41 protein-coding genes (2 of these 41 cut by a window edge) are annotated in these 57,671 nt (G+C 59.0%); 26 read left to right on the top strand and 15 right to left on the bottom strand.

Going from position 1 to position 57,671, the window contains the following annotated elements; translation table 11 throughout:
* The 5 genes in view from tssI to IPM54_18000 are tightly spaced (at most 11 nt apart) and all read left to right on the top strand, a layout consistent with a single transcriptional unit that may run on beyond the window.
* A protein-coding gene (gene tssI, locus IPM54_18020; protein ID MBK9261689.1) for a type VI secretion system tip protein VgrG crosses the window boundary here: on the top strand, positions 1–2,138 show its 3' portion. Its footprint begins 283 nt before the window's first position; 2,138 of the gene's 2,421 nt are visible here — the last part of the coding sequence; its start codon lies off the left edge, out of view; its stop codon occupies positions 2,136–2,138.
* Positions 2,135–4,804, top strand: coding sequence for a DUF2169 domain-containing protein (locus IPM54_18015; GenBank protein ID MBK9261688.1), 2,670 nt, complete (start codon positions 2,135–2,137; stop codon positions 4,802–4,804). The genes tssI and IPM54_18015 overlap by 4 nt, the downstream gene beginning before the upstream one ends.
* Complete coding sequence (locus IPM54_18010; GenBank protein MBK9261687.1) at positions 4,797–5,843, top strand: pentapeptide repeat-containing protein; 1,047 nt, start codon at positions 4,797–4,799, stop codon at positions 5,841–5,843. The genes IPM54_18015 and IPM54_18010 overlap by 8 nt, the downstream gene beginning before the upstream one ends.
* 10 nt (positions 5,844–5,853) lie before the next feature.
* Positions 5,854–6,501, top strand: a complete 648-nt coding sequence (locus IPM54_18005) for a DUF3540 domain-containing protein (GenBank protein MBK9261686.1) — start codon at positions 5,854–5,856, stop codon at positions 6,499–6,501.
* Between the two features lie 11 nt (positions 6,502–6,512).
* Positions 6,513–6,905, top strand: a complete 393-nt coding sequence (locus tag IPM54_18000; protein MBK9261685.1) for a DUF4150 domain-containing protein — start codon at positions 6,513–6,515, stop codon at positions 6,903–6,905.
* A 34-nt stretch (positions 6,906–6,939) separates the two neighbouring features.
* Here IPM54_18000 and IPM54_17995 read toward each other — a convergent pair whose 3' ends face one another.
* Complete coding sequence (locus IPM54_17995; GenBank protein MBK9261684.1) at positions 6,940–7,332, bottom strand: PQQ-binding-like beta-propeller repeat protein; 393 nt, start codon at positions 7,330–7,332, stop codon at positions 6,940–6,942.
* Between IPM54_17995 and IPM54_17990 the strand changes: the two genes are divergently transcribed.
* The gene (locus IPM54_17990; protein MBK9261683.1) at positions 7,331–10,903 is read left to right on the top strand and encodes a caspase family protein; all 3,573 of its coding nucleotides are present in this window, start codon (positions 7,331–7,333) and stop codon (positions 10,901–10,903) included. The genes IPM54_17995 and IPM54_17990 overlap by 2 nt on opposite strands.
* Before the next feature lie 14 nt (positions 10,904–10,917).
* Here IPM54_17990 and IPM54_17985 read toward each other — a convergent pair whose 3' ends face one another.
* Together IPM54_17985 and IPM54_17980 are read right to left on the bottom strand one after the other, a co-directional pair.
* A complete protein-coding gene (locus tag IPM54_17985) occupies positions 10,918–13,221 on the bottom strand; it encodes a DUF4091 domain-containing protein (protein ID MBK9261682.1) in 2,304 nt (767 codons plus the stop codon).
* 76 nt (positions 13,222–13,297) lie between these two features.
* The gene (locus IPM54_17980; GenBank protein MBK9261681.1) at positions 13,298–13,744 is read right to left on the bottom strand and encodes a hypothetical protein; all 447 of its coding nucleotides are present in this window, start codon (positions 13,742–13,744) and stop codon (positions 13,298–13,300) included.
* A gap of 220 nt (positions 13,745–13,964) precedes the next feature.
* Here IPM54_17980 and IPM54_17975 point away from each other — a divergent pair, with 220 nt between their 5' ends.
* The gene (locus IPM54_17975; GenBank protein ID MBK9261680.1) at positions 13,965–14,849 is read left to right on the top strand and encodes a flap endonuclease; all 885 of its coding nucleotides are present in this window, start codon (positions 13,965–13,967) and stop codon (positions 14,847–14,849) included.
* 6 nt (positions 14,850–14,855) lie between these two features.
* Here IPM54_17975 and IPM54_17970 read toward each other — a convergent pair whose 3' ends face one another.
* Together IPM54_17970 and map are read right to left on the bottom strand one after the other, a co-directional pair.
* Positions 14,856–17,276: a hypothetical protein gene (locus IPM54_17970; GenBank protein MBK9261679.1), complete on the bottom strand. Its 2,421-nt coding sequence runs from the start codon at positions 17,274–17,276 to the stop codon at positions 14,856–14,858.
* Positions 17,277–17,321: 45 nt separating this feature from the next.
* The gene (gene map / locus IPM54_17965; GenBank protein ID MBK9261678.1) at positions 17,322–18,086 is read right to left on the bottom strand and encodes a type I methionyl aminopeptidase; all 765 of its coding nucleotides are present in this window, start codon (positions 18,084–18,086) and stop codon (positions 17,322–17,324) included.
* A 102-nt stretch (positions 18,087–18,188) separates the two neighbouring features.
* Here map and IPM54_17960 point away from each other — a divergent pair, with 102 nt between their 5' ends.
* From IPM54_17960 to IPM54_17945, 4 genes are all read left to right on the top strand, one after another.
* Positions 18,189–18,470: a LysR family transcriptional regulator gene (locus tag IPM54_17960; protein MBK9261677.1), complete on the top strand. Its 282-nt coding sequence runs from the start codon at positions 18,189–18,191 to the stop codon at positions 18,468–18,470.
* The gene (locus tag IPM54_17955) at positions 18,463–20,202 is read left to right on the top strand and encodes a serine/threonine protein kinase (GenBank protein MBK9261676.1); all 1,740 of its coding nucleotides are present in this window, start codon (positions 18,463–18,465) and stop codon (positions 20,200–20,202) included. The genes IPM54_17960 and IPM54_17955 overlap by 8 nt, the downstream gene beginning before the upstream one ends.
* Positions 20,203–20,264: 62 nt before the next feature.
* On the top strand, positions 20,265–21,173 hold the full coding sequence (locus tag IPM54_17950) for a serine/threonine protein kinase (GenBank protein ID MBK9261675.1): 909 nt from the start codon (positions 20,265–20,267) through the stop codon (positions 21,171–21,173).
* A gap of 39 nt (positions 21,174–21,212) precedes the next feature.
* A complete protein-coding gene (locus IPM54_17945) occupies positions 21,213–22,748 on the top strand; it encodes a protein kinase (GenBank protein ID MBK9261674.1) in 1,536 nt (511 codons plus the stop codon).
* A 7-nt stretch (positions 22,749–22,755) separates the two neighbouring features.
* Here the strand turns inward: IPM54_17945 and IPM54_17940 are convergent, their stop codons facing one another.
* On the bottom strand, positions 22,756–27,039 hold the full coding sequence (locus tag IPM54_17940; protein MBK9261673.1) for a DEAD/DEAH box helicase: 4,284 nt from the start codon (positions 27,037–27,039) through the stop codon (positions 22,756–22,758).
* 98 nt (positions 27,040–27,137) lie between these two features.
* On the opposite strand from IPM54_17940, the gene IPM54_17935 reads away from it, so the two are divergent.
* The 3 genes from IPM54_17935 to IPM54_17925 all read left to right on the top strand — a co-directional run bounded on the left by IPM54_17935 (position 27,138) and on the right by IPM54_17925 (position 34,280).
* Positions 27,138–30,992, top strand: coding sequence for a protein kinase (locus tag IPM54_17935; protein ID MBK9261672.1), 3,855 nt, complete (start codon positions 27,138–27,140; stop codon positions 30,990–30,992).
* 103 nt (positions 30,993–31,095) lie between these two features.
* Entirely contained in the window at positions 31,096–32,451 is a 1,356-nt protein-coding gene (locus IPM54_17930; GenBank protein MBK9261671.1) for a hypothetical protein, read from the top strand.
* Positions 32,448–34,280 (top strand): tetratricopeptide repeat protein, encoded by a 1,833-nt coding sequence (locus tag IPM54_17925; protein ID MBK9261670.1) that lies wholly within the window; start codon positions 32,448–32,450, stop codon positions 34,278–34,280. Before IPM54_17930 ends, IPM54_17925 begins: the two co-directional genes overlap by 4 nt.
* Before the next feature lie 705 nt (positions 34,281–34,985).
* Here the strand turns inward: IPM54_17925 and IPM54_17920 are convergent.
* From IPM54_17920 to IPM54_17910, 3 genes are all read right to left on the bottom strand, one after another.
* Positions 34,986–35,441: a hypothetical protein gene (locus tag IPM54_17920; protein ID MBK9261669.1), complete on the bottom strand. Its 456-nt coding sequence runs from the start codon at positions 35,439–35,441 to the stop codon at positions 34,986–34,988.
* Between the two features lie 27 nt (positions 35,442–35,468).
* Positions 35,469–35,735 carry a hypothetical protein gene (locus IPM54_17915; GenBank protein MBK9261668.1) on the bottom strand — a complete coding sequence of 89 codons (267 nt, stop codon included), beginning with the start codon at positions 35,733–35,735 and terminating at the stop codon, positions 35,469–35,471.
* 70 nt (positions 35,736–35,805) lie between these two features.
* Positions 35,806–36,471, bottom strand: a complete 666-nt coding sequence (locus tag IPM54_17910) for a hypothetical protein (GenBank protein MBK9261667.1) — start codon at positions 36,469–36,471, stop codon at positions 35,806–35,808.
* Positions 36,472–36,894: 423 nt separating this feature from the next.
* Here IPM54_17910 and IPM54_17905 point away from each other — a divergent pair, with 423 nt between their 5' ends.
* The 3 genes from IPM54_17905 (at position 36,895) to IPM54_17895 (ending at position 39,623) form a co-directional block, all read left to right on the top strand.
* A complete protein-coding gene (locus tag IPM54_17905; GenBank protein ID MBK9261666.1) occupies positions 36,895–37,953 on the top strand; it encodes a DUF4349 domain-containing protein in 1,059 nt (352 codons plus the stop codon).
* A gap of 17 nt (positions 37,954–37,970) precedes the next feature.
* Positions 37,971–38,438 carry a serine/threonine protein kinase gene (locus IPM54_17900; protein MBK9261665.1) on the top strand — a complete coding sequence of 156 codons (468 nt, stop codon included), beginning with the start codon at positions 37,971–37,973 and terminating at the stop codon, positions 38,436–38,438.
* Between the two features lie 105 nt (positions 38,439–38,543).
* Positions 38,544–39,623, top strand: coding sequence for a metallophosphoesterase (locus IPM54_17895; GenBank protein MBK9261664.1), 1,080 nt, complete (start codon positions 38,544–38,546; stop codon positions 39,621–39,623).
* Positions 39,624–39,635: 12 nt separating this feature from the next.
* Here the strand turns inward: IPM54_17895 and IPM54_17890 are convergent, their stop codons facing one another.
* From IPM54_17890 to IPM54_17880, 3 genes are all read right to left on the bottom strand, one after another.
* A complete protein-coding gene (locus IPM54_17890) occupies positions 39,636–40,118 on the bottom strand; it encodes a hypothetical protein (protein ID MBK9261663.1) in 483 nt (160 codons plus the stop codon).
* Between the two features lie 10 nt (positions 40,119–40,128).
* On the bottom strand, positions 40,129–40,782 hold the full coding sequence (locus IPM54_17885) for a peptide chain release factor-like protein (GenBank protein MBK9261662.1): 654 nt from the start codon (positions 40,780–40,782) through the stop codon (positions 40,129–40,131).
* Between the two features lie 191 nt (positions 40,783–40,973).
* Positions 40,974–42,212, bottom strand: coding sequence for an RtcB family protein (locus tag IPM54_17880; GenBank protein ID MBK9261661.1), 1,239 nt, complete (start codon positions 42,210–42,212; stop codon positions 40,974–40,976).
* Between the two features lie 151 nt (positions 42,213–42,363).
* On the opposite strand from IPM54_17880, the gene IPM54_17875 reads away from it, so the two are divergent.
* The 3 genes from IPM54_17875 to IPM54_17865 all read left to right on the top strand — a co-directional run bounded on the left by IPM54_17875 (position 42,364) and on the right by IPM54_17865 (position 45,952).
* Positions 42,364–43,917 carry a sigma-54-dependent Fis family transcriptional regulator gene (locus tag IPM54_17875; GenBank protein ID MBK9261660.1) on the top strand — a complete coding sequence of 518 codons (1,554 nt, stop codon included), beginning with the start codon at positions 42,364–42,366 and terminating at the stop codon, positions 43,915–43,917.
* A 95-nt stretch (positions 43,918–44,012) separates the two neighbouring features.
* On the top strand, positions 44,013–44,207 hold the full coding sequence (locus IPM54_17870) for a hypothetical protein (GenBank protein MBK9261659.1): 195 nt from the start codon (positions 44,013–44,015) through the stop codon (positions 44,205–44,207).
* Between the two features lie 8 nt (positions 44,208–44,215).
* On the top strand, positions 44,216–45,952 hold the full coding sequence (locus tag IPM54_17865) for a sigma-54-dependent Fis family transcriptional regulator (protein MBK9261658.1): 1,737 nt from the start codon (positions 44,216–44,218) through the stop codon (positions 45,950–45,952).
* Positions 45,953–46,014: 62 nt separating this feature from the next.
* Here the strand turns inward: IPM54_17865 and IPM54_17860 are convergent, their stop codons facing one another.
* Positions 46,015–47,019, bottom strand: coding sequence for a DUF4351 domain-containing protein (locus IPM54_17860; GenBank protein MBK9261657.1), 1,005 nt, complete (start codon positions 47,017–47,019; stop codon positions 46,015–46,017).
* Between the two features lie 481 nt (positions 47,020–47,500).
* Between IPM54_17860 and IPM54_17855 the strand changes: the two genes are divergently transcribed.
* Positions 47,501–48,388 (top strand): DUF4397 domain-containing protein, encoded by an 888-nt coding sequence (locus IPM54_17855; GenBank protein ID MBK9261656.1) that lies wholly within the window; start codon positions 47,501–47,503, stop codon positions 48,386–48,388.
* Between the two features lie 149 nt (positions 48,389–48,537).
* Positions 48,538–49,284: a hypothetical protein gene (locus tag IPM54_17850; protein ID MBK9261655.1), complete on the top strand. Its 747-nt coding sequence runs from the start codon at positions 48,538–48,540 to the stop codon at positions 49,282–49,284.
* A gap of 1 nt (position 49,285) precedes the next feature.
* Here IPM54_17850 and IPM54_17845 read toward each other — a convergent pair whose 3' ends face one another.
* The gene (locus IPM54_17845; GenBank protein MBK9261654.1) at positions 49,286–51,973 is read right to left on the bottom strand and encodes a serine/threonine protein kinase; all 2,688 of its coding nucleotides are present in this window, start codon (positions 51,971–51,973) and stop codon (positions 49,286–49,288) included.
* Between the two features lie 58 nt (positions 51,974–52,031).
* On the opposite strand from IPM54_17845, the gene IPM54_17840 reads away from it, so the two are divergent.
* The 4 genes from IPM54_17840 to IPM54_17825 all read left to right on the top strand — a co-directional run bounded on the left by IPM54_17840 (position 52,032) and on the right by IPM54_17825 (position 57,168).
* Complete coding sequence (locus tag IPM54_17840; protein MBK9261653.1) at positions 52,032–53,633, top strand: hypothetical protein; 1,602 nt, start codon at positions 52,032–52,034, stop codon at positions 53,631–53,633.
* Positions 53,634–53,888: 255 nt separating this feature from the next.
* On the top strand, positions 53,889–55,544 hold the full coding sequence (locus tag IPM54_17835; protein MBK9261652.1) for an FAD-dependent oxidoreductase: 1,656 nt from the start codon (positions 53,889–53,891) through the stop codon (positions 55,542–55,544).
* 190 nt (positions 55,545–55,734) lie between these two features.
* Positions 55,735–56,493, top strand: a complete 759-nt coding sequence (locus tag IPM54_17830) for an SDR family oxidoreductase (protein MBK9261651.1) — start codon at positions 55,735–55,737, stop codon at positions 56,491–56,493.
* A 159-nt stretch (positions 56,494–56,652) separates the two neighbouring features.
* Positions 56,653–57,168: a Mut7-C RNAse domain-containing protein gene (locus IPM54_17825; protein MBK9261650.1), complete on the top strand. Its 516-nt coding sequence runs from the start codon at positions 56,653–56,655 to the stop codon at positions 57,166–57,168.
* Between the two features lie 8 nt (positions 57,169–57,176).
* Here the strand turns inward: IPM54_17825 and IPM54_17820 are convergent, their stop codons facing one another.
* A protein-coding gene (locus tag IPM54_17820) for a hypothetical protein (protein ID MBK9261649.1) crosses the window boundary here: on the bottom strand, positions 57,177–57,671 show its 3' portion. Its footprint extends 321 nt past the window's final position; 495 of the gene's 816 nt are visible here — the last part of the coding sequence; its start codon lies beyond the right edge, outside the window — the gene reads right to left on this strand; its stop codon occupies positions 57,177–57,179.

The following is a 57,671-nucleotide window of genomic DNA, read 5'->3' as shown; positions in this document are numbered from 1 at the left end:
CCATCGCTCCGCGTCTGTGGCAGTTGGGGCTATCCATGCATAGCCGAATCTTTTCGAAATTGAGTTTCCCGGATGTGCTCGAAGAAATTTTGCAAGACAATGGATTTTCCGGTGACGATTACGAGCTTCGGCTGGGCAGCTACGAACCCGAGGAGCACATTTGCCAATATCGCGAAAGCGACCTCGATTTCATCTCGCGATGGATGGAGCGCGAGGGAATTTATTATTATTTCGAGCACACCGAGGAAGGCGAGAAGCTCATCATTGCCGACAATGCGACGTACGATGATGATTTACTCGGCAAACCGATTCGATATTTTCCGCAGCTCGGTCAGGATCGGAGTGCGGGGGCATCATTTCGGGCGTTTACTGCACGGCACAAGTCGCTGCCAGCGACGGTGAAGCTCCGGGATTACGATTATGCTCGGCCAAACCTCAATATTGCGGGATCAGCGAACGTTGCGTCGAACGGGACGACCGAAATCGTTCGATATGGCGAACGGTTTTTCAGTCCATCCTCGGGCGACAGACTGGCGAAGTTGCGCGCCGAAGAACTGCTTTGTCGAGCGGTGGTTTATCACGCGAGCGGGACGAGGACGCATTTGCGTACCGGACATGTCTTCGAGCTGGAGGATCATCCGCGGCCAACGCTGAACGATCGTTATCTGGCGATCGAGATTCGGCACCATGGCAATCAAGCTGGTGGCGCATCGAATCTCAACAAACTCATGAATCTCGAGCACGACGAGGTTTATTTTTGCGAAGTGGACGCGATTCCCGCAGCGACGCAATTTCGCCCAGAAACACGTACGACATGGCCAAGGATTTATGGCTACGAGAATGGCATCGTCGATGGTTCGGCGGATAGCGAATATGCGCAGATCGACGACCAGGGACGATACAACGTCAAATTCAAATTCGATGAAAGCACGCTCAAGGATGGTAAAGCATCGACGTTCGTCCGAATGATGCAGCCACACGGAGGCGGCATCGAGGGGTTTCACTTCCCGCTCAGGAAAAACACGGAAGTCGTATGTAGTTTTCTCGGAGGCGATCCCGATCGTCCCGTCATTTCGGGTGTCGTTCCCAATGCGCTGACACCCAGCCCGGTCACGAGCGGGAATCATACGAAAAACGTGATTCAGACGGGCGGGAGAAACCGGCTCGAGCTGGAAGACAAGGCAGGTCAGCAGCGAGTCACGATGTCGACGCCCTATTCGAATACGTACCTTCGCATGGGCTCACCCAACGCGGGGCACGAGCTCATTCTATACACGGACGACAATACGTTGCTCAAGTTCGGCAAGAACCACGACCTCGACGTCGGCCATAATGGTGGCGGCTCATGGGATGTCAAGGTCAAGGACAATTGGGTGACCCAGGTCGATGATGGTGAGCATAAACTGTCGGTCAAGAAAGGCACGTCCACGACGACGGTCAAGAAGGATACGAAGCTGCAAGTGACCGATGGCAACCATTTCGTTGATGTCGATAAGGGCACATCCACGACCACCATCAAAGGTGATACGAAACTGCACGTCAAGACCGGCAATCATTTCGTCAATGTGGATTCGGGGACGTCCACGACGAAAATCAAGGGCGACACGACGATCACCGTGGAAGCGGGGAATACGAAGATCGATACGACGGGCAAGACGGATATCCTGAGCACCGATCTGATTACGATCAAATCCTCCGGCAACGACGTCAAAATCGAAGGAAACAAGGTTTCGACGACGAGCCGATCCGACTGGTCGTGGAAAATTCTCGGCACGAAGGTGTCGTTCAGCGCCGGAAGCACGCTCGACTTCAAGCTATCGCAAGCGACAACGTTTACGATTGGCATGACAAACAATTTCTTCGTCGGTCTTCAAAACTCGTTTGCGATCTCCGCTTCATCCTCATTCGTCGTGGGGAGACAGCTTGGCGTATTCGTTGGCGGGAAGATGGGCGTCACGGTCTCGGAAGAATTCAACATCTCCGCGTCGATGAAGTTCAACATCGAGACCGGCATGAGCTTGACCATTGCGGGCGCGATTGGCATCAAGCTGGTTCCGACGGCAATCGATGATGCGATCACGAAGCTGAAGAAACGAGCAGCCGACATCGAGCTCGATGGGTTCAAAATCGTCATATGAAGACCATCAAACCACTTCGCCTCGGGATCCTTACCAGGCCATTCGAGAACGCCCGCCAGTATTATCTCTCTGTCGCGGTGATGGCGTTCTTTCCTTTCGACACGCCCGAGCGTTTGTTGCCAGAGATTTCGCTCTGGAAGCTCGTGGCCAAAGAGCTTGGTGAAGAAGGGATCCTGGACGAGGGCATGCCGAAATCGGCAGCCGAGGTGCTCGTGGCAGGTCACGCGTTCCCGCCAAACCCACCCAAACCTCATTGCCACGTTCGTTTGCGGATGCGATCCATCGATCGAACGCTCTATGTCTTTGGAGATCGGCAATGGACGCTTGGAGGTCCTACGGATCCAGAGCCTTTCACGTCCATGCCCATCACATGGTCGCGAGCGTTCGGCGGGGAAGGATTCGACAAGAATCCCCATGGGAAGGGCATCAAGCCCATCAAATCCGAGCAAAAAGAATGGCACCCGCTGCCGAACGTAGAAAACCCTCAAAAGCTCATCCGATCGACGAGGGACAAACCTGACCCTGCTGGGTTTTCGCCTTTCGACGTTACTTTTTCGCAGCGCGCCGGAAAAGCGGGGACCTACGACGACCGCTGGTTGAAAGAGCAGTATCCAGGGTTTCCCCTCGATTTCGATTGGACATTCTTCAACGTCGCACCGGAGGAGCAACGCTTCGAGGATTTTCTACGCGGCGGGGAGGAGTTCACAATCGACAACATGCACCCGAGCATTGCCATATCGAAAGGACGACTTCCCCGAGGCCGGGCGCGGTGTTTTGCCGAAGTGCGCGTTGGAGAATCGCTCGAGTTTCGGGAGATCTCGACGCAAATCGATACGGTTTGGCTCTTTCCTGGGCATAGCCGCGGTGTCGTCATTCATCGAGGCGTATTGCCTGTCACGGAAGACGACGCTGCTGACGTCGTCAATCTGCTCGCTGCATACGAAGCCGAGGGGCAGCCGAAATCAATCGAGCATTACAAACGCGCTCTTGCCGACCGTCTCGATAAAAAATCGGCGCTGACCGCGGTCCTGCGCGATCGCGACCTCCTTCCAGAAATGCCCCCCGCGGGAAATCATCCCGACGAGGAGGTATCGGATATGAAGGAGCTGCTCACAACAGACCGTTTGGTGCTCGAGAACGCGCGAAGGGCCACCCAAAAGCGACTCGACGATGCCCGCGCAGAAATCAAAGAAAACTTTGAAAAGCATCCCGAGCTTGCCGGGCAGCAGCCGGATCTGTCTGGAATTCCCGAAAAGGCCCCTCCGCTGCCGCCCGCACAAACGAATTTGGACGATTTGCCCGATATCGTCGAGGGAGCCTTGAAGCAAGCGGAAGAGGCCCAGAAAAAGGCTGCCGAGGAATCGAAACAAATGGAGGAGCGCGCGCGCGCCCTCTGTAAAGAGCAAAAGCTCGACTACGACAAGCTCGTCGCGGATACGAAGATGCAAGAGCGCAAGGCGAGCCGGCGATTTTCAGCGAAAGCCAAGCTCGAGCACATGGAGGAGCTGGTCAAGCTCGCAGACAACGCCGAGATTGATGCGTCCGAAGTTCGTGCGGCTCTTGCGGATCCCAAGCTCGTCGAAAAGCTCGTCGCGCTCGAAGAACAGCTCAACGATGTATATCGAAAGACTGCGCATTACCTCGAACCGACGCTCGCTGACGGCGAAGGCATTACGCGTACGGAGGTCGAGCAAGGAGCACGCGCTGGACAAACGTTTGCAGGACGTGATTTCACGAATGCGGATTTGTCGGGTCTGAATCTAACGGGGATCGATTTGGAAGGAGCGTTCCTCGAGGGAGCGAATCTTTCGGGGACGAACCTCTCCAACGCAAACCTGAAGCACGCCGTGTTGGCACATGCCAATCTTTCGGATGCAAAGCTCGTTTCGGCGGATCTGTCGCATGCCAATGCGGGCGGAGCCAATTTCACGAAGGCGGAATTCAAAAATGCCATCCTGCACAAGACGGTGCTCGCCAAAGCGGATCTTTCGTGGGCGCAACTCTCTGGTGCCAACCTCGATGCAACCGACGTAAGCGAGGCGAAGTTTTTCAAGACAGACCTATCCGGAGCGACCGCGAGGAATTTGCTGCTGGTTCGAACGAACCTCGAAGATACGAACCTGAGGCGCGCAGATTTGACAAAAACCGTATTTTTCGAGGGAAGTCTGAAGTCGGTCGACTTCACGGAGGCTATTTGCGTGGGCACGGTTTTCATGACCGTGGATGGGGCCGGTGCGCTCTTCGACCGCGCGAACATGCGCTCGGTTCGATTTGTCAAGGACGCATCATTTCCGAATGCGAGCTTTCTTGGAGCAGACATGGAGGGCGCGAACTTGAGGAGCACGGTGCTCACGGGTGCTCAATTCATGGGCGCGAATTTACGCAGCGCCGATCTTTCGGAGGCCCAACTCGAAGGTGCGAATCTGTCGAATGTCGTAGCCAATGATGCGATGTTCATCCGGACGGACCTTCGACGAGCGAACCTCGAAAACGCCGACCTCATGCAGGCGATTTTGCAAAAGGCTCGCGTCGATGGAGCCAATTTCCAAGGTGCAAACTTGTTCCGCGCGGACATGTTGCGCGTTCGCGGCGACAAAGACACAAGGCTGAGAGGAGCGTTTGTCAAACGAGTCCGGAGCATTCCGGAGCGAGGTGGCAATGCATAAGATCGACCTAGAGCAACGGATTCGAATGGGCGAGATCATCGAAGATGTCGATCTTTCGTCCGCCGACCTCGAGGGAGCGAGTCTCGGGGGCGGCATTTTTCAACGCGTCCGTTTGGCCGGTGCAAACCTCACGGGTGCGGACATGCGCGAAACGGTGTTCTCGAAGTGCATTTTCGACGGTGCGCGGATGGAGAACGCGAATCTGCGACAAGCGGTGATCGAGGGCTCGTCGCTTTCATCGACGTTGCTCGTGGGAGCAAACCTGGTGAACGCCAAGATCAGCGGCGGTACACAAAGAAGCGTGCGGCTCGAGCGGGCCAATCTGACGATTGCAGCAATTCTCGACGGGGATCTTTCGGGAGCAAACCTGAGTGGCGCCACGCTCGACCGAACGACATTTCTCGACGAGAGCCTCGCGGGTGTAGAGCTTGGCGGGACGAACCTCAAGCAATGCATTTTTCTGAAAGCCGATCTGTCGACGGCGAAGCTCACGGGGGCGACGTTCGACATGGTGATTTTCACGGAGGCAAACCTTCGCGGACAAAAGCTTGCCAAGCAATCTTTTCGGTTGTGTCAATTTGGTGGCGCCGATCTGACGGAAGTTGATTTTCGTGGCGCCGACCTTACGCAATGCAACTTCAAGGACGCAAAGCTCGTGAAGGCAGACTTGAGCGAAGCTAAGCTCGTGCGGGCGCTTTTTGCCACGGCAAACCTGGCGGGCGCATTGCTCGTGGGCGCAACGCTCACGCAATCGGTTTTCCAAGGTGCAGACTTGTCAGGCGCCAATCTGAGCGCGGCGAAGGCTGATCAATGCATCTTCAAGCGAGCGAAGCTGCCCTTTGCAACATTGTGCGATGCAGACCTGACCTATGCGGACTTCACGCATGCCGACCTTACCGGCGCTGATTTCCGGCGGGCAACGTTGATGCGGGCACAGCTTCATGGAAGCATACAAAAAGATTCTCATTGGAGCGCGGGAAAGGTCTCCGCGCTATCGGTTGACCCAGAGCTCGCCGAAGCCGAGCAATTCCGGAGCTAGGAGACACCAAATGGCTGCCGTCGTGACGAAAACGCAAAATAGGGACGTAATACAAGAGTCCGCCGTCGTTCTAGCCAACGAACCGTGTCGGGTGCGCGGCGGAGGAGGCGTCGAATACGTCGTCGAGCGCGCGGCGAGCTGCTTGATGAAGCCGCAAGTTGGAGACGAAGTGCTCGTTTGTCTTCTACCGGATCGGCGTGCATTCGTGCTTGCCGTGCTCGTTCGTGACGGCGTGCGAAAAACCGAGATATCGGTGGATGGAGATCTGAGCCTTCGCGCCGAGCACGGATGCATTGAAATCGCAGCAAGTGAAGGAGTCTCCGTGGTTACGCCACGAAATGTCGAAATGGTCGCGGGGAAACTGTCGATAAGGGCGGTCGCGGCCGTGCTGGCAAGCGAGGCCATTACGATGGTGGGAAAAACCGTCCACCAAGAGGTGGATCGGGTCAAGCTCGTGGCACGTACGCTCGACACCACGCTCGAACGTTTTACACAACGGGCGAAGCAATCGTTTCGCTTGATTCAAGAGACGGACCATCTGCGTGCGGAGCGCGTGGATTACGTCGCGGAAAAGAGCATTACGATGCATGGCGAACACGCCATCGTGACCGCTCAGGAATTGGTCAAGGTCGACGGCGGACAGATTCATCTGGGCTGAGGAGGTATCGAATGTTTGCAAATACGCAAATGATGGGAATTGATCTTGGTTTTCCGGATGTTTGCCTCACGCCGACCCCAGCGCCAGTTCCAATACCTTATCCGAACATCGCTGCCGGTCCGATGGGTGTGCCGGCTGCATACAACGTGCTCTTGATGTGCGCACCAGCGCATAACGTCGCTACGACGATACCCTTGACAAACGGCGACAACCCCGGTGTCGCCCTTGGTGTCGCGTCGGGGCTCGTAATGGGACCTTCACGTCATATTTTGCCCTCGGTGACGTGTCTCATGGGAGGGCTACCCGCAACGCGCATGACGAGCGTCACGATTCAGAATTCGACCAACTGTCCCGGCATGCGGCTCGTACCAAGCCAGCCCAAGGTGCTCATTTTGGCCCCTTGACGGAAATCGTCGATTCCTTCACGCACGCCAATCGTCATTTCGTGTCGTTCGGTACCCAGCATACGTCATGGGCAAACCCGAACGACCCACCGTACTTGCTTTCACCTTCATGGCGAAACAGAAGTGCGCCACGTCCATCATAACAATCAATCGAACCATTCTTGTAAAGGTATACGCGGCCGTTGCGTGCGACGACTCCGCCACGAGCCCCCTCGCGCGTCTTGACTTGCCAAAGCACAGTACCGCTTCGCACGTCGCAACATGCCAACGTATCGAACCCCGCAACGATGGCGATGCCGGCTTCGAGGTAGAGGCGTGCGAAAATGGGATTCACGCCTGATAGAGGGATGGCAAAACGCACGGCACCCGTCGTGGGATCGAGTCCAACGAGCCGTTTTGGTTCGAGTAGGATGAGAGGCTCTTCCATGATACCGGGAGCCTATCATGGTGACGGGGGTATTCTCGCGCCCGTGTCCAAGCCCAGAGCACGATCGCTCGCACACGCCGTCATCGCTGCCCTCGTCGTCGGAGGTTGTAGCGTTACCGTTCAACCGATCCGCTCGCCTGGCGGGGGTCGCCCCGACGCTGCGACGAAAAACGACGCGCCTGTCGTGAACCTCGAGCAGGTTTCTCCGGACATACCCGTCGCGTCGTGCCCCGACGAACCACCTCCCCCGGTGCTCGACTCGTCCGCAAAGTTCGTCCTTCAAAACGGGCACGAGCGTCCCATCATGCGCCTCGCCGTGAGCGCCGATGGCCGCACGCTCGCGTCCGCCGGTCTCGATGGAACCGTCCGCGTGTGGGACGTGCAAAGAGGCATTCTTCTGCGAAAACTCGGAACCGCCGGCGCCTTCGTCAACGGTTTGTCTCTCAGCGCCAACGGTAAGCGCCTCGCCTACTACGCGCCCGACGGTAGCCCCGAAGGACTTGCGATCCGTATCGTCGATCTCGATCGAGGATCGCCGCCGCGATCGGTCACTCCGCAATACGGTGCGTTCAAGCTGTCAGCGGACGGCAAGAAGATCGCCATCGTCGCGGACAAGCTCATGCTCTTCGACGTCGACTCGGGCGCTCTCCTGCACGACGTGCCTTTGGGCTTGAAGAATTCAGCCATCGCGCTCGATGTTGCTTTCGACGAAGCGAACACTCGACTTGCGATCATCGGGCCGGGTGAAGCGATGATCGTCGACGTCGCCAAAGGGACGATCACACATCGTTGGCCCACAAAATATTCGTCAGCCGCCGATGTACCATCGACCATTGCCTTTGCGAAGGATTGGCTCTTCGTGCACACCACGGCGAGAACCATCACGCGATACTCACTGAATAACGGCGCGGCACCAACCACGCTACCTGGGACCTACAAGGATCTCGCGGTCATGGGAGATCGGCTCTGGGTCGCCGACTTCATGAAGGGCAACGTGAGTGCGTTTTCCCTTCCAAACCTGACGCCCATCGCGCTTCCAGACCTGCATCCTGCCAAGGCAGAGATCATCGCAGCGAGCTCCGACGCATCGACGGTCGTGTTTGCCAAGAGCGACTTTGGCTCGGGTTCGCTCATCGATGCGCGCGATGCCGAAACAATGCGCCCGCTGCGCACCATCGAAGGACGCGTGACCGGCATCGACGCCATCGCGCTCAACCTGACGGCGGATGAGCTCGTGACCGGATCCTCCATCGGCGAGGTCGGGCGCTGGAGTCTCCGCGACGGCACACGCGCCGTGCCGCTCCCTGACGTGGAGCTCGATCGCAGCCGCATCGTGAGCCTCGACTACGCACCAAACGGCGAGTTCTACGCGTCGACCGATGGTTCGTACGGGGTGCGCGTTCGCGACGCGAAGACCGGGCGCACGATTCGTTTATGGGCACCCAAGCCCGGGTACCACGTGCGCTTCACCGGCTTCCTTCCGAAATCGACGGACCTCGTCACGGTTGCCATGCGCATCGATCGCAAAGCGTCTGCGACGATGAAGACGCCAAGCGGCACGCCGCACATCGACGAGACCTTCGATGTCGTCGTCGATCGGTGGGACCTCTCGGGCCCCAAGCCTCCGCTCGCTGTCAGACCCTTCGGAACGATTGCTCATCCAACGAGAACAGCCGTTGGACAAACCTCGCACGAAGGGGCGCACGTCGCGCTTTCACCCAAGGGCGATCTGCTCGCTCTCGAAGGCAGCAGCGAGCTGTCTCTGCTGCGCATGGGCTCGGGTGCGATCGCTTGGACGAAGCCGCTGCAAACCATCATCGCAGGCAGCACCAAACAACCCGACGGCGCACTTGATCAACAAGCGCGTTGGATGACGTTTTCACCCGACGGCAAAGCGTTGCTGTTGTCGACCAGGCGCCTCGAAACGAATGCGAAAGGCGTCCAGGTCTACGTGCCGATCCTCCTCGTCTTCGATGCATCGAACGGACGCATCACGGGGACATATCGTTTGACCACATACGGTCCCGTTGCTTGGCGCAATGGAAAGGTTCTCGTTGGAGGACCGCGCCCGGTGCTGCTCGACGCAGCGAAGATGACCGTGCTCGCGCGCATCGCAGCACCGGACAACGTGATCACTGCAGTCGCGTTGCATCCCACGCGTGACCTGTTCGTCATCGGCGGAGATGGTGGAGCGACGTCGTTCGTGGACGAGCGCGGCGGCATCACCGCGACACTCGTGTCCACGCCCAACGGCGAGTGGATCGCGGCAGCTCCGGACGGCGCGTATCGTTCGAGCATCGATGGGGCACGAGCCATCGCATGGAGTTTCACCTCGCCGCTGGAAGGTTTTTCGTTCGAGCGTTTTGCGGCTCGTTTCGACAAACCCGACGTCGTTGCGCGGCGTCTCATGGGCGAAGCGTCACCCGCCGCCGTGTCGCTCGCGCGGCCGCCCCGATTGCACGTGGACAATGCTCGCGGCGTCATCCGTACGCCCGATCGATCGCTGACCATCGCCACGACAGCGTCGAGCGCGTCGCGTGTCGATCGCGTTCGCGCATTCGTGGATGGAAGGCCCGTCGCCGAGCAGCTCGTGTGCGCGCGTGAAGGCAAGACGACGCTCACGATTCCGCTGCATGCGGGGCAAAATCGAGTGGGCCTTGTCGCGTACGATGCAGCGGGACAAGCGAGCAACACGCAGAGCATCGATGTCGTGTCGACGTCGGCGGCTGCCGAGCGACCCAATCTGCACGTCGTTGCGATTGGCGTGAGTCGGTATCCGAACATGGAGTCGGATCAGCAGCTCGAGTATGCCGATGACGACGCGCGTTCGGTTGGCGAATCGCTCGAGCGCCAAGTTGGTCCCGGCAAACCCTTCGCGAAAGTTTTCACGACCACGCTCATCGACGACAGGGTGACGGTTGAATCCGTCGAGAAAGCAATCGCGAGCCTTCGCGTCATGCGTCCCGATGATCTCGGCGTGGTGTTTTTCGCGGGACACGGCGCCAAACTCGCCGACGACAAAATGGTTTTCCTGACGAGCCAAGCGTCGTTCACGCGCAAGGCTGCCGAAGCGCACGGCTTGGGCTGGGACAAGATCCGCGCAGGGCTAGCATCGGTGCGCGGCCGCGTGCTCATGATGCTGGACGCATGTCATTCGGGTTATCTCACGACCGAGGTTGTCGCGCCAAACGAGGATCTTGCGCGGCAATTGGCGGCCGGTGATCGGGCCGGCGTATTCGTATTTTCAGCGGCACGCGGCTCTCAATTCAGTTATGAAGTGCCACCGGGAGGCCTGAGCAGCATGAATCGCGGATTGGAATTGGCGTGGGCCGGTCAAAAGCCGCCGCCGATGTCGCGCGAACTGCCTGGAGGGCACGGCCTCTTCACGAGCGCGCTCTTGGAAGCGCTCGCGGGTGACGCGCCCGATCGCGATCGAAGCGGAATAACGGAAGTGGGGGAGCTCGTCGATTACGTGACCGAACGCGTGCGAGCCGCGTCGAATGGGAAGCAAACGCCCTGGGTTGCAAGGCGCGAGATGTTCGGCGAATTCGTCGTCGTACCAGCGAAGTAATGCCCTAACAACATTTACGGCACCGGCACGATGCTCATCCAATTCAGCATCGTATATTCGTTCGTTTGCCCAACCTCGAGCGTCACGTTGCCATCCGCAATGTCGACCGTGACCGTCGCCGCCCGGTAAGGTTCGTCCGGCGTCGTCGCGACTGAATCGAAGAGCACCTGCCCTTCGACGACGGCGCGGTTTTTCGAATACGTCTTGCCATGCCATCCAATCGACACCGTGACTTCGTACTTACCCGGCTCGATGTCCCAATTGAACGTATCGGTACGCCCGTAATCATTGTAGATCACGCTCTTTTGTAGCTCGCTCACCGGAGCATCCGTCAAGTATTGGTAGAGCATGATGCTCGCATCACCAATGTACGGCCCCGACCAACCACTGCCCTTCTTTGCGTCATACGCTTCCCAGCCTACTTTGAGCCATTCGTGCCCGTCCACGACCAGCGGATTCGCGGTCGGTTCGCCATTCGGATCCTGGAAGTTGATGTAATACGCCGCGCGCGGATGAGCACCTTCCGGCTTCGACATCAGCGTCGGGCATCCATTGACTTTGCCCTCGAGATACAGCCCCAATTGATTGCGCAAGTGTGCAAGTGCGGCCGAATCACGCGTGTAGGACGTCGTCGACGAGACTGCACTGGCGACCGACACGTCACAACCTGCCATTTCCGACGGAGTTTTGGGCATCGAACCTCCGGCTGCACGCAGCAAATATTCGAAATCCTCGACGCCTTCCCGCAAGAGCTCCCACCGAATGCTGCTCACGATCTCGCCGTTCTCCGGCGGATACAGCAGAAACCCGTCCCCATTTTGATTCGTCCCTTGCGGCTTCGGATCTTGATGCGGATTGCTCCCCCAGCCCGTCACCGAATAATAGGCAAACCCTCGGATGCGGTACTTCCACGCTGCCCAATGCGCAATGCGACTCTCGATACCCGGATGATCGATCGTAATCGGGTTGAAATGCGGCGGCAAATCTCCGTACAAGAAATACCACCAAACGGTTTCTCCCGCTGCTTGTCGAATTGCCGCATATTCGGGGTCGAAATGCGAAAGGTCCGCCCACCACATGTCGTAATAACCCGAACCAATCGATGCATGCTCCGCAATTTCGGGCTTCGGCTCTTCACTCACGACGATGCGAAGATTGGGCGCCGCTTCTTTCGCGAGCTTTGCCAAAAACGCCGCTATGTCGTAATCCTCTTGCCCTTGCGGCTCATTTTGGACATAATAATATCCTTTGTTTTGCCAACCGCGAGCCACCACATAGGCGTCGATCGCAGCCAATAGCTTCTGCCATTCTGCGTTGTACTGCGCCGTTCCATAATGATCCGGACCGCGATCGACCCCGCAGAATGTCTGCGGCCTGGGCGTCGAATTGTTCACGAATTGCATGATTTGAAACGAGGGAAACCCCACGCCGTTCCACCCCGCTCCGTCGATGTATTCGGGGCCGAGCTGCGAGAAATCGTAAGGATTGTTCACCTCGAGGAACGTTCCCGAAGCGCAATCGTATTCAATGCCCCCGTTGTAATTCAAGCCCGCCGGCCAAGCGACGCTGGAAGGCACGAGACGGTGCTCGTAGAAAAAGTCCTTGAGCGTGCGGACCTTTTCGAGGCTCTCGCTACCACCGAGCGCCTGAAAACTCGAATTCCAATTGCCATCGAAACCAATTTCCTTCGGAAGCTCGAAATCGTACACGTGGAGCGATACGGGTACCTCCGTCGTCGCACCTCCAACGGTCACCGAAAGTTTTGCCGTATAATCGCCGGCTGCTGCACCCGGAGGCACGCGCACGGTAATCCAAAATGGCTGATTCTCCCCAGCCGACAAATCATGGCTCGCGCCCATCTTCGTCGGATGAAGCGGATCCGGCATGGTTGGTGATACAATTGCCGCCGGATCCGAGGGTTTTGATATTTGCACGTACCCAACGCGATGAATCTTGATGTCATCGATCGCGCCTGGCCCCGTAAACGGCGTCATCGTCATGCTGACCGTGGACGCAGCCTCCGGACGCACGACGATTTGAAATGGCTCGAATTCGTTCTTCGCCGCGGAAATCTTTATCGTATCGCCAAGCTGCGTGGGCGCGGCGGCCTCACGCAATACCTTGTCCATCGGCGATGCCGTCCATAACGTCACGCCTTGAGGTGACGGCAGCGAGAATGCAAGATCCCCCGCCGGCGTGCAATCGGTGCATGGCGGCAGCGGCGTCGTGCCACCCGTCGTCCCCGGCGGTGATTCGGGTGATCCGCAACTTGCGGCAAACATTGGCAATAGTCCCAAGGCAAAGCGAAGTCGTGACATGGACGAAGACCTCCACGCCGGAGCGTATCGCGTTTTTTGCCGAGAGGGAACCAAGCTCGCCGCGTGCTCACGCACCTTAGCAATGCGCGAAGATGTGCTCCACCGCATCGACGAGCAATTGTTCTACGTTGTCGGCTTGAATATCATTTGGATGTGCATAACGATACAAATCGAACGGCGTCGGGGGCACCAGCAACCACGCAAGCACTTCGGGTTGGGCCCCCCAACGTAAAACCCCAAATGCAGCATATCCAGAATCTTCGCCTCGGCCTCGCATCCCCAGACGAAGCGAAATTGTGGGCGAGATCCATTCGTCCTCGTGCAGGAGCTTGCCGGTTTCAATGCGCGGCGAGTGCCCTAGTTTTCCAAGCTCGGCAGCCACATCCTCCATCACCGGACGAATCACTTCATCGCATACGCGAAAGAACGCAGCCTCGAATGCTTCTGCGTCGGATGAATCGGAGTTCGAGCGCCCAAATCGAGCGTCAATGAGCGCGAGTCGATGACGATTGTGTTCCTTCATCTCGATATTCCACAGAAGTACCAATCAGGGCCAGTGAATCGTCACAAAATCTAGAATGGTTGGTGCGTGTCTGCCGACGCAACAAAAAAAGATAATCTTATTTAAGTCGATATCCCCATCCATGTAGCACGCCCAGCAATTCTTGCCAAAGTTTTTCCTGTGTGCGTCACCTCGATGTGCTACACGAATGCCGTCGTCATCTACGTCTTGGGGATTCCCGATGCGCCAAGCCAATACCAATCTTCCCAACCTGCACCTCGTCGATGCAACCTACGAACTTTTCAGGGCATTTTTCGCGCAGCCGTCGCGCCAAGGCCCCGATGGACGGGAAGTCGGCGCCGTGCGCGGGCTCTTGTCGACGCTGATTGCACTCACACGCGAAGCCACGCATATCGGGTGCGCGACCGATCATGTCATCGAATCATTTCGGAACGATCTTTACAGTGGCTACAAAACGGGGGCTGGCATACCCGTCGAATTGTCATCGCAGTTTCATCTAGCAGAAGACGCCATGCGAGCTTTGGGGCTCGTCGTGTGGCCGATGGTGGAATTCGAAGCGGACGACGCATTGGCGGCAGCGGCTGCAAAGTTTGTCTCGGAAGCAGGTCAAGTGCTGCTTGCGTCGCCCGACAAGGATCTCGCGCAATGCGTGGACGGCACGCGTATCGTCATGCTGGACCGGAAAAACGAAGCTGTGATGGATGAGGCCGGTGTGGTTGCGAAGTTTGGGGTTCGTCCGGCGTCCATTCCTGATTATTTGGCGCTCGTGGGCGATTCTGCCGATGGTTATCCGGGTTTGCCCGGGTGGGGCGCGAAATCGGCGGCGGCCGTGCTTTCCGCATACGGTATGATTGAAAACATTCCGCGTGAAGCGTCGTCCTGGACCGTGAAAGTTCGCGGTGCGGACAAACTCGCGCAAACGCTTGCTGCTCAAAAGAACGACGCGCTCTTGTTCAAGAAATTGGCGACATTGCGCACGGACGTACCATTGACCGAGCAATTCGGGGACCTCGAATGGCGCGGGGCGAAACCCGAATTGAAGATGCTTTGCGAATCGCTGGGAATGCCCGACTTGGTCAAACGCGTGACGCGTTGGCAAGCGTGATGGGCATCAGTAGCACTGAAAGATCGTCTCGGACTCGAACACGTAAAGCGATCCGGAATCGCCGAGGTTCACGTCGCACAGGCCGCCATTGATTTGCATGACGAAATCGAATCCGCCTTCGTCGCCTTGGATCCAGAATGGTTCGCCGAGCACGTGTCCAGCCGCATTGAAGATCATCTTTCGTATTTCTTTTAGCTCGCCTTCGTCGGATCGCTGAAACACGCCGATCGGAACATCGAGCGGCAAAATGGCGATCGGTGTGCCCGCATCGTCTTCATCGTCGTGCGGCAAGGCTGCGGCTGCTTCACGCGTAATGGGCACGAGCTCGAGCTCGTCGGAACGATCCCCCGAATTCGGTTCCGGGCAAAACGCTGCGAGCGCACGAGCCCCCGCGTATTTCTCTTGCAATTCGGGGATCTCGTCGAGGTCCAGCGTAAACAAATGCGTGAGGCTTTCGCCTTGTTTGTCTTTTGGAACGTCGGCATCGGCAATACCTGGCGCTTTGCCTCCCGACCGAGCCAATGTGCCTGGCTTGGGCTCGTACCCTTCGCGATGAACCTGCAAAACGTAGGCTCGTACTTTGGGCCCCGCCGCATTCGACGTCATCCGTACGAGCGCATCGCGAGGCGTTTCTTTGCGAACGCCGGCTTTCTCCAATGCGGCTTCGACGCGCTGGTACATCGTATGCGAAAGCGTATTTTTTAGCGATTCGAGGAAGCGGCCATCACCGCCGGACAAACCGATGTGTCTACACAATGCTTCGAGGGCGGGTTCGCCGATGCGTTCGATTGTTTCACGAAAACTGTCGCCCAGGTTTTTTCGCTCCACCATCCGCCGAATGGTCGCATCGACGACGGATCCATCCGCTGCCACGTGCGCCACCCGCAAAACGCGCTCGGGATGCGACGTTTCCTCGAGACGCTTCAGCAATAGCTCACTTCGCCTCGGTTCGGGCACGCCCAGAAGCACGGATTCCCGCAGCTTCGATTCGGTCGAGCCATAATAAGGCATGGCCTGCCCGCCTTCGGTGTCGAAATCGATGAACCGATCCCATCTTTCGTCGAGCGGTGCATTTTTGGCCGCTTTGGCCATCGCTTGCAGAATGGCCTTGTGAAGGCGCCTTCGACCATCGTCCTTGGTCCGGTCGTATGCCCAATCGAGCAACGGCAATGCGGGAGCACCAATTCCACCGAGTGTTTCGTGGCCGATGTAGTTTTTCCCGATGTCCTTTTCGAGGGCCGCGCGGAGGATGGCCTCATCAAAATGAGCGGCAAGAATGCCGGCCGCGCGTGCATAGAAATAATCTTCTTCGAGCAAGCGTCGCGCAGCGGAAAGCGCTCGTTCTCGTGGAAAGTGAGTAAACCATTCGCAGACGGGCTCGCGCACGCCTTCGTACGTCGTATCGAGCAGTTCGAATGTGAACCCTGCGTCGATTTTGTCGGGGAGCGGCGCGCCGGTTTTTCCTGATCGAAGGATCACGCCCATGAGGACCAAGTCCCGCATCTTGCCTTCGTCCATCGTCGTCGCGGCATCGAAGAGCGCCTGAGGATCGTCTTCACGTTGCGGAATCACTTCGACGAGCGTGCGCAACGTTTCGCCCGTATCCATGTCCGATCGATCCACCAATCTGGCCAGCTCGAAAGCGGATGCCAAGAGAAATGCATCCTTCACATTCCGCGGGTATTGCCATTTGCCCTCGAGAGCAGCCGCGAGCAATGCATCATCCCACTCTTTTGCCGTACCGAAAAGCAATGCGACTCGACGTAATGCGGCGAGATCACTCAATCGAAATTCTTGCAATTCGCCATTTTCGACGAGAGGAAGCTCGTTGTTCAGCGTAATCCCGTACGAAGTCGCCTGATGTCGCGCGAGCTGCTCCAAAATGGACCTCGACGCCTCCGCCGTGATGGTCTCTCCCAAACGACGCCGAAGGAACGACAGCCCCAGTCGTACGGATCGGTTGAGCTCCTTTTCGCGCTGCAAAACGAGGTCCGGCGCTCGCTGGTACGTCGCCAATAACAAGCGATCGATGCTCAACGTGTATCCATCCAGGATCGACGTCGCGTCACGGAAAAATCTCGGCGAAGCCGCGGGGAGTCGCACGAGCAAATCGAGCGCTACCTCGGGCGAAGGTTCGTCCGGCTGCTCAGCGACAAACTCGAACAATGATGGATTGGATTCGGGGTGAATGGCACAGCACGCGACGAGATGCCACGCGAGCGCGTGGCGCGCTCCCCATTCGTCCCCGTTGACCTTGAGGATCATGTCCGAAACGCGGTACGAATCCTTGGCCTTGTCGAGTTTTACGGCCAGCGCCTGGAGAGCGTCGTCCGAAATCCCCGGCCACGGCGGAATGACCACCGGTTCGGGCGCAGCTTTTGGAGTCTTGGTTTTCGTCGTCTTCGGTTTCGTGGTGCGAGCGGCCATGTTGGGTTTGCACGCATCGCACGATTTTCGAGAGGAATCAACGCGTCAATACACTTCGGGTGCGGGCGTGAGGATTTCGTAGCCGGTTTTCGTCACGAGCACCGTATGTTCGAACTGTGCCGAGAGCGATCCATCGGCTGTAACGACGGTCCAGCCGTCATCGAGCAGGCGAACTTCGGGACTGCCAAGGTTGATCATTGGTTCAACGGTAAAAACCATGCCCGCGCGCAGGCGCAAACCCGAACCTCGTTTGCCCACGTGACTCACGTGCGGAGGCGCATGCATGCTGCGCCCGATCCCGTGCCCACCATATTCGCGCACGACCGAGCATCCTTCGCGCCTGGCCAGCTCTTCGATGGCCGCACCGATATCGCCAAGACGCGCGCCGTCGCGCACTTCCGCAATGCCCGCATCCCGACAACGACGCGCCACATCGACGACGTGCAGCGCTTCTGCAGATACTTTCCCGACGACGAACGTCGCTGACGTGTCGCCATGATGCCCATCGACTTCGGTCGTCACGTCAACGTTGACGATATCGCCCTCGTCGAGAACGACCGACGCGCGTGGTATGCCATGACAAACAACCTGGTTGGGACTCACGCAAACTGCCGCGGGAAAGCCTTGGTACCCGAGCTGACTCGGGCGTCCTCCACGGCGAGCGGTATCTTCGCGCACCCATTGATCGACGCGGCTCGTGGTAATGCCCGGCGCAAGCCGTGCACCAACCGTGGCAAGAGTAAGGGCAGCAACGCGCCCGGCAAGGCGTAATGATTGAATCGAACGAGGACCATGGATTTCGACGGACATGGCCTTGGATGATGTGTGGCGTCCTGATGGGCGTCCAATACCATTTTGATATGGCAGCGCCTGGGGCTTGGCGCCCCCGCCGAACCGTGGTAGCAGTGCCGCATGAGTCTTTCGCAGCTCGAGTACTTCGTGGCCGTGGCGGAAGAGGGGAACGTGTCGCGAGCAGCCGCGCGTTTGCACATCTCGCAGCCTCCGTTGACGCGCCAGATCCGGAATCTCGAGCAAGAGCTCGGCGTCGAGCTTTTTGAACGTACTGCCCGCGGCGTGCGTCTCTTGCCTGCTGGACAAACGATGTTGCAGCACGCCCGCACGATCCTGGCGCAAGTCGACGCCGCGGTGATGGCGGTCGCAGCACCATCCGCACGGAATTTTCCGCATGAATGATACCGTTGCTGGTCAAACGAACGACGCGCCTACTTCTGATGATCCGCGGGTTGGAACGACGCTTGCCGATCGCTACCGGATCGTGGCACCGCTCGGCGAAGGAGGCATGGGGACGGTCTATCGCGGCGTGCACGAAGCGCTGCGCAAGCCCGTAGCGATCAAGTTCTTGCAGCAGAAGATTCACGGCAATCGCGAAATGGTGGCGCGATTCGAGCGCGAAGCCGTGACGGCGGCGAATCTTCGGCACCCCAACATTGCGGAAGCCATCGACTACGGTAGCCTCCCGGACGGCACGCTGTATCTCGTGATGGAGCTCGTCGATGGCGTGCCGCTCAGAAATTTGATTCCACCGGGCGAGGGTTTGCCCGTGGAGCGAGTGCTACGCATTTTGGAACAAATGGCTGCTGCGCTCGATTTGGCGCATTCGATGGGCATCGTGCATCGCGATCTCAAGCCGGAAAACATTCTCGTCTTCGATCGAGGTTCCGAACGCGATGTCGTGAAAATCATTGATTTCGGGATTGCACGCATCAACAGCGAAACGTTCAATACGGGCTCAGCGCCCTTGACCCAAGCCGGCGCGATTTTCGGAACACCGCACTACATGGCGCCCGAACAGGTCATGGGGCAACCGGTCGACGGGCGGGCCGATCAATACGCCGTGGGAATCATTGCATTTGAAATGCTCACGGGGACGCAACCCTTCACGGGGGAAAACTTCGCCGAGCTCGTGATGAAACACGTCGGTGCCCCCGCTCCGCGATCGGTCGAGCGTGCTCCGCAGGTGCCTGCGGCCATGGATGAAGCCATTTCACGAATGATGGCGAAATTGCCGGACGAGCGATTTGCCACGGTGACCGAAGCATTGCGCGCAATGATGGGATTGCCTCCGCCGTCGCTCCCGACGAGCTCCGTGCCGAAATCGACGAGCACGGTCGTCATGCACACGACGAACATTCCCACTTCGTCGGATGCGCGCCCGCTTGCATTTGCTGCCACGGTCGCGCCCGGCGAAGAATCATTGCCGACGCGCACGCTTCCATCGGCAACCCATGAGGTTCCATTTCTCCAATCCACCAAGTTCCGCATCATCAGCGGCATCGTGGGTGCGCTCTTGGTCGTCGGCATCATTTCCCTCGTGCGCTGCACGTCGGGAAGCAGCAGCGCCGTACGCGACGTCATCGCGCAATGGGAGGACCATCAATATGGATCGGCCGCAACGGCGCTGCGCGCAGCGATCAAGGCTGATCCCGATGCAGCAAACGATCCTGACCTCGCCAAAACGCTTGCGGCGTCCGTGCGAGATCCCCTTGCATGGCGTGAAATCGATTCGCTTCTCGAGACGACGGCCCTCGGACGATCCACAGCGATTGCGCAATCCATTGCGGAAACAGCCATCACGGATGAAAAAGAAATTCGCGACCCAGCGCTCGATTTGCTTCATGGCAGATACGACTTGCTGGACTCCGAACGGCGCGCTCGAGTATCACTACGCAATGCCGACAATTGCGAGCAGTTGCTCGAAGCATTGGCCGACCTCGACAAGGAAAAAACCGGGGCCACGGAGGACGATGCCAATCGCTATCGCAAGGGCGAATGCAGAAAGATGATTCGGCGCGACCATCTCTGCAACGCATGTATTGGTCGAGGTGACGGGCGCGGCAACGACGGTATGGGCGAACCTCCGCGGGGCAAAGGCAAAGGCAAAGGAAAATTCAAGGGCCGTCGCTGAACCGTTCACCGCCCTCGCATTCCTTCTGGAAAACTTTCTCGAACCCGTCTAACATCGCCGCCATGTCGCAGGCAACGCCGCCCCCGCCCCAAGGAAACTCCCTCCAATCACGCATCGGTACGAAAATCGCCGATCGCTACAGCATCGTGTCGATGCTCGGCGAAGGCGGCATCGGCGCCGTGTACCTTGCAGACGACACGGCAACTGGAACCAAGGTTGCCATCAAGCTCTTGAAAAGCGATTCGGTCGATGATCCCATCGTCATCGCTCGATTCGATCGCGAAGCGAAAACGATGACCGAGTTCAACCACGAACACATCGTTCGAGCGCTCGCATTTGGCAGATCACCCGAAGGTGATTTGTGTTTGGTCATGGAGTACGTACCCGGAGAAACCTTGCGCTCGCTATTGAAGCGAGCCAAACCGTTTCCGGTGCACGGAACGGTGGAAGTTTCACGCCAAGTTGCATCGGCCCTCTCGCGCGCTCACGGTATGGGTGTCGTGCATCGGGACCTCAAGCCGGAAAACATCATGGTCACGTGGCTCGACCAAACGCGGCCCTTCATCAAAATGCTCGATTTCGGAATGGCTCGGCTGCTCACCGGCGATGGTGGTGTGCAACTCACGCGCAAAGGCGCGATTTTCGGCACTCCTGAATACATGCCTCCCGAGCAAGCCATGGGGCAGCCGGTGGATGCGCGAGCGGATCAATATGCGTTTGGCGTGATGATTTATGAAATGATCGCCGGCGAACGTCCATTCAAAGCCAAATCGGCTTTGGAAATGGTGCAGTTTCAAATTCGACAAACGCCGCCTTCCCTTGCCGAAAAAGTGCCGGGGACGCCGCCGGCGGTTGCCGCCGTGGTCGCCAAAATGCTCGCCAAAAAGGCCGATGAGCGCTTCCCGGATGTGCAATCGGCCTATCAGGCGTTACTCGATGCGTATTACCCAGGCTCAGGGCGACAAGCGTGACACGAGGCGCGTTGGATATGACCGCTACGGTGCGAACGTATGCTCCAACCAGGTGACAAGGTCGGCCGATTCATCGTCGAACACGTTCTCGGCGAAGGTGGCATGGGGATCGTCTACCAAGCACGTGACGAAAACCTCGGTCGCAAGATCGCCCTGAAAGTCGTTGCAACGACCGGCGATGCGGAAGCTTCGGCTCGCGTCCTTCGTGAAGCTCGCGTCATCGCCGCGCTCGACCACCCCAATGCCGTGATCATTCACGAAGGCGGCGAGATCAACGGCGAGCCGTACATTGCAATGGAGCTCGTTCCCGGGCAAAACCTTCGTGCGTTCGTGGACAAACCCGACGTGCCGCCGGCGCGAAAACTGCGGTGGCTCGTTCAAGTCGCCCGAGCGCTCGCGGCCGCGCATCGCGCGGGTATCGTGCACCGCGACGTGAAGCCGGAAAACGTCATGGTTCGTCCGGACGGACGCATCAAAGTGCTCGATTTCGGTATCGCTCGCCAAAACGCCGCACCTGTCAATGCATCGGACCCGACGGCCAAAGCATTCGTCCCCACGATTACGTCGAAAGGCGGCATCGTGGGCACTCCGATGTACATGGCTCCCGAACACATAAAGGGAAAACCCGCTGACGGCCGGTCGGATCAATTTTCGTGGGGCGTGCTCGCGTACGAGCTGCTCGAGGGAAAACCCCCGTGGGAAGCCCACGATGCATTGGGAATCGTCGCGACGATGATGACCGAGCCGCCCAACCCCATGAAAACACAAGGCATACCCGACGAAGTCCGAGCCGTCGTGTTGCGCGCATTGTCGTCGTCACCCGCCGCGCGCTACGGCTCGATGGACGATATCGTCGAACTGCTGGAACCTTTCGCAGAGCAAGAATCCAAGGCGGACAGCGCAAAAGATACGACCGCGCCTGCCAAGAAACAGCCGAGCTCGAAACCTCGTCCGGGTACGATGACGGGCAGTCGTTATACGACGCAGGAGCTGGGTCAGGCCATTGCATTGGCGCTCGATCGCAAAGCCAAGGCCGAAGCAACGGGCGGAAAATACGATTATGACGACCTGAAAGCGGCCGCCAACGAAGTGGGCATCGACGAAAAAGAGCTGCGTACGGCCCTTTCATCATTGCGCCCTGCCCTTCCACCTGCACCCGAGCAAATGTCGGCTCGTCGATTGCGAGCCAAACAAAAGCTGCAACGACACGCTGCGATATGGGGCGCCTTTAGCGTATTTTTCTTTCTGCTCGACATGGTGACGGCAGGTGGTGAATGGTTTTTCTTTCCAGTGCTCGGATGGGGAGTCGGCTTGGCCGTGCAAGCGATCAAGTATTACTTTCCCGTCGATTTGACGCCGGAAGAAGAGGCCATCGAAAGGCGATTGGAAGAGCAGCGGCACGAAAAGGCGATGCGAAAGCTCGCGGCCAAACAAGGGAAAGAACCGGCCGCGAAACTCCGCATTGCCGAGCCCGCCGCGCCCCCGTCGAAAACGGAAGACGAAGCGCTCGCCGAAGAAGAGGCGGCTCAGGAAGAGCGTGAGGAACGTAGGGCGCGCAAGAAGCGCGCGCGCTAAACGCTGATCACGACGCCGCCAGCACCTCGACCGGCTGCTCGACCGGCATACCATCTCGAAGCACCACCACGCTACCAACCGTCGCAGGCACGCGCTGCCCCGGAACGATGCTCCCCACGAGGTTGAGCGGGTCGCATCCCGAAAGGCGCACGGTTTCTCCGCGCGGTGGTTCATTCCGAATGGCACGTAATGCCTCGAGCGCCTCGGGCAAGGCGAATTGTTCCCCGACAAACGATGCGACGAGCCTTCCGCCGCGAATCTCCCCGCGCATTTCCAGGCGCCGATACACGCGCAAAAGCTGCCCCCACGCGGGCGCACGTGCCTCGCGCGCGACCACTTCGCGAAAAACGACGCCCCACCGACGCAAAAGCTGCCGAGCAAATCGCTCCACGGGATCCGCGTCATCCTGCGAATCGCCCGTCTCCATGAGCAGCGGCGCGCGAAGCAGCGACCACCTTCCCGCAGCAAACACCGGCGCACCTCGGCCAAACCGTTTGATGATGCCCGCATTCCGCGCCGGCCCCAAAAGGCCCCGCAACCCAGCAAAACCATCCCCCGTGATTCGCCCCGCAGATACCAATTCCCACAATGCTTCTTCCACGTCCCTCCTATCGAGACGCGTACCGCGCACGATGTCATCGAAAAACGACGCACCTTGACTGCCGAGCATCGCGAGCACCTTGCGCGCTTCTTCGGACAAACCTTCGTCATCATCGCTGTTTGTCGCTGCATTCGCACGACCGACCGGTTCGAGCAGCCACGACAAATCGCGCCGCATGACAAGCGAAATGGGCGCCGCACGCGTCGGTGCCGCAGCAGCCGACGCTCGAGGCGCAAGACGCCCCCAAGCCACCTCCCCGGACAAACACAACAAATCGAGCCATGAGGAATCGTATCCTTCCACGCGTGACGGCAAAATGTCCGATTCCCACGCCCCAGCGGCAATGTCGAATCCTTGAAGCTGCTCGACCACGCGCGCAAGCCCGCCCGATCCATGCATTCGTTTGCCGGGCAAAACCCCATGCCATGCAAGCAAAAAACGCATGTAATCCGACGGCATCGCAGGCTCGATCGCCCGCCGCAATCCATCCACCGTACGCCTGTGAATCCGCGCCAATAGCCGCCGATCACACCATTCCACCTCGCCCGGCTCGAGCCCCGGGGAAAACCTTCCCCGCAAAACGACCCCATCGAGCTCGACGCGGGCCAGCGCAATGTCCACGTCGGACAAACTCACGTCGAGGATTCTCGACAAAGCGGCCGGCGTCACCGGACCCATCGTCGCCAAATGGCCTCGCACGAGCGCAGCAAGAGCATCTTCACGCGCGACGGCCTTTTCCTCCGCAAGTCCAAGCAATTCCGGCACGAACGACGCATTCGGCCAAATGGCTTCCGCAGAAAAACGTCGTTCCGCAACGACCCACCGCGGCAATGACAAACCTTCCCCTACGAGCCGCGATGCCCTTCGAGCACGCACCAAAGCTTCAAAAAACGCACCATACCCTCGCTCGATGCCTTCCTTTTCGGAAAGTCCGGTCATATCGAGCAAAACATCGTGCAATTCGTCCGCGTCACGTACGACGGGCTGCGCTTCCGCAATGACGTCTCGAATGACTTCTGCATCCAATCCGCCCAATCGATCCACGATCTCCGCGGGCAAACCTCGACGCACCGTCACCGCCCGCGCTCGGCGTTCTTCGAGCGGCGCATCATCGAGGAACGTGTAGGGATTCGAATTCAGTATTTCATGCGAAAAGACGCTCGGTTCTGCCGTCTCCCGTGCCAAAATGCGAATTTCGCCTTTGGTTATGCGCGTGAGCACTTCGGTGAGCCCTTCGGCGTCCATTGCTTCGACCAAACAATCATGAAGCGTTTGGTTCACGAGCGGGTGATCGGGAATTTCCAATATGGCATCTCGACCGTGGTTGTCTTGGCACCCGAGCTGCGCTGGGAAAACGCCCGCGATCAAGTCTTCACTACGCATTCGTACGAGCGGCGTCGGGACCTTGCGCCCATTCGCAAAACGCGGAATCGCCAGCGACCTCGTCGCATTCCATCGAAAACGAGTTCCAAACATCGGCGCTTGCAAAGCGGCTTGTTCGAGCACCGTGCGGAGCCCTTCGGGCTTCAGCATTTCAAAAATGACTTCGAGGGGAAAACTATGTTGAGCACCCAGGCTCAAGAGCACTCCATCATCCGTCGCCGCGGCCTGTAATTCGAAGTCGAAACTGCGACAAAATCGCTTACGCAAGGCCATGCCCCAGGCGCGGTTGATACGACCTCCAAAAGGCGCGTGAATGACGAGCTGCATACCGCCCGCTTCGTCGAAAAACCTCTCCGCGACGACGACGTCTTGCGTCGGCACGTCACCAAGCGCATTACGAGCAGCCGCCACGTATTCGCAAAGAAGCACCGCCGCGGCAGGATCGAGCGCACATTCTTTCTCGAGCCATTGCGCCGTCGAATGCACACGCGGCCCTTGGCCAGATTCGAGATTCCCGAAAAGACGCTCGGTCACGTCTTTTCGCAATTGGCCCACCTCCGCGGAAAATTCACGCGTTCGAGCCGGCCCTTCGCCAAGCCAAAACGGCACCGTGGAAGGTTGTCCCGGCGCATCTTCCACCCATACCTTGCCCGATTCCACTCGACGAATGCGCCACGATGTCGATCCGAGCAAAAACACGTCGCCGGCCATGGATTCAATGGCAAAGTCTTCGTCGAGCGTGCCGATCTTGCTGCCGTCGGAAAGTACGACATCGTAATTTCCGTTGTCCGGGATCGCTCCACCGGACGTGAGCGCCAAAAGCCCAGCACCTCGACGCGCCTTCAATCGCCGTCCCACACGGTCGTGAAAGACGAGCGCACCGGTTCGTCCTCGACGCGCGGAAAAACCCTCCGACAACATGCGAACGACCTCATCGAAAACCGAGCGCTGCATGTCCTCGTACGGCGCAGCACGCCTCAGCACATCGAAGAGCTCGTCCTCGTTCCACTCGGCGTCCGCGCACGCAGCCACGATCTGCTGCGCCAAGATGTCGAGCGGCGCATCACGCATGATCATGCGATCCATTTCGCCACGACGCATCGCTCGAACCATCGCTGCACACTCGACGAGCTGATCCCGCGTGAGCGGATAGATCTTACCTTTCGGTGTCGCAAACAGCGCGTGCCCCGATCGACCAATACGCTGCACCGCCGTCGCGATCGATCGCGGTGATCCAAGCAGACAAACCAGCTCGATCGCACCCACGTCGATGCCCAGCTCCAGCGACGCCGTCGCCACGACGACCTTCAATTCACCCGCTTTCAATCGACGCTCCGCAGACAACCGACGTAGCCGCGACAAACTTCCGTGATGCGCAGCGACAACGTCTTCACCAAGCCGCTCGCCCAAATGAAGCGCCACGCGTTCCACCAGACGCCTCGTCCCGACGAACACCAGCGTGCTCCGATGCGCGCGGCATTCTTCCGCGATGCGATCGTACAGCTCGGCCCATTGCTCGTTCGTGCACACGGCGCCGAGCTCGTCCCGCGGAACCTCGATGGAAAGCTCGATGTCGCGACGAACACCCGCATCCACGATTGCCGGCAAAGGACGACCTGCGCCGACCAAGAGACGCGCCGCAAGCTCGATGGGGCGCATCGTCGCGGACAAACCCACGCGTTGCGGGCGCGGGCGACCTTGCCGCACGACCAGCTCTTCGAGGCGTTCGAGCGACAGCGCGAGATGCGCGCCGCGTTTGTCCGAAGCAACCGCGTGGATCTCGTCGACGATCATCGTGCGAACATCGGACAGAGCTCGACGACCCGACGCGGATCCGAGCAGGATGAAGAGCGATTCGGGCGTCGTGACGAGCACGTGTGGGGGCTTTTTTACGAGCAGTCTTCGTTCTTTCGCCGATGTGTCGCCCGTACGAACGGCTGTGCGCACACGCGGAGGCGTGCGTCCGATCTCGCGCGCAAGCTCGGCCATTTCCAAAGCAGGAACATCCAAGTTTTTCTGCACGTCGTTCGACAGCGCTTTGAGCGGCGAGACGTAAACGACCTCGATGCGATCTTCGAGGTGCCCGTCGTCATCGGCGCGAATCAACCGATCGAGACACGCGAGGAACGCGGCGAGCGTTTTACCGGAGCCCGTGGGTGCAGCGATGAGGCAGTCGCGACCATCGGCGATGATGGGCCACGCGCGGGACTGAACATCCGTAGCGCCTGCGAAGCGCGACGTGAACCAGGCATGAACGAGCGGGTGAAACACGGGCGCAAGCGTAGCTCGGAGCGACGTCGGAGGCAGCCAGTTCGGGTCGCGATCGGGCAAACACTTGCTGCTTTGGCGTGAGGCCGTAGACTACCGTGGGGCAATGCTTCGCAGCTACATGCGCGATGAGGGGTATGGTCACGATGCGTGCCGGAGACGTGTTCGACGATAGATTCTCGCTCGAAAAGCGCATTGGAGCGGGAGGCATGGGAACGGTTTGGCGCGCGTTCGATCGGGCGACCAGCGAGTTTGTCGCGCTCAAAGTTCTGCGCGACCCCGAAGGCGACGGCGCGCAACGATTTCTTCAGGAAGCCCGTATCCTCGCGACATTCGAACACCCTCACGTCGTGCGCCACGTCGCGCACGGAATTGCAAAGAGTGGCGAGCCTTATCTGGCGATGGAGTATTTGGAGGGCGAAAGTTTACTCGCCCGTCTCGAACGTGGGCCGCTCGATTTCGACCAATGCGTCATGTTGTGCCGCCACGTTGCCGATGCACTTGGCGCGGCGCATGCGCGGCGAATCCTTCATCGGGACATAAAACCCAGCAATCTATTTTTGGCTGGTGGATTGGTCGATGGAGTCAAAATCGTCGACTTTGGTATTGCGCGCACGGGCGGCGCCACCAGCAACCTCACCCGTACCGGATCGATTCTCGGCACGCCGGGTTATATGTCGCCCGAGCAGGCGCGCGGTGACCGAGATGCGGATGCGCGGTCCGACGTATTCGCACTCGGGTGCGTTCTTTTCGAATGTTTGACGGGCCAGCCACCATTTCAAGGCGCGCATGTCATGGCATTGCTCGCCAAACTCTTATTCGATGAGCCACCGCGTTTGTCGGATTTGCGACCCGATGTGCCCGAACCGCTTGCGGCGCTATGCACGCAAATGATCGCCAAGGATCCGGACCTGCGTCCAGAAAATGGAGCTGCCGTGCTCGGGCTCCTCGAGCGCATCGAAGCCGGCCCCAAGTCCATGGCGTCGAATACCGAAGTTTCACGCGTCGCATTGACGGGCAGCGAAAGGCGGCTCGTTTCCATCGTCGCTGCGTCACCACCCGTGGACTGCGACATAAATGCCGATTTGATCAATGCCGTTCGACGCGTTGCCGTGCCGCTCGGTGCTCGCGTCTCCGAATTGTCGAGCGGCGCCATCGTCGCCGTATTGCTCGGCGAAGGCAGCATCATGGATCAAGCGGCCGCCGCCGCGCGTTGTGCATTGTGGGTCAAGCTCGCCGTGCCTGAAGCTGCCGTCGTTCTCGTGACCGGACGTGGCGAATCCACCAATCGATTGCCCGTCGGCGAGGCATTGGAACGAGCCGCCGCGCTGCTCGATCAGGCGCTAGCGACAACCGGCGAACATGCCCGCGTATGGATTGACGCGAGCACCCATGCGCTCCTCGATACGCGATTCGACGTCGTCGTGCACGACGGACGTCAATGGCTACGCGGCGAGCATCAGACCATTCAGGAAAACCGCACGTTGCTCGGCAAAGCGAGCCCATTCGTGGGACGCGAGCGCGAAATGCGCAACATCGTCGATCTCATCGACGACAGCATCGACGAACGACGTCCCGCCGCCGTGCTCGTCACGTCTTCACCAGGAATGGGCAAATCGCGATTGCGCCAAGAAGTCGTTCGTACCGTGACCGAGCGTCATCCCGATGTGGCGCTGACGATGGCCCGCCCCGACGCGTTCAGCACGCATTCGGCGTATTCGCTCCTATCGGGTGCACTTCGCAATATTCTGCAAATCTCCGCGGGCGAGCCCATCGAGGCGCAGCGGCGCAAAATCGAGCTGCTCGTCGCATCTCTTCGCGACGAAACGCAGCGGCGCACCACCATGGAATTCCTCGGCGAGCTCGTAGGGGCTCCTTTTCCCGATGACGACAGCCCGCGATTACGCGCCGCGCGCCACAATCCCCAGCTCATGGCCGATCAAATCGCGATTGCATATTGTACGATCACCGCGGCCGTCGCAGCGACTCGACCGGTTCTCATGGTGCTCGAAGACTTGCATTGGGGCGACGCGTCTTCAATGAAAATCCTCACCGCCGTTTTGCGCGACCTCAAAGATTTGCCCATCGTCATTCTCGCGTTTGCCAGGCCCTCGGTGCACGAGGTGTTTCCGAATCTGCTCGAAAGCAACACGTTCGAGGAAATTCGCCTCAAACCGCTCACGCGCCGCGCCGCCACCGAATTGGTTTCGACCATGCTCGGCAATGCGGTCGACGATGAAGGGGTCCAAGCCATCGTCGAGCGTGCCGAGGGCAATGCGTTTTTCTTGGAAGAGCTCATTCGCGCCGTCGCAGACAAGCGCACGGGCGAATTGCCCAGCACCGTCCTCGGTATGGTCGAGGCACGTCTGGCGGCCCTCGCACCCGCCGTGCGCCGGCTCCTCCGCGCCGCGAGTATCTTTGGCGAAGTATTTTGGGAAAATGGCGTTGCCGAGCTGCTTGGCGAAAAAGCTCCGCTTGGCCCGCACCTCGCCGATTTGTGCTCACGCGAGCTCATCGTGCGCCGCCTTCATTCGCGTTTCGCCGGTCAAGACGAATATGCATTTCGTCATGCCATCATCCGCGAAGGAGCGTATGCCATGCTGGCCGAGCGCGACATGCGCCTCGGCCACCAATTGGCGGGTACGTGGCTGAAGCAAGCTGGTGAGCTCGATTCATTGGTCCTCGCCGAGCATTTTCATCGCGGCCAAGACACCGAAAACGCAGCGATTCATTATCTCCGAGCCGGCAGTCAAGCCTTCGACCGAGACGACCTCGCCGGCGCGCTGCTCAGCGGTCAGCGCGGTCTCGCTTGTGGCATGTCCGGTGAAATTCACGGTAACTTGCAAACGCTTTTGGCGATGACCCATTGCTGGCGTTCCGAGCTCGTTCTTGCGCATCAGGCGAGCCTTGCGGCATCGCATCTCGTGGCAAAAGGCAGCCGCTGGGAATGCTTGCTTTTGTTTCACGGAACATGGGCGGCGCTCGTCGTGGGTGCAGAGGATGATTTTACGGCAATGGCCCACCGATTCGCTGAATTCCAGCCCGATACCGACGTACGACGCGATTACTTGTTCTGGGCACCCCTCGCCGCTTCGCTCCTCACGTCGTATGGCCGCGAGCACCTTTGCCGTCGCCTGCTCGATCGCGCGGACGAATTGGCGCAATCGACCACGGCGCAGGATTTGGGACTCGTGGGGGCCATTTCCGTGGGTCAAAGCGATTACGTGCGCGCATTCGGACGGACGCCGTTCCGGCAGCTCGAACTGACGCGCCGAGCGGTAGAAGCATTCGAAAGCATTGGCGATACGCGCAATCAAATCACGGCGCTCAATCGATACGGCCAAGCGCTCGGCGAGATTGGCGACATCGACGCGGGTGAACGCGCATTGCGTGAAGCCGTCGCGCTTGCGCACCGTATTCGAGGTCCATTCGCGGCGCTTCAATCGGCGCTGCACCTCGCCGCATTGCTCGTCGGAACGAACACGCCGTCGAAATGGGACGCAGCAGATACCATTGCCACGGACGTGCTCGGTACGGCAAACTTGAGCGCTGGTTATCGCGCCTGGGCCCTTGGCATTCAGGCGCAGGTATTGTTGTCGCGCGGCGCATGCGAGCAAGCGGTCGAGCAAGCGCGCGCGGCCCAAGCATCTTGCATTCGCCTTCCACTTCGGCTCATGTGGATACGCACGGTTCTCGTGCGAGGTCTGCTCGGCTTGGGCCAAACGACCGAGGCGTCGAGCGTTGCGGCGGAAATCAATGGGATGCTCGACACGTTCGGAGGGGGTTACGTCGAGATCAGTGCGTGGCTTGCGATGGCCGAGACGCATGCATCGTGCGGCGACATGAATGCGGCGCGCGGCTGTCTTGCGCGGTGTATGCAATGCATCGACACGCGCGCGGCGGACATTGCGGACGAGACGATGCGACGCAGGTATTTGCACGACGTCGTGGAAAACGCACGCGCTCGGGAACTGGCGGGGCAGTGGCTTTGAGGGGCGGGTGGCGCAGACGTGCTCGTGTCGACGGGAAGGCAACGGTGCGAGGCGCTGCTATTTTCTTGGCACTCTTGCGCGGTTTTACTAGAGTTGCGCCATCATGGCGCGCCCCAAAGTCGTACTGAGCAAGGAAATCCGCCTGCCCGCGCGCACCGTCCGAGATGTCCGGGCCGCTTGCAACCCCGTCTTCGAACTCAGCGGCGACGACCTCGTGAAGCTTCGCGAAGACCTTTCCAGCGTCCGAGGCGGGTCGCGCCTCGTCCGCATGGAAGAGTCCATCCGCTCGGCGCTCCCCGGCGAATATCAAATTCAGCTCTTGAGCGGCCATACCGGTAGCGGCAAATCGACGGAATTGCGCTGGCTCGCGCGACAATTGCAATTCGATAAGGGCGGCCGCGTCCTCTATCCTCTCTTCATCGACATCGAAGAATACCTCAATCCGCGCGACATTCAGATCCCCGAATTCATCATGGCGATCATTGCGGCCCTCTTGGACGATCCCCGTGTCGGCCCGGACGTCCGCGCATCAGAAACGGTCAAGCGGTTCTGGAAAGAAGTCATCCAATGGCTGAAGGACTTGAGCGTGACCCTGGAGAGCGATATTGTCGCTGGCCTCTCCAAGCTCAAAGTCACATTCCGCACGTCCCCCGGTTTTCAGGAATCCTTTCGCGAACAATCGCACAAGCACGTCAAGACGCTGATCGAAACGCTCAGCGACGTCATCGAGGCTGCGCGGGCGCGCCTGATCAAGGACGATACGCATGATTTGGTGATCATGGTCGATAAACTCGATCGAATCGAGCGATTGCCGCTCGACGACAAAACGGGACGCACCAGACACGACCTATTTTATTTGGAACAATTGCCGTACATCCAAGACGTCCCGGTGCATTTCGTTTTGACGGTCCCCGTGACGCTGCACTTTACACAGGATCGGCTGCGCCAAGTGTTCCATGGAATGACGAACGTCGTATTGCCCATGGTGGCGGTGCACGAGCTGCATTCGGACAAGCCGCACATAGCGGGCATCGAAGCGCTCACGAAGCTGCTCGCACGGCGCGTGGACCTGAAAGAAACGTTTCAAGACGACGACGCGTTGCAATTTGCCATCATGGAATCGGGCGGCTGTTTACGAGATTTGTTCCGCCTCGTCTCCGAAGCAGTGCTCAACAAGCAAGCATTGAAGCTCTCGCGTGCCGACATCGAAATCATTGCCAAGGAAAACGCGAGCAACACCGAACGCTTGCTCCAAGGCCGTTCGTTTCTCCGAGACCTGCACCATGTTGCAAAAACGGGATCATTTCCCGAGAAGTTCGACGATGCCACGAAACAGTGGCTGCTCTACAATCTCATCGTGATCGAATACAACGGGGAAACCTGGTACGACGTGCATCCCTTCGCGCGACGAACGCGGGCTTATCGCGAAGCAGCGCCAATACCAGCACCATCACCATGAGCCACATCGTGCTCGACATCGACTTGAATCATCGAGTCGACGTATTGCGTGCCGCACTCGCCGATACCATCGGATTCTCGCTCGTCTTCATTCACGCACCCCCAGGCCCGATAAGGGACGAAATGCTCGCTCGCTTGCGAGCTTGGGCGGGCCGCGACAATGTCCCGCCGCTCGTCGAAGTGCACCTGGGCGTCTCCGAATGGCCGCACGAGCGCCTTCGCGCGCTGGGCCTGGAGGATGCTCCGCAAACCATGGTCGTGCTCACGGGACTCGAACAATACGCGACGGGAGATCAGGTATCTCCCGCATTGGCGCGACTGAATTTTTCGCGCGATTCATTGCCCCAATGGATTCCAGGACCCCTCGTGATCATCGCGTCGGAGGAAGCGTTTACGACGTTGTGGCTGAGCGCTCCGGATCTCGTGAGCTGGCGGGGGTTTGACATTGCCGTGCATCCCGTCGACACGTCGCCGAAAGAATCGCTCTTCACCGCAGAAACGGCGGAGCCGCCTAACGCAATTTCATCCGAAGATGCCGCGGACATCGATCGCTTGTCCGCGCTGCTGGAAGGCGTATTGACACGTCCGACGGGCCATGGGCAGCTCGAAGCAGCGCGGCTGCGCCTGCGGCTCGGGAAAGCATTGACGAGCGCCTATCGGCATGCCGAGGGTGAATCGCAGTTGACGCAAGCAGCAGCAGTGTTTCACGCCGAGGGGCGCAAAGGGGACGAGGCAGATGCGTTGTTTTTCCTGGGAATGAGTGCATTGAGACATTCCGACCACGCTGGAGCTCAACGGTACCTCGACCAAGCGCGCAGTCTTTTTCAAGAAGTCGGTAACGCCGTCGCCGAGGCGCATTGCATCAGAAACCTCGGCGACATTGCAGCGCTGCGCGCGGACATCGAAACCGCAAAGGCCCGTTACGAACAAGCTCGGTCACTGTATCAGGCTTCTCATCATGATGTCGGCGAAGCCAATTGCACCGCAAGCCTCGCCAATCTGGCCCTTCAGCGCTCCGATCTCGAATCGGCCAGAGCGCTCTTCGGACAGGCCCTGCCGCTATTCGAAGATGTGGGCAGTGTGCTGGGGCAGGCGAATTGCCTAGTAATGCTGGGCGACATCGCGTTCCAGCAGGCAGATCATGTAGCAGCGCAAGCACTCTACGAACGGGCTCAACCACTTTACGAACAAGTTGGAAACGTCCATGGCCAGGCAGAGTGCATCAGGAGACTCGGAGACGTCGCATTCGAGCGGGCGGACCATGCAGCAGCTCGAGCGCTCTACGAAAAAGCCCAACGGCTCTGCCAAAACATCAGCGACGTGTTCGGCGAAGCACATTGCGTTAGAAGCCTTGGCGATCTCGCGCTCTCCCGTGCGGACCTCGATACGGCACGAACCCTGTACGAACATGCGTTGTATCTGTACCGAAGAGTCGGCAACGTGCTCGGCGAGGCCAATTGCATACAAAGCCTTGGCGATGTGGCGCTTCGGTCGTCGGATTATGAATCCGCGCGCGAAAAGTACGAAGAAGCCCTGCCGCTATGTCGAAGAATCCACGACATGCTCGGAGATGCCAATTGCACCTTTCGCCTGGGTGACGTCGCCCAGGCCGAAGGTGACCATGAAACCGCGCGATCCCGGTTCCAGCGCGCGCTGCAGCTCTACGAACGGATCGGGATGCAGCTTTCCATCGGAACCATGCACAAGCGGCTTGCGCAGGTGGCCCCGAATTCTGCCATTGCCGCGCAACATGTCGAAGCTGCCCGTGAAGCCTGGAATCGAATCGGCCGGACGGACTTGATCGAGGGGCTGAAGAAGATCAGCGCGTAAACTTGGATTGGGCGTTCCGGGGAGAATCGACACGCGCGCTCGGGCACTGGCGGGCAGTGGCTTTGAGGGGATCCTCGACGTCGGATTGAAAACCCGCCCAAGAATCGCCGACTTGCATGGCTGTCATTCGCGGATTCTCCTCGCAACATGCGATTGACGTCTCTGTCGATCAGCCTTTTCGATCAGAGATGGCACTTGCCGTCGCCGGAAGGTAAGGACTTGCCACCGCAAGGGCGACCTTGCGTCGACGCAAACCGGGGATTTCGGGCGGCAAAAGGCACCTTACGTCGACGGAAGGTGCGGAGCGTGGACACGTCTTGTCGTCTTACGTCACCGGAAGGTCGAGTTTCCGACGAGAGAGGGCAACTTCCGTCCGCGTAAGGTGGGGATCCTGGTCGGAACGTCGAGCCAGCGTTTCCGGAAGGTGCGGTTTGCGTTTGGAGGGGCGCGTTGACGGTGTTGGCGCTTCCCGAAAGAGGTTGGCTTTTACAAAAGTGACTGACACCTTTCTCGGGATCGACCTCTGCAGCATCGCCGATGGTGTGGTCGGGCGCTGGAGTTGGCGCCTGCACGAGTGCCGATGGTGTGGTCGGGCGCTGGAGTCGACGGCTGCGGATATGCGCAAGGTGAAGGGAGATGCTGGAGTATGGGGGCGCGTGATGGAGTAGCTGGGAGGCGAGTGGGTCGGGTGGGCATGCGACAGAATCATTCATGCGAGGGCGTCTTTACCATCAGGAGCGTCACCTTCGCGCGACACAAGGCGACCGATATTTGGTGAAATCCCTGCGACATCAGAGCGCTTTCCAAAGGGTCGGCAAGGTTGGACAGGCCGCCGAGAGTCGATTGAACCTTTTCGTACGCTGCATCGAACGCTGCGAGCAGTGCTTGCTGCGCCGTTGGTGATAGGTCCAAGGGTGGTACGGCCGGCCTGCCTCGCGGCGGTCCATCGCGGTACCAATCCGGGGCGAGGTCAGCGTGCTCATCATAAATGGGCGCCATGACGTTGTCGAACATGTCCGACATGACGTGTCCCAAGAGTTTGGCACACGTGCGGAAGGGCTCTGCCGGACACGTTGCTTTGAGATCGCTCAGCGTCTTGTCGATGAGAAATGAGGACTCGTTGAGTGCTGCCAAGATTTCGGTCGCGGTGGTTTTGTCCATTTCGCTGTCGCACATCGTACGTCAAAACTATTGCGCACTCTTGCAGGATTCGAAAGAAAACTTTTGCTGAGTGTCGCATAAGAACTCTTGATCACGGCAGCAGTCGATACACGTGCGGCCAGCATTGCGGTTCTCGCAATCGGTCCAGCAATCGTCTACGGGCCTATAACATTCCTTCCGCAAGACATAGCCGCCATCGATTGCATCATAACGCGTTTTTTGTTTCTCTCGGGGGCGACAACCCGCGCCCGTGAAGAGGAATGCCACGGCAATGACGATAGAGACTTTTTTCATTCGTGCCTCATTCGGATCCGGCAAGACGATTGTTCACAAATTTAGGCCCTCGTCGCGTGAGCAGCCTGCGTTATTGCCACAAGTACCTGAAAAGCCGCAAGGCAAGCTCGGCACCGAGCTTGGTTACCCATGCAATAGCCAGAATTTTGGGAATCGTCCATCCGCGAACACGTGCGAGCTGCCGTGCAATATCGGGCATGAGCGCGGCGAGCAGCAGCGCGTGAACTGCTGCATACATCATGCTGAAAGACGCATCAGACCATGACAGCGTGTTGCGCATTGAATCCCAAACGACGGCATGAGGTTGGCCATATGCGACACGCAAAAGAAGTAATGAACACACGCATATCATTGAACCCGCAAGGGGCGTCACGACAGGCAAAGCCACGATTGCTGGAACGAGCATCCCACGGTTTGGCGGGCCAAGGTTTGCAACGGTTCGCCGATTGATCACCAGAACCAATGCACAGCTCGCCGCAAAAACCGCCACGGTCACCCCACCTTGCCGTAATGCCGACAAGCCGACCACACGCGCTGCGAAATCTTCGCCGCCGAATTGCTGCAACGCGAACGTGATCTGCAAGGTGTGAACAGCGCCCCAGAACATCGACGCAGCCACCGTCGCAATAACAAAAACCTTCGCAACATACCGCCATTCAGCACGTGACAAACGCGCCGTATCCTCGGAAGATTCGATCGATGCGGGAGCGCGGTAATGGTTTTCGGTGTCGTTCATGGGAAAGACGAAGCCGCTCGCTTGTCCTTCCAAACGTCTACCATACGAGCCCCGTCGTCACCATGTTCATGCGCTTCACGTGACATCGAAAGGTCGATGCCGGCGTAGCCCATGGAGCGGCAAGTCTACACGCTCGAGACGTTCAACCAGCATGCCCCACCTTCAGCGATGCGATCGTGCGCGGCCCGCGAATCGCTGGTGCACCGGGAGCCAGTTTGTCTTTCAGGTACGTCGTCGAAGAGCTCCTCCACAACCCCCTCGCCCACACATCCCACTCGCATGATCCCTCGTTCGATGCGCAAACGAGCCCCCATGCAGCGCGCTCGCGAGGCGCTCGTCAAAACGAGTTTCATTCGACACGCGATGCGGTGTAAGCTCGCGCGAACTGACGTCGTTGTACGTCAGCCTCTCGGAGAGATCTTCATGGCCCTCGAGCGTCGGAACTTCAGCGCACGCTTCAACGTGCTCACGTCGTTGCTCTCTTTGTTCGTCGTTGCGTGTGGTGCATCGGCTCCATCAGCATCGTACGCGCCGCCATCGCCAGCGTATTACGGCGGAGGTGCTGCGCAGGCCGAGGCGATGTCGGATGCGCCCACGGCGGCGATGCCCGCGCCACCACCCATGGACAGCCCGGCGCCGATGGCGGATCACGGTTCGTACGATGGCGATTCGTACGACGATGAAGGATCATCGGGCGATTCGGGCTTCTTCGGAGGCGCAGAAAAGGCGCCGGCTGCAGCTCCAGCAGCGCCCGGCAGACCCGTGGCACCTGCAGCACGCGCGCCGATGGGAGCGCCGACGCCGGCCAAACCTGCACCAGCCAAACCTGCTGGTCCTGCGTCAGCACAACAAAAACCAGGACAAAAGGCCGAAGGGCCGAGCTCACAAGCCCAGGAAAAACCCATTGCACCGCTGCTCATCTACACGGGGCACGTGGGCATGGAAGCGCCCGAGCCTGCGGTCGTTCCAGCAACGATCGACAAAGTGATCGACTTGGCCGAGTCGTTCGGCGGTTATCTCGCAGCGCGTACGGACACGAGCGTCGTGGTGCGCGTGCCTTCGAGACATTTCCGCGACGCAATGACGGGTTTGGAGAAACTCGGCGAAGTCAAACGGCGAAGCGTGAATGCCGAAGACGTCTCCGAGCAGTACCATGACCTGGAAGTGCGCCTGGCAAACTTGAAGACGGTGCAGAAACGACTGCAAGAGTTTTTGGCGAAAGCCGTGAACGTGAACGAAGCGCTTCAAGTGGAGCGCGAGCTCGAACGAATTGGACAAGAGATCGATCGAATCGAAGGACGCATGCGATTTTTGCGTGCTCGCGCGACGTTCTCGACCATCACGGTGGACGTTACGGCCAAACCCAAGCAACAGGTCGTCGTGGTGCAAGGACCGCCCCCGCCGCCTCCGCCGCGCGTGGCCGACTTGCCCATCGATTGGCTCTCGAGGATCGGGCTCGAGACGTTGCTCACGCTTCGCTAGGGGACGGAGGCACAATCATGAAACGCACTTTGCTGACCATTTGCACTTGCCTCGCCGCGTCGCTGTTTGCCATGGGTTGCGGCCCGGGTTTTGGCCTGAAGACGCCCGATGGATTCGTGGAGCTCGATGACCAAAAAGAACACGCTTATCGAGCGACGACGGCACAAGGCATCGTGCTGGGCGTGCGCGTCGAACCGAATCGGCCAAAGGGGAATTTGGCGTTCTGGTCCGATGCAATCGACTTGAAGCTGCGGAACATCGGCTACACGGCGGCCGAGGCGAACGAGATCAAGACGAAGTCGGGCGCCAAGGGGAAACAACTGCGATACACGCGAACGATTTACGATCGGCCGCACGTCTTTTGGTTCACGGTGTTCGTCACGGATGCGGACGTGTTCGTCATCGAAGCGGGCGGAGACCAACGCAATTTCGACAAAGTGAAGGACGAAATCACCAAGTCGATCGAAGGCTTCGTGCCAGGTTGATCGATCCGCGTTCGGGCGGATGACGCATTTTTCCACCAACGCGAAACCATCATTCCCCCTTCGCAAACGCATTCCGAACGCGTACAATCGGCAGCCATGTATACCATGCTGCAACGCCTCGCCCTTGTTCTCGGATCCTGCTTTCCTCTGGCGCTCGTCGGTTGTTCCGGCGAATCATCGACGACGATAGGTTCGACCTCGACTGGGGCGAGCTCATCGAGCGGCGGCTCGACCGAATCGAGCAGCAGCGGGTCGGCTTCGTCGGGGTCCGGGAGCGTGTCTTCGTCATCGAGCTCGAGCAGCGGAGGCACGGGGGGTTCGGGAGGCGGAGGTAATGCGAAGTCGGTGGTGAAGTTCGTCGCGATTGGCGATACGGGGAAAGGCAACCAGGGGCAATACGACGTTGCCGCTGCGATGGCGAAGAAGTGCGAGGCCGATGGTTGCGACTTCGTTCAGCTTTTGGGAGACAACATTTACGATAGCGGCGTGGATTCGACGTCGGATCCACAATGGCAATCGAAATTCGAGCTGCCGTATGCGGCGCTCGACTTGCCGTTTTGGGTGGTGCTCGGGAATCACGATTATGGTGGCGACGGCGCCGGGACCGATTTCGGCAAAGGGAAGCACGAAATCGATTATACGAAAATTTCGACGAAGTGGAAGCTTCCGGCGGCGTATTACACTCGGTCGGAGAAACACGTCGATTTTTTTGCGCTCGATACGAACATGGCGATGTTCAGCCAAGCGGATAACCAGAAGAACGACGTTCCGACGTGGATTGCGGCGTCGAAAGCGCAATGGAAGATAGCGCTGGGGCACCATCCGTACCTGTCGAACGGGAAGCATGGGAATGCGGGCGAATACGAGGGGCTGCCGTTCGTGCCGATCGTCAACGGCAAAGGCGTGAAGGATCTGTTGGACGATGTTGTCTGCGGCAAGGTGGATCTTTATCTTTGCGGACACGACCACAGCATGCAATGGCTACAGCCCAAGTGTGGCTCGAACACGGAGTTGGTCATTTCAGGTGCGGGCGCGTCGACGTCGGAGTTGAAGGGTGGCAATCCGGTGCACTTCGAATCGCTCGACATTGGCTTTTTCTACGTGGTCATCGAGGACAACGTGCTGACGGGACAGTTTTACAACGCGGCCGGCGAGGTGCTCTTCACGAGGACGATTACGAAGTAGGCTGCTGCGCGATTACTTCCGCTTCGAGGCTCGCGCTTTGCGCTGGTGATCATCGCGAGCCAAACGGAGCAATCCGGTTCGAGGGCAAACGTAGAATCCCCGCCATCCATAGGACGACAAGGGCCAGAATTTGTCGCGGTTCGGGCCGCTCGCCGTGGGGTGGTACGGAATGCCGTCGATGATGACGGGATTTCGTTCGACGTACTGCAAGACGTGGTCGTAGACGTGCTTTTGCACGGCGCTTTTGGGTGACAAGAATTCCCGAAGCTCGGACCAAACCGCATTCCACGGCCTTCCCACGCGGCGCCCGAGAAATCGGCGCAATGGGGCGAGGTTCTCGTTGAGCGATTTGGTTTGGCCGCGAAACCACATGGGTTCTTTGCAAGGGAGCGCTTCGGGGTCGGTTCGACGCTTGGTCACGTACCGACCTTTTCCCTTGGCGCGCCAGCCGAGCCGTGGCCGCTCGATGATGATTTCGAACATGTCTTTACGCATGATTGTCTCCTCAATTCGCATCACGCGTGCACACGCAAAGCTCGCCGCGCGGCGAAAGCGTGTAGGTGCGCACGGGAAAGCCGCGCTCGAGGCGCGCGTGGGTGGACCATTTTGCAGTTTCTTGCCGAGCCAATCGATTCTCTTCGCGGGCTTTCAAGAGCGCGGAGAGCCTAGTCATTGCGCGCCCTAGATTCGCCTTTTGGGAACGTTCGTCGCTGGCGCGCACGACGAGCCCAGTCGGCAAATGGCGAATGCGCACGGCCGTCGACGTTTTGTTGACGTTTTGCCCGCCAGGGCCGCTCGCGCGCATGGTGGTGATTTCCATGTCGCGCGGATCGATGGCAATGGTAATGCCTTGTTCGATGGGCGGCGCATCGTGCACTGAAACGGATGCATACCAGCGCTTGCGCGAAGCTTTGCCGCGCTGGCTGCTTCGCGCGACGAGCGCGTGGGTGCCCATTTCGTGCGCAAGAAGCGCCTTGTCGCCTCGAACGAGTAAATCGACCGATCCGGGCGCATCTTCGTCGCCATGCACGACGACTTCTTCGACGATGAGCCCCAATTCTTCGCATACGGATTCGATACGTTCCGCAAGTTGCGCGACGAATTGACGCACTTCCAGGGGGCCGTATCCTGCCGTAACGACGATGATGTGGGTGTTCATAATTGATGCCGTTTCATGATTTGAACGCTCGCTTCGCGCGCGTGGGACGCGCGCTGCGCGAGGTTTTGTTTACGATGGGGGGGCCGAGGCTCGCCTCCCGGTGTTTTTGCGCTTCGCACAAAAACACGGCGAGGCTCGGCCCCCCCATACCCCCTGATTTGTCCTTGTACCGAGCCGGCACGTCTACGAAGTCATTGCTTGATCGTTATTACCGGCAAGAGCGACGCGACGGGTGCGGCAACGCCTTCTTCAACGAGGCTCGCGACAACGGGTTCAATGGGCTTGTATGCGTCGGGATGCTCTTCGTAGAGCAAATCGACGTCATCGCATACGATGCGCCCACCATGCGAGGTGCGCGATAGCTCGGCACGCTTGTATCGCGATGCGAGCTTTTTGCGCGCATCGCTGCGATTCATGCGGCGCCCTGCACCATGCGCCACCGAGGAAAGGGCTCCTTCATGGCCCGCACCCAAAAGCACCCACGAAGGAGCACCCCGGCTGCCGAGCACGACGGTCGGTTCGCCATTCGCCGCAGGAGCCGCTCCCTTGCGATGCACGAATACGGACGCTCCTCCGATGTTTTCGCGTCGAATGGTGTTGTGCACGATTTCGATGCTGCCACGAACCTTGTCGGTACGAAGCGCACCCATGGCCTTGAGAAGCCTACAAGCGACGAGAAATCGGTTGGTTTTGGCAAACCGTACGGCACCCGCGAGATCGCCGAGGTATTCGTCAATGGCGGCGCCCGTGAGGAACGTTTCGCCATAACGACGACCAATCTGCGCCCCGAGCCCGCGCGAGCCCGTGTGAACGAGCGCGACGAGCGACCCTTTTTCGAGGCCAATCGCATCGGCCGCAGCTTCGTCGCTGACGCTGCCGACGCGCGTGACTTCGGCAAAGTGGTTGCCACCTCCAACGCTCCCGAGCGCCCGTCCATGCGACGGATCGCGATATGGAAGCGAATCGCCGCTGGGCCCCAAATCAATGTCGCCCTGGACCAATGCAAGCGCCGCGATTTCATCCGGAACGCCGGATACCTTGGCAATGCCTTTCGGCCCTTCGCTCCATGCAGCATCGAAGACCTCGAGCGGATCGCAATCTTCGAGCGGATCGTTATTCATTGCATCACGAACGCGCCTTTCGAGTTTGTCCGGAGCCATTGCCGACGCCTTGGTGGACACGAGGAAAACACCGCATCCCGCATCGCCTCCGACGAGGTACGGCAAGATGCGATTTTCAAAGGCAAAAACAGCTCCGATGGGACCTTTGCCCGCGTGCAAATCCGGCATTGCTGCGGCACGCACGCAGCCTTCGAGCTGAGCAACGCGCGCGAATTGTTCGACGGCGTTGGTTTCCATCCACACGTCGTGCCGGGCAAACAGGCGCGCGTGCGAAGGCAACGATGGTTGAGGAAACGATGAAGTGCCCATGTTGGTGTCTCTGGTCAGGCAGCGTGTCGCTGCGATGGTAGCTGTACTTGCGTGATCCGTGCCAGGTCGAAAAGCCGCGAAATTCGATGTGTATGGCGTGCCAGTTGATGCACGTCGCACCACTTTTCTGGTGGACTTTGCACCACCGCTGATGCACGATGCACCGGTGGTATCTCGTCGAGCGCTCATGACATGGTCGGATGCGGGTGTGGTGGGTCCGTCGCCGTCGCATCAAGGTCCGCGGCCTGCGAGCGATCGGGGGCCGATCTTGCGGCTGATGGATCACGGAGACACGTCGTACGACGTCGCGTGGGTGCTATCGATACCGGCGGGGGAGGTTCCGGCGCAAGCGCTTTGTCGATCGCTTTCGGCGCGCATCGAAGAGGTGGAGCTCATCGTCGTCGATGTGGATGATCCGACCGATTATGCGCGGCTCTTTCGATTGCTCGGTCCCATCGTGACGCAGGCAAAAACAAAACTTTTGGCTTCGGGCTTCGAGATTGACGTATTGCTTTCGGCAGGGACACCTCAAACGCAGACTTTGTGGGTGATATTGGTGCAAGCGGGGCTTTTGCCGGCGCGCATGCTTCAGGTGATTCCTCCTGCATTCGTTCCGGTGCCGCATCCGAAGGCGGTACGTGAAGTGCGGCTCGATATCGAGGGATTTCCCGAAATACGGGCGATGCGGGACGAGCTCGAACGGCTGCGTGCGGCATCTCTGGCGCCGAAATCGGCGCTCTTGGGAGAAAGCGCAGCGCTCGTGGAGCTGCGCGCCAAGGTGTCGCGCATTGGGGCAAGCGATGCATCGGTGCTGATATTGGGCGAAACGGGGACGGGAAAGGAGCTCGCAGCACGAGAGATTCACGCGCGTTCTGTTCGGGCAAAGGGGCCATTCGTCGCAGAAAACTGTTCGGTGTTTGCGGAAGGGGTGCTTTCGAGCGAGCTATTTGGGCACGAAGCGGGCGCATTTACGGGGGCGCAGAAGCGGCGGCGAGGTCTTTTCGAGCAGGCGCATGGGGGGACATTGTTTTTGGATGAAGTGGGGGAATTGTCGCCTCGGGTGCAGGCGGCATTGCTTCGCGTATTGCAGGAAGGGACGCTCCGGCGCGTGGGCGGTGAAGCGCCGGTCGAAGTCGACGTGCGTATCGTGGCGGCGACGCATCGGGATCTTCAGGCAATGGTGCGTCGGGGAGAATTCCGGGAGGATCTTTTTTATCGATTGCGTGGAGCGACGATTGAAATGCCGCCTCTCCGGGCGCGTCCGGGCGACGTGGAGCTTTTGGTGGAGAGTTTTCTTTTGGAGTTGCGAAGCAAAAAAGGCGGACGTCGTTTGCGCGTGACGCGCGATGCGATGCGGATTCTCACGCAATACGGCTGGCCGGGCAACGTGCGCGAGCTTCGGGCGGAGGTGATGCGGTGGGGGGTCTTTTGCGACGAAGTCGTCCACGTGAACGACCTCGCGAATGAAATTCGTTACGGTGGGGAAGCTCAGCACAATCAAGCGAGCGGACGAAGCGACGTTTTGCAGGGCGAGATGCGCACGCTGCGAGAATGCGTGGACGATGCCGAGCGGGATGCGATAACGAAGGCGCTGCAGGCCGAGCGCGGGAATTTGAGCCGCACAGCGAAAGCACTGGGGATTGACCGCAATACGCTCAAGCGAAAGATGAAGGCGTTCGGGACGCGGGAGGAAGAGAACGAATAGGCGCGGTGCGCGGTCGGCTTCAGCCGAATTGCTCGTGCGCGTGTGCTCGAACATTTGCTATTGCTTTTCCAATGTGAGGACCGTATCGTCGCACGATGACGTCCCGCATTGAAGACGCCCTTGATAGTGTCGAGAATTTACGTGGCTGGCGAGCTTTTCTCGCCTTGTCGCCCGAAGCTGCCGATGCCGATGCGATCGTCGGAGCGCAGCCTAACGATATTTTATCGGATCCCGAATACATGGTGGCCACTCGATGGTCGACGGCTTTGCCGCAACGTATGGGACGCTGACGACGACCATGGCTGACGTCTTTCGTGCTCTTGCAAGCGCCCTCTTCCATGCGACAACCTTCGAGCAAGCGGCAACGTCCCTCGGCAACGTCATGCTCGACGTGACGACCGAAGCGCTCGAGGAAAGCGACTATGCCAATGGCGCTCGGATTTTGCGCGTCATGGTGCACGTTCGCCCCGATGATGGATACCGTAAGCTGACGGTGATTGAACAAGATGTGGATGGAGATGGCCAGGATCGCGAACCTTGTGTTTCGTACGTGCCCTCCGCGACAGCGTGGCGTTGGGTTGCGAGCCATCGAAGCGCCGTGTCGATCGACGGGGTCATTGGCCGCGTGCAGCCTCATGCGCCCAAAGTAGCAGCGCACGTTCAGAAACGAGCGATGCAGCTCGACCCGATGGCCAGCAAGGAAACGCTCGACAGATTCGTCGGTCGCCGCGTCACGCATGTTTGCGCGTTGCCCATACGCATGCCTGGAGGTGCGATACACGGGATGGTTGCCATTGAAGCAGACGCCCGAATCGCAATGGGCAAGGATCTCATCTGGATGCTGGTGGGCGAAGATTTGCAGGTATTGGTCGACCTTGCGGCACCGCATCTCGTGAGCTTGCCGCAAGCGGTCGTAGCGAAAACGCCCATCGATGATTTTTTGCCCGTCGTCGGGAAAGCGACGGCACCGCTCGTATCGATGCTCCGCGTGTTTGCCAAACAGGAAGAAACGATTCTCTTGAGCGGTCCCACGGGTGCTGGCAAATCCCGTTTGGCGCGGTGGTGCAAAGAGCAATCGGCGCGCAAGGGCGGTCCCTTCGAGGTACTCGATTTGATGACGGTGCCCGAGGATTTGCAGATGGCCGAGCTATTCGGGTGGAAACGAGGGGCCTTCACGGGAGCGGTCAAGGATAGTTTGGGTACTGTGGGACGTGCCGAAAACGGGACGTTGTTCATCGACGAAATCGACAAGCTGTCCCTCAAGGCGCAAGCGGGCCTTCTGCATTTGCTCGAAGAACGGACCTACCGGGTGCTCGGGGAAGGTGACGGTGAAAAACGGGCCAATGTGCGCTTCATCATTGGCACGAATGCAAATTTGCTGCAAGACGTACAAGCAGGCAAATTCCGCGAAGATCTTTATTATCGCATCAATGTCCTCCCACTCAAGATTCCGCCGCTCGACGAACGATCGGATGAAATACCAGCTTGGGCCGATTACATGTTGAAGCGGCGCCACCGAGAATCATCGGCCGAAGCGCACGCCATTCTTTCTGAAGCAGCGGGTCGGATGTTGGCTTCGAGGGGCTGGCCGGGGAATTTGCGGCAGCTCGACAACGTGGTGCGGCGCGCGTATGCATTGGCATTGATGAAACATGGGGATGCCACGAGGGAGATTGTCCTGACGGACGTGGAAGTCGAAATGGCGCTCGCGTACGAAGATCCGCGCAGTCGCACATCGGTCACCGAAGCCATGCGCGAAGCTGCGCGACGATTCGTCGTGGAAGCGGAGCTTCGGCGCGACGCGAAAACGCTCAACTTGGATCACACGGACGCCTTCAAGGGCCTGGTGCTCGCCGCGGCCGAAGAACGGCTGGGCAGCAAGGACGAAGCGTATCGGCTGCTCGGCAAAGAAGCGTTATTGGCCAACCGCAATCATCACAAGCCGTTTCGAAAAGAAATCGAAAAACTCCACGCTCTCTACGAAGCGCTTGGCGAAGCGGAGCGTTTTCCGTACAAGCATTTGCTCGAGTCATGAAAGCATCGTCTCAGAGTCGGACCGCTGCTGCCCGCGAAGAACGACATTCTCGACGAAAGTGCTTACATCGCCGAATCCGAGGCAAACAATTCTTCGATGGATGCCACGGAGAATAGCTGCGCCGTCCAACGCTCGAGTTGCTCGGCAGTCGCCGTATCGACGCGACTTCCGACGCTAGCTGGAACATCACCGAAGCGTTGACGTAGGAGGCGGCGCAACATGTTGCGCCCGATGTCGAGCCCTTTCTTGTGCCCCTCGTCGAGCCCTTTCTTGTGCCCCTCGTCGAGCCCTTTCTTGTGCCCCTCGTCGAGCCCTTTCTTGTGCCCCTCGTCGAGCCCTTTCTTGTGCCCCTCGTCGAGCCCTTTCTTGTGCCCCTCGTCGAGCCCTTTCTTGTGCCCCTCGTCGAGCCCTTTCTTGTGCCCCTCGTCGAGCCCTTTCTTGTGCCCGTGCTGCTCGGCCTCCTGTTGCAGTTTCGCGATTTCAGGGTTTTTCTTCGCAATGAGCGCCTTGGCAACCTCGTTTTCGGCTTCCGCAAGTGTGCTATCGACGAGCGCCTTGACCGCAATCGGGCGGACAAACACGGGATCGTCGAACATCGCGTTCATGTCGAGCCGAGTGAATTCCCCGCTCGACTTCGACCATTCGCGAATTTCCCCCGACTTTACGAAGATGGCGAAGATGCGCCGAACCCCGCGCCGAGCCAGGTTCTTTGCTTTGCCCGTCACGTCGCTCATCGATTGTTCGTTGACAATCTCGAACGATAGCTCCTCGAGATACCGAGAACCGGTTTCAGGATCGATGCCCCTCTTACGGATGCACACATCCGTTGCGAAGTCCGATTCCACAGAACTGCGTGTGAGCAATTCGGTTGCCACGACAAATTCACGCAGAACGTGAGCGGCCAGCAAGAAGCCGGTGAGTGCTTGGGCATCTGCGTGAGGAGACAATGAACCCACGTCGATGACCTCACGCCCGTCGATGAGCTCGACCCGAGACACTTCGGGCACGACGATGTGCTCGTCGACCGGCGGAAATGGTGCTGGCGTGGGTTTGGACCGACGTTCCATGCGCGCTGGTGTATGCGATTCCGCAACACTGTGCGCACTCGAAGCGAGAACCATGGGTGCAGCAGGAACTCTCGGGTCCATCGGTCTCAAACGTAGCAGAAAAGCGGATGTGGGTGCAACCGGGAAAGCTCGGCGAAAATGCGCAGGTGCTTCGCAATCCGCGCATCCGTGAAGCAACCCAGTTCGTCATGGTCGAGGTTGCCCGGTTTACCCAGGAAATCGAGGTTCGTCAAGGACACGCGGACGGCTCGTCTGGAATTTCCGATCACGGCAACTGCACACCTGCGTGCGGACAGCAAGCGCCTGCTTGCAACCGACAAGCGCCACGCGCCGCCGATGAGCCGAGGTCCTTCGTGGATCGGCGGAGTTTCACGAGATTCGACGTGGTGTTGCAGATTGGCACATGGGTTGCTGAATGCCACTGCGAGCGTAACGAGACGCCAAGAAAAACATCAGCTCATCGTACTTCAGGAGAAAAACCATGCGTAGCCTTCAACTTGCACTTTCTTTCGTTCTTCCTCTCGGCCTTTTCGCTTGCACCGTCAATACGGTCGACCCCAATCCCGTTGGCAACGCAGGAAACGGCGGCGATGGTGGTGGGACCAGCAGCAGCAGCGGAATGGCCGGCGCTGGTGGTGACGGTGGCGGAATGCAACAAGGAACGGCACAAGTACGGTTCATGAATCCGGACTTCTTCCAGTCCGCCGAGCTCCACAGCGAGAATCAAAATGGCAACCCGCCGGCGGCCGAGTCGCTAGATCCTACCAAAGGCACGGCGTATCTCGATCGTGCGGCGGGCACGTACAGGTTTTTCGCGACGGGCCCGGATGGAATCATTGCCCAGAGCGACAACAACGTGCTCGAGGAGGAAAAACAGTACACGGTGGCAGGTCTGGGGTTGGGAAGCGGCAACCCGATGATGCTTTTCAAGCAAGATGATTACGCGAACATCGCTACGGACCACACGCGCTTCCATTTCATCAATGCGCAGTCGGCCGATTCGAGCGTCGAGATGGAGGCTTGGGTTCTCTATCCGAATCCCGATATGACGGAGACGGTGAAGGCCAATTTCAAGGGGAATTACGGCAGCATCAACACCGAAGAGCTCGCGTATGCCGCGACGCCGGTTCATTTGGAGGTGACGTGGCCATTGCCGAACGATCCAACGAGGAAGCTTTTGGTAACCTGGAACATCGCATCTTTCGTCCAGCAAAACAAGGATTCGGCTGTCGACGTTTACCTGAGCTTCACCGGGCAATGCGATATCAAGGAGCCGGATTTCAGTACCTGCAATCCGCACTTCATCGCTCAGGGAGTGAGCGGTTCCACGGGGGGCGCGATTCTCGTCTCCAAGGCCAACACGCCGTGAAGGGCAGTGGTCGGCATACATGAACGTGGCGAGCACCCGGAGCGAACGTTTCGATTTCGGGTGCTCGCATCTTTTCCACACAGCCCTACGTTTGGCCTTTCCGCGAGATGAGGACTGCAATATCATCCCATTTTTCGAGGAGTGTCCTCATGAAAAGCTCGCTTTCCGTTCGTTGTACATTGACCATTCCGTTCGCCTGTCTCGGCATCGTGGGATGCTCGGAAGCCGACGTGCCCCTTGATCCGATCGGCCAATTCGACACTGGAACGTACGAGATTTTCGATCCGAATGGAGTGCTGATCGGCGCGATCTACGCGTATCATGATTTGATCGACATCAAAAACAGCTACGAATACTGGAAGCTCGACCCAGCTTCGAGCGCGATGATCTGCAACGAAAAGAGCAATTGCAACCTCGCAGGTAAGGTCGTCAACCCCTCAACCACGACGAAATTCGGCGATTTTGCGGCTTGGCGAGACAACGAGGCCTATCGGTTCAACAATCCCTGGTACCTTCGTGCAACGTATGCGGACCACAAAGCAAACGATGATCTTTTTTGCGACGATACGACATGCAAATACGTGCCGTCGAACGATGTCCCGACAACACCCATTTCAATATTTCCTGCAGGTACGTACGAATACGGACGAGATTTCGTCGTCGTGACGAACAACGCAAAGGGCGCCGTTGAAACTTGGTTCATGAGTGCATTCTTTGCAAGTAGCAATCGATCGAACGAGACGATTTCCTTCACCACCGCGGTAAGCTCGGAGATTCCTTGCAGCATTGCCTGCGCTGCTTCATGCACGGGCGATTGCTCGTCGAAATTCCGGGTCGATGTCCAGTATGCCAAATGCACAGCCGCTCCAACGAGCACGACAGACTGCCAACAGTAGGTCAAACCGATCGTTCCGCGACGAACCCCCACGCTTCGTCGACGGACATCACATCCATTCGAAACCGCCAAAAATATTCGGGAATCGACGATCGAAGCTCGAGCATTGCGGGGAGCAATTCCACCGATGCATCCGGTCTGCATTTGCACAGCAGCCCCAGCATCTGAACGCCTGCCCCCGGAACCGGAATCTTCAATGCCGCATCCGCCAGCGCATGCCATTCTTCAGGCGTCGCCCCAATCGCAGCAATGGCCAGCGTTCGCGCAAAGAGCGCACCCCAGGTATTGCTCATCGCAGTCCATCGCTGCTCGGTTCGTCGAGCCAGCACGACCATTCGTTCCATGTCCCCACATCGCCACGCAATCGCCGCCTCGGTCAAACTCGCAAGCGCCTCCAAATCGACGACGCCCGTCTTTGCCGCAAGCTCGACGAACTCTTCGTCCACGTCCAGCGAATCACCTCGCCGATACCGAGCCGTTCGCGTCAGCCATTCAGCTCGAGCTTCACAATACGCATGCCGGCATTCCGCCGATAGCCTTCGCGCTTCGTCTGCGACGACCACGGCTTCGTCGAATCGGAATGCCTCGATGAGCGCCGATGCACAATTCAAATGGCTCGCTACGCGCTCCGTCGTCCATGGCTCGCCAACCGCAGCCTTTGCATGAAGCTCTGCCGCTTCGTCGAATCGACCTTCACGATAACGAAGGCGCCCGAGCCACCCCGAAAAACGTGTCTGTGCACGTTCGCCCGCGTCGCGTGCCCATCTTTCAGCTTCCTCGAGGACCGATTGTTCTTGCTCGAGCGAACATCGCCGCGCCGAATGAACGCGCACTTGCTGCCTGGTGCGTTCGAGGTCTGGATTCGAAAACGGTGCAATGCTGTCGACAAGCGAAATCGCGCGGTCTCCACCTGTCGTACGCATTGCGAGCGCCGCGCGCACGAGCCGTTCGAGCGCTTCCGTTTCCGCCGTCGCGTTCGTCACGCGGCACAATTCGTAGAGCACCGCATCGAGCGCCCTTGGCGACCCGTCCGCAATCGCCAGCTCGACCAACCACCCTAGCAAACGACTTTCGCCCCAATCGATATTTTGGGCAGCCCCTTGGCGCGCTGCCAAAAGGCCGTCCGACAAGAGCGCCGTCGCTCGACCGAGCCGCCCTTGCAACACGAGCGGCTCGGCCAGCGCAAGCGTTTCTGCAACGATTTCCGATGGATCGGTCGCCTCACGTTCGCTTTGAGACGCAATCAGATGAAAAAGACGACCCTCGGCACCTCGAGGTAATGCCTTGGCGATGGCTCGATGCGCACTTCTACGCCGCTCCGTGTTTCGTCGCGACAAACGCGCCGCGCGACCTTGCGCCATCGCTCGACCGTCGGCCAAGCGAACGACGGCGCCGCATTCCACGAGCTCCTCCATGTCCGCTTCGATGCCGCTTTGTGGACGATCCGTAATGCGTGACAAATCCTCGATATTCGTATGCGGCCACGATAGTTCGACCCATATCGCAAGCTCTTCGAGGTGTTGCGGCACCGGCGCACGCGCGGCTTCCGTTGATACGACGGGCGGCAATGGCAATGCGACGCGCCCTGCGGCGAGGCGATCGAGCGCTTCACGACTCACCATCCACTTCGGCCCCACTTTTTGCGCAAGTCCCGCACGTTCCCAAGCAGCCAATTCGCCCCAGATACGTGAGGGCAAACCCTGCGAACGTGCGTACAGCTCCTGCGCCGCATCTTCACATAAATGAAAGATCCGATCGGGTCCGATGAACAACTCACGCAATCGAGCCTCGGGCCACGGTTCGAGCGACACGACTTCGATGCTTGGGATCGCTCGCGCGGTTCGATCACGCAGCCGATCGATGAGGTCTCGTGCGGATTGCGGCCTTTCTTTCGGCGCACGCACGAGCAGCGAATCGATTGTGTTCGTTATGGCCACGGGCACATCGGGCGCGATGTCCGAAAGACGCGGCGACGGCTCTGTGAGGCGCAAGCGCATCAAAGTTTGAAAATCGTCCGCCTCGTGGGGCAATCGACCGGAAAGGGCCTCGTAAAGCATGACGCCGATGGCGTAAAGGTCGGTCGCGGGGGTAATGGTATCGCCCACGATTTGTTCGGGCGCGAGGTAATCGGGGGTGCCGAGAATATGGTCGTCGCTGGCCGAATCCCGTGCGAGCGATGGACCAAGGGACAAACCGAAGTCGAGCAACGTCGGGCGCCCATGTTCGTCGACGAGCACGTTGCCCGGTTTGATGTCACGATGAACAACGCCCGCGGTATGCACACGGTCCAGCGTTTCGAGCAAGGCAAGCGTTGGGCCCGCAATGCTCGACCACGTTTTTTCGGGTGTGCCAGGAAAAGGCGATCCCGATATACGTTCCATGACGAGAAACGGCCGTCCGCCATCGATGCCTTCGTCGAGCATTTGCACGACGCCGGGGATTCGCAAGAGCCGCAACGCCGAAACTTCCCGCCGTACGCGTGCTGGTTCGACGCCAACATCGGATCTGAGCAACTTGACCGCCACGAGCGTTTGGGTGAGCGTATCGTCGGCTTCCCACACTTCGCCGTGTCCGCCACGACCGATGACGCTACGAAGAACGTATCGGCCAGCAATGCAGTGTGGGACGTGTTCGCTGCTCACGTGAGCTTGGCACTCTTGTTGCATTTCGATTTCGTTGATGAGCGCCACGACATGATACGATGTTTTGCTCGGCCTTCAACAGCTATTCCAACAAGGAAAACGGACAATGCGCATTCGCTCGCTTTCTTTCTTCGTCGCTTTGGCCTCGGTTGTCGCCGGATGTAGCGACGAGGTCCCGTACGGTTCGTCACTCGCCGATTGCGAAGCCACAGATCCATTCCCGCTGCAGGCGGGTGAAACCATCGAAGCAGATTCTTGCTATCGCTTCGCTCGTGATACCTTTTCGTTTCCGAACTACGTGGGTGGCCCGATGCTTGGGCCTAAAGAAATGGCGGAAGTCTTTGGCACCGGCGTATGCTCGAAACACCTCGATACGTGCAGCCCGGACGACGAAATGGCTGGCTATTGCACGGCAGGTTGCATCCTCACGCCTCAGGCGCGGCGGCATATGGACGAATACAACAGCGCGATGAATGGCGGTCATTGTGATGGTTTGTCGGCGATGAGTCAGCTCATACACACAGGGTACGTCGATGCCCAGACATTTGGCAGCTCATCCGCCCATGGTTTGTCCGAAACCGATGGTCTTCGACGTGAAATCGCGCGGTGGTGGACGACCCAGGTGCCGGTTCAGCAGAGGGGCGCATCCCAGGACAAGACACCGGGCGATGCGTTGAAATACCTCGACAGCATATGGAATAGTGATGGGATGGCGACCTTGTGGATCCATTACATCACGGATGGTCACACGGCTGCACATGCCATCACGCCTTATGCCATCACGCACGACGAAAGCGGCACTCGACGCATCTACGTGTACGACAGCAATGACCCGACTGGAGTGCACTTCGTCGAGATTGATCAGGCGGAGAAGATCTGGTCGTACCAGCTCACGAATGGCCTATTTGCAGGCACGGACCATTCACCAAAGGGTTTTACCGAAATGCGGTTCGTTGCCGATGCGGACCGAACGGATCGGTATTGCTGGTTTTGCGAGGAATCCTTTGCAGACAAGGTGCAAGACCACGTGGTTCTGGGGGGCGACATGCTGGCTCGATTGGAAGACGAAGCCGGCAGCCCGTTTGTCGAAAAAAGCGCCGAGGGGGTGTGGAATTTGCTCAATGCCGAACTGCACTTCCCCTTTACGAACCTGGACGACCAACCATTGCCCAGCATCGTGCACGACGTGAACGCGCCGTACAAGGTCCGGTTCACGGGAGCATCGATCGGCGGAGAACCAGGGCGTCTTCTCGTGTCGTCTCCCGGCAGCACCGTGGGCATCGAGGGAATTTTTCTCATGCCAGATCAACACGGGATTGCGACGGTGCATCCCGACACGAACGAGATTGAATACGCGGCGAGCGGCACGGAAGAAGCGACGCTTCACGTCACGGCGCATCACGACGCTGCCGATTACGAATTCACGCTCACGATCAAGGCGCAAAGCGGGCACACGATGCGAATCAAAAATGACGAGGTCGCCGAAATCCTCATCGTCGATCTCGAAGCCGTCGACACGAGCTACGACGTGACGCTCGGTATCGAACGGCACATGCAGGGTCAATTGGAGAAAGCGACGTTCACGCAAGTGCCCCATGGGGCGGTCGTCGAATACACGATCACGTATGGTGAATTCAAAAGCGGCATCTCGGTCGATGTCGATATCGACAAGAACGGCATCGATTTCACCGAGACATGGATGCCGTAAAGCGCAGGCCTCGGCGAAACGTACCATTGGTTCAAACACAACGTGTCCGCATTGCGCAACGCGTAAGAACCATCGAGCAGCATTCACAGGACGCTCGGGACAAGTTCCCTCCGCGTCCGATTGCTGCAATTTTTCTTTCTTGCTGTAAATTCGACAAGGCACGATCTGGACAAACATTTTACCCAGACAGACGGAAAAATCGTGTAGGATCCTCGTATTGTCGGCGACTTTTTGCCGAAGGTCGAAGGAGGACACATGGCGGGATGGGATTGTGAAGCGGATGTCGTGATCGTTGGATCGGGTGCTGCTGCGCTCGCGGCCGCCGTGGCGGTCGTCAACGAGGGCAAGACGGTCTTGATGTACGAGGCTGCGGCGCAGCCTGGAGGGACGACGGCGCTGTCGGGCGGCGCGTTTTGGATTCCCAACAACGCTTTGATGCGTGCGGCGGGGCGTACCGACCCACGCGAAGACGCAATCAAGCTCATGGCGCGTCTGTCGTACCCATCGCTTTATGATCCGGAAGCGGTAAACGTCGGTTTGCCGCAGCGCCAGTACGATTTGATTGCGGCATATTACGACAATGCTTCGCCGATCATCGAGCTCATGACGCAGCTCGGGGCATTGCATCCGTACATCTATCCGCAATTCGGATTTTCCCCCGACCCTCTCTCGGATCCGGATTACTTCTCCGATCTGCCGGAAAACGCGGCGCCCTACGGGCGTGTTCTCGGCAATGCGCCGCCGAACGTGGTGGGCTGGCCGGGATACATGCTCACGCAGGGCATCATCGAATGGCTGGAGAATGAGGGCGTCACGATTAGCACGAACAGCCGTGTCGTATCGGTCGTGCAAAAGAACAGTGGTGAAGTGGTGGGGGTGGTGATCGACCATCTTGGATTCACGATCCGGGCCAAAGCCAAGCGCGGCGTCATCTTCGCGACGGGCGGTTTCGCGCATTCGGCGTCGAAGATGATTGGACTTTCGCGCGGACCGCTGTTTGGCACGGGCAGTGTGCCGACCACGCGTGGCGATTTTCTCGACATTGCCGCGTCGCTCGGGGCCTCCGTGGACAACCTTGCGAATGCATTCTACTTTCAGCTCGCCATCGAACGAGCTGCTGCGCAAAACGGGCTCGTGGGGCTCGATGGCATTTGCTGGCAGGCCTACGGCGATAGCAGCATCATCGTCAACAAGACCGGTAAGCGGTGCCAAAATGAAAAACTTCCGTATCACGTGCGTGGACAAACCCATTTCCACACGCTTGGAACGGACGAACCCAATCTCGTACAAATCATGATTTGGGACGACGCGGTTGCGCAGGAGCCCACGCCGTGGCCGTGGCGAAGCTTGGTGCCGATGCCGGGACCGCTGCCTTCGCACATCATTACGGCGAATACGCTGGGGGGCTTGGCTGCGCAAATTCAGGCGCGACTCGACGCGCTGCGCGGTCAACGCTTCTTTGCGGCGGGCGTCGTGCCGAACGTGCAGCTCGATCCGAATTTCGTGACGAACTTGCAGGACACGATTGCACGTTTCAATGGATTTGCAGCGTCCGGCGTGGATCTCGATTTCCAACGCGGCGCGACGGCATTCGAAAATGCTTGGCAAGGTCCGTCCCGAAGCGTCACTGCCAATCGTACGATGTATCCGATGTCGGCCGCGGGCCCCTATTATGCCGTATTGCTCGGCGCCGGGACGCTCGACACGTGCGGTGGTCCGGTCACCGCGGTGGACGGGCACGTGCTGCGCCCGAACGGCGCGCCGATTCCGGGGCTTTTTGGTGCAGGCAATTGCGTTGCATCGCCGGCGGGACGCGGCTATTGGGGCGCCGGCGGGACCATTGGCCCAGCACTCGTATTTGGTTTCCTTGCGGGCATCGGCGCGGCCAACGAGCCCAAGCATCCCGCGTAATCGACACTCCCGAAGCTCGTCGTCATTCTTCCGCGTACCGAGACCCCTTCTTCGATACTGCCCGCCACGATGGAAGCGCGGCGACAGTTCCGTACGCACAAACCACCCATTGGCAGAAAGATGCCTTCTCACGCAACCTGAGAAGGTGTAAGGTGCCGCAGCCGAAACGATGGCTGACAAGGAGATCGTCATGCAAAACAGAATCGCATTGATCACGGGTGGAAGTCGGGGGCTTGGTCGCAGCGGAGCTTTGGCGCTCGCTCGACGCGGCGTTGGTGTCGTGCTCACCTATCGTTCGCAGAAGGCGGAGGCCGATGGAGTCGTTGCGGAGATCGAGGGGCAAGGAGGCAAAGCGATAGCTCTTGCGCTCGATGTGGGGCATAGCGCGACATTTGCGGAGTTTGCTGAACGGGTCAAGCAAGCTTTGCGCGCCAAATGGGATCGAGACAGCTTCGATTTTCTCGTGAACAACGCCGGTATCGGCGTTCATGCGCAATTCGCCCAAACGACCGAGGAGCAGTTCACGGAATTGATGAACGTGCACCTCAAGGGGCCGTTTTTCTTGACGCAGACCCTATTGCCGCTCATCGCCGATGGCGGCAGAATCCTCAATATTTCGACGGGTCTTACGCGGTTTGCACTTCCCGGATATTCGGCCTATGCCGCCATGAAAGGTGCTTTGGAAGTGCTGACGCGTTACTGGGCAAAAGAGCTCGGACCCCGACGCATCAGCGTGAATACGCTCGCCCCGGGAGCGATCGAGACGGACTTTGGCGGCGGCGCCGTGCGCGACAATCCGCAGATCAATGCTTTCATTGCTTCGCAAACAGCGCTGGGTCGCGTGGGAAAGCCCGATGATATTGGCGGCGCCATTGCCGGCCTTTTGGCAGACGAAAGCTGTTGGATCAACGCCCAGCGCATTGAAGCAACAGGTGGTATGTTCGTATAAGACAAGCCAGACGGCCGGTTTGATCGCGGTTGCAGCCCCAATGCAACCATGCCGAGCCGCCGCCTCCATGGGCGCCGATCCGCGCCTACATCATGGCATCGTCGGGCAGAACCATGTCGATGTCTGGGCAAACGGACCGATGGGACCTATCCTTCCCGTATGCGATTTCTCTGCGACGCCATGCTCGGTGGGCTCGCCCGTTGGTTACGCGCCGCCGGGTACGACGCCGAATTCGAGTATGGCATTGCCGACCCCGAGCTCATCGCACGCGCGCGCCGCACAGGCCAGCTCATCCTCAGCTCCGATAGCGGAATTTTCGAAAGAAACGTCATCCGCACCGGCGCCGTGCCAGCGCTCTACGTGCCCCGTGATTTGAAACTCCAGGAACAACTCGCATTCGTCCTCGAGACGCTCCACCTTCCCGTGCGCGAACCCCGCTGCATGACTTGCGGCGGAGCGCTTCTCTCCATCGCCAAGGACGAAGTCCGCGCCGAAGCTCCTCCACGCACGTTCGAAACCACGATGCAATTCTGGCGCTGTTCGAGCTGCGGCAAGCTCTTATGGAAAGGAACACATTGGGCACGCATTGGGCAGACGCTCGATGCAGCGCGCGGTTTTGCGGCAAGCGTCGACGAGGACGAAACGTTGCTCGATAATGGCGTCGCCAAACGGTAACAACCGCCTCATTCCGTTTTTGCAAAAATCGTCCCCGCGACGGACTCCGACAGCTTTTGCCATTTCGCATACGCCTTCACCGCGGCCCCACGAATTTGCGCAGGCGCAGCCCCGTCGCCAATGGCTCGCACGACCGCATCGAGCACGTAACCTTCGGGCGCCATCAGCGTTCGCGTCATGACGAGCGTTTCCGAACCCGCAGCACGCAACGCCGGACCAAAGTATTGCTCCGACGCGCAGGCCAACACGAACGACGGAATCGCCGTCGCTCGACCCTTGGGAACAGCCGGCAATTCGACGCCGTCCATCAATCGGTTGTGCCCGGCGTATCCCGCAATGGACACTCGCACTTCTCGATCTTTTTCACCATCGCGAAAATGCACCACACCGCCATGGGTCGCTCGATGCCAAAACATGTCGACTGCTTGGTCGATCGAAGCGCCATGATACGCGTCCAAAACGACGATTTGCTCGATGGTTCGTCCTTCTGCAGCTCCCGGAAT

The sequence above is a fragment of the Polyangiaceae bacterium genome (assembly GCA_016715885.1).
Classification (GTDB): domain Bacteria; phylum Myxococcota_A; class Polyangia; order Polyangiales; family Polyangiaceae; genus Polyangium.
This window is presented reverse-complemented; position numbering and strand designations above follow the sequence as displayed.

What these genes read in the sequence shown, in the direction of transcription:
- IPM54_18015 (MBK9261688.1), top strand. Translation starts at nt 2,135, where the DNA reads ATGAAGACCATCAAACCACTTCGCCTCGGGATCCTTACCAGGCCATTC.
- IPM54_18010 (MBK9261687.1), top strand. Translation starts at nt 4,797, where the DNA reads ATGCATAAGATCGACCTAGAGCAACGGATTCGAATGGGCGAGATCATC.
- IPM54_18005 (MBK9261686.1), top strand. Translation starts at nt 5,854, where the DNA reads ATGGCTGCCGTCGTGACGAAAACGCAAAATAGGGACGTAATACAAGAG.
- IPM54_18000 (MBK9261685.1), top strand. Translation starts at nt 6,513, where the DNA reads ATGTTTGCAAATACGCAAATGATGGGAATTGATCTTGGTTTTCCGGAT.
- IPM54_17990 (MBK9261683.1), top strand. Translation starts at nt 7,331, where the DNA reads ATGATACCGGGAGCCTATCATGGTGACGGGGGTATTCTCGCGCCCGTG.
- IPM54_17995 (MBK9261684.1), bottom strand. Translation starts at nt 7,332, where the DNA reads ATGGAAGAGCCTCTCATCCTACTCGAACCAAAACGGCTCGTTGGACTC.
- IPM54_17985 (MBK9261682.1), bottom strand. Translation starts at nt 13,221, where the DNA reads ATGTCACGACTTCGCTTTGCCTTGGGACTATTGCCAATGTTTGCCGCA.
- IPM54_17980 (MBK9261681.1), bottom strand. Translation starts at nt 13,744, where the DNA reads ATGAAGGAACACAATCGTCATCGACTCGCGCTCATTGACGCTCGATTT.
- IPM54_17975 (MBK9261680.1), top strand. Translation starts at nt 13,965, where the DNA reads ATGCGCCAAGCCAATACCAATCTTCCCAACCTGCACCTCGTCGATGCA.
- IPM54_17970 (MBK9261679.1), bottom strand. Translation starts at nt 17,276, where the DNA reads ATGGCCGCTCGCACCACGAAACCGAAGACGACGAAAACCAAGACTCCA.
- map (MBK9261678.1), bottom strand. Translation starts at nt 18,086, where the DNA reads ATGTCCGTCGAAATCCATGGTCCTCGTTCGATTCAATCATTACGCCTT.
- IPM54_17960 (MBK9261677.1), top strand. Translation starts at nt 18,189, where the DNA reads ATGAGTCTTTCGCAGCTCGAGTACTTCGTGGCCGTGGCGGAAGAGGGG.
- IPM54_17955 (MBK9261676.1), top strand. Translation starts at nt 18,463, where the DNA reads ATGAATGATACCGTTGCTGGTCAAACGAACGACGCGCCTACTTCTGAT.
- IPM54_17950 (MBK9261675.1), top strand. Translation starts at nt 20,265, where the DNA reads ATGTCGCAGGCAACGCCGCCCCCGCCCCAAGGAAACTCCCTCCAATCA.
- IPM54_17945 (MBK9261674.1), top strand. Translation starts at nt 21,213, where the DNA reads ATGCTCCAACCAGGTGACAAGGTCGGCCGATTCATCGTCGAACACGTT.
- IPM54_17935 (MBK9261672.1), top strand. Translation starts at nt 27,138, where the DNA reads ATGGTCACGATGCGTGCCGGAGACGTGTTCGACGATAGATTCTCGCTC.
- IPM54_17930 (MBK9261671.1), top strand. Translation starts at nt 31,096, where the DNA reads ATGGCGCGCCCCAAAGTCGTACTGAGCAAGGAAATCCGCCTGCCCGCG.
- IPM54_17925 (MBK9261670.1), top strand. Translation starts at nt 32,448, where the DNA reads ATGAGCCACATCGTGCTCGACATCGACTTGAATCATCGAGTCGACGTA.
- IPM54_17920 (MBK9261669.1), bottom strand. Translation starts at nt 35,441, where the DNA reads ATGGACAAAACCACCGCGACCGAAATCTTGGCAGCACTCAACGAGTCC.
- IPM54_17915 (MBK9261668.1), bottom strand. Translation starts at nt 35,735, where the DNA reads ATGAAAAAAGTCTCTATCGTCATTGCCGTGGCATTCCTCTTCACGGGC.
- IPM54_17910 (MBK9261667.1), bottom strand. Translation starts at nt 36,471, where the DNA reads ATGAACGACACCGAAAACCATTACCGCGCTCCCGCATCGATCGAATCT.
- IPM54_17905 (MBK9261666.1), top strand. Translation starts at nt 36,895, where the DNA reads ATGGCCCTCGAGCGTCGGAACTTCAGCGCACGCTTCAACGTGCTCACG.
- IPM54_17900 (MBK9261665.1), top strand. Translation starts at nt 37,971, where the DNA reads ATGAAACGCACTTTGCTGACCATTTGCACTTGCCTCGCCGCGTCGCTG.
- IPM54_17895 (MBK9261664.1), top strand. Translation starts at nt 38,544, where the DNA reads ATGCTGCAACGCCTCGCCCTTGTTCTCGGATCCTGCTTTCCTCTGGCG.
- IPM54_17890 (MBK9261663.1), bottom strand. Translation starts at nt 40,118, where the DNA reads ATGCGTAAAGACATGTTCGAAATCATCATCGAGCGGCCACGGCTCGGC.
- IPM54_17885 (MBK9261662.1), bottom strand. Translation starts at nt 40,782, where the DNA reads ATGAACACCCACATCATCGTCGTTACGGCAGGATACGGCCCCCTGGAA.
- IPM54_17880 (MBK9261661.1), bottom strand. Translation starts at nt 42,212, where the DNA reads ATGGGCACTTCATCGTTTCCTCAACCATCGTTGCCTTCGCACGCGCGC.
- IPM54_17875 (MBK9261660.1), top strand. Translation starts at nt 42,364, where the DNA reads ATGCACGATGCACCGGTGGTATCTCGTCGAGCGCTCATGACATGGTCG.
- IPM54_17870 (MBK9261659.1), top strand. Translation starts at nt 44,013, where the DNA reads ATGACGTCCCGCATTGAAGACGCCCTTGATAGTGTCGAGAATTTACGT.
- IPM54_17865 (MBK9261658.1), top strand. Translation starts at nt 44,216, where the DNA reads ATGGCTGACGTCTTTCGTGCTCTTGCAAGCGCCCTCTTCCATGCGACA.
- IPM54_17860 (MBK9261657.1), bottom strand. Translation starts at nt 47,019, where the DNA reads ATGGAACGTCGGTCCAAACCCACGCCAGCACCATTTCCGCCGGTCGAC.
- IPM54_17855 (MBK9261656.1), top strand. Translation starts at nt 47,501, where the DNA reads ATGCGTAGCCTTCAACTTGCACTTTCTTTCGTTCTTCCTCTCGGCCTT.
- IPM54_17850 (MBK9261655.1), top strand. Translation starts at nt 48,538, where the DNA reads ATGAAAAGCTCGCTTTCCGTTCGTTGTACATTGACCATTCCGTTCGCC.
- IPM54_17840 (MBK9261653.1), top strand. Translation starts at nt 52,032, where the DNA reads ATGCGCATTCGCTCGCTTTCTTTCTTCGTCGCTTTGGCCTCGGTTGTC.
- IPM54_17835 (MBK9261652.1), top strand. Translation starts at nt 53,889, where the DNA reads ATGGCGGGATGGGATTGTGAAGCGGATGTCGTGATCGTTGGATCGGGT.
- IPM54_17830 (MBK9261651.1), top strand. Translation starts at nt 55,735, where the DNA reads ATGCAAAACAGAATCGCATTGATCACGGGTGGAAGTCGGGGGCTTGGT.
- IPM54_17825 (MBK9261650.1), top strand. Translation starts at nt 56,653, where the DNA reads ATGCGATTTCTCTGCGACGCCATGCTCGGTGGGCTCGCCCGTTGGTTA.